At 72.4% G+C, this 56133-nt stretch carries 50 protein-coding genes and 2 pseudogenes (2 of these 52 cut by a window edge); 29 read left to right on the top strand and 23 right to left on the bottom strand.

The annotated features are described in order from the left end of the window. Positions 1 to 12 carry the beginning of a universal stress protein gene (locus ACJ6WD_RS26815; protein ID WP_331249135.1) on the bottom strand. 819 nt of this gene lie to the left of the window's left edge, so only the first 12 of its 831 coding nucleotides appear in the window; it begins with the start codon at positions 10 to 12; the stop codon falls past the left edge of the window. A 1-nt stretch (position 13) separates the two neighbouring features. Further along, entirely contained in the window at positions 14 to 154 is a 141-nt protein-coding gene (locus ACJ6WD_RS26810; protein WP_233660158.1) for a hypothetical protein, read from the bottom strand. Positions 155 to 535: 381 nt separating this feature from the next. Here ACJ6WD_RS26810 and ACJ6WD_RS26805 point away from each other — a divergent pair, with 381 nt between their 5' ends. Beyond that, the gene (locus ACJ6WD_RS26805; RefSeq protein WP_233660159.1) at positions 536 to 997 is read left to right on the top strand and encodes a cyclic nucleotide-binding domain-containing protein; all 462 of its coding nucleotides are present in this window, start codon (positions 536 to 538) and stop codon (positions 995 to 997) included. A gap of 44 nt (positions 998 to 1041) precedes the next feature. Here the strand turns inward: ACJ6WD_RS26805 and ACJ6WD_RS26800 are convergent, their stop codons facing one another. From ACJ6WD_RS26800 to ACJ6WD_RS26790, 3 genes are read right to left on the bottom strand one after another with little or no spacing between them, the layout of a single operon-like run. After that, positions 1042 to 1770 carry a pyridoxamine 5'-phosphate oxidase family protein gene (locus ACJ6WD_RS26800; RefSeq protein ID WP_233660160.1) on the bottom strand — a complete coding sequence of 243 codons (729 nt, stop codon included), beginning with the start codon at positions 1768 to 1770 and terminating at the stop codon, positions 1042 to 1044. Positions 1771 to 1821: 51 nt separating this feature from the next. Beyond that, positions 1822 to 2685: a universal stress protein gene (locus ACJ6WD_RS26795; protein ID WP_407616679.1), complete on the bottom strand. Its 864-nt coding sequence runs from the start codon at positions 2683 to 2685 to the stop codon at positions 1822 to 1824. Then, positions 2682 to 3389: a CBS domain-containing protein gene (locus ACJ6WD_RS26790; protein WP_376436802.1), complete on the bottom strand. Its 708-nt coding sequence runs from the start codon at positions 3387 to 3389 to the stop codon at positions 2682 to 2684. The genes ACJ6WD_RS26795 and ACJ6WD_RS26790 overlap by 4 nt, the downstream gene beginning before the upstream one ends. Positions 3390 to 3638: 249 nt before the next feature. On the opposite strand from ACJ6WD_RS26790, the gene ACJ6WD_RS26785 reads away from it, so the two are divergent. The 4 genes from ACJ6WD_RS26785 to ACJ6WD_RS26770 all read left to right on the top strand — a co-directional run bounded on the left by ACJ6WD_RS26785 (position 3639) and on the right by ACJ6WD_RS26770 (position 8320). Next, positions 3639 to 4631 (top strand): Acg family FMN-binding oxidoreductase, encoded by a 993-nt coding sequence (locus ACJ6WD_RS26785; protein ID WP_233660163.1) that lies wholly within the window; start codon positions 3639 to 3641, stop codon positions 4629 to 4631. A gap of 288 nt (positions 4632 to 4919) precedes the next feature. After that, positions 4920 to 6128 carry an APC family permease gene (locus ACJ6WD_RS26780; protein ID WP_407616692.1) on the top strand — a complete coding sequence of 403 codons (1209 nt, stop codon included), beginning with the start codon at positions 4920 to 4922 and terminating at the stop codon, positions 6126 to 6128. A 157-nt stretch (positions 6129 to 6285) separates the two neighbouring features. Next, positions 6286 to 7155, top strand: a complete 870-nt coding sequence (locus tag ACJ6WD_RS26775; protein WP_331249138.1) for an acyl-CoA thioester hydrolase/BAAT C-terminal domain-containing protein — start codon at positions 6286 to 6288, stop codon at positions 7153 to 7155. Positions 7156 to 7336: 181 nt separating this feature from the next. Beyond that, positions 7337 to 8320: a zinc-dependent alcohol dehydrogenase family protein gene (locus ACJ6WD_RS26770; protein ID WP_407616678.1), complete on the top strand. Its 984-nt coding sequence runs from the start codon at positions 7337 to 7339 to the stop codon at positions 8318 to 8320. A gap of 112 nt (positions 8321 to 8432) precedes the next feature. Here the strand turns inward: ACJ6WD_RS26770 and ACJ6WD_RS26765 are convergent, their stop codons facing one another. From ACJ6WD_RS26765 to ACJ6WD_RS26755, 3 genes are all read right to left on the bottom strand, one after another. Then, positions 8433 to 9080 (bottom strand): class I SAM-dependent methyltransferase, encoded by a 648-nt coding sequence (locus ACJ6WD_RS26765; protein ID WP_407616677.1) that lies wholly within the window; start codon positions 9078 to 9080, stop codon positions 8433 to 8435. Between the two features lie 81 nt (positions 9081 to 9161). Further along, positions 9162 to 10295 carry an FAD-dependent oxidoreductase gene (locus ACJ6WD_RS26760; RefSeq protein WP_407616676.1) on the bottom strand — a complete coding sequence of 378 codons (1134 nt, stop codon included), beginning with the start codon at positions 10293 to 10295 and terminating at the stop codon, positions 9162 to 9164. A gap of 94 nt (positions 10296 to 10389) precedes the next feature. Beyond that, positions 10390 to 11283 carry an NADP-dependent oxidoreductase gene (locus ACJ6WD_RS26755; protein WP_407616675.1) on the bottom strand — a complete coding sequence of 298 codons (894 nt, stop codon included), beginning with the start codon at positions 11281 to 11283 and terminating at the stop codon, positions 10390 to 10392. Positions 11284 to 11353: 70 nt separating this feature from the next. Here ACJ6WD_RS26755 and ACJ6WD_RS26750 point away from each other — a divergent pair, with 70 nt between their 5' ends. Beyond that, entirely contained in the window at positions 11354 to 11932 is a 579-nt protein-coding gene (locus tag ACJ6WD_RS26750) for a TetR/AcrR family transcriptional regulator (protein WP_016577225.1), read from the top strand. 84 nt (positions 11933 to 12016) lie between these two features. Here ACJ6WD_RS26750 and ACJ6WD_RS26745 read toward each other — a convergent pair whose 3' ends face one another. Then, positions 12017 to 14689 (bottom strand): SpoIIE family protein phosphatase, encoded by a 2673-nt coding sequence (locus ACJ6WD_RS26745; protein ID WP_407616674.1) that lies wholly within the window; start codon positions 14687 to 14689, stop codon positions 12017 to 12019. Positions 14690 to 15266: 577 nt separating this feature from the next. Here ACJ6WD_RS26745 and ACJ6WD_RS26740 point away from each other — a divergent pair. After that, the gene (locus ACJ6WD_RS26740; RefSeq protein WP_407616673.1) at positions 15267 to 15929 is read left to right on the top strand and encodes a hypothetical protein; all 663 of its coding nucleotides are present in this window, start codon (positions 15267 to 15269) and stop codon (positions 15927 to 15929) included. 585 nt (positions 15930 to 16514) lie between these two features. Next, positions 16515 to 17300 carry a hypothetical protein gene (locus tag ACJ6WD_RS26735; RefSeq protein WP_331249146.1) on the top strand — a complete coding sequence of 262 codons (786 nt, stop codon included), beginning with the start codon at positions 16515 to 16517 and terminating at the stop codon, positions 17298 to 17300. A 190-nt stretch (positions 17301 to 17490) separates the two neighbouring features. On the opposite strand, the gene ACJ6WD_RS26730 is transcribed toward ACJ6WD_RS26735, so the two are convergent. The 4 genes and pseudogenes from ACJ6WD_RS26730 to ACJ6WD_RS26715 form a co-directional block, all read right to left on the bottom strand. After that, positions 17491 to 25875: a type I polyketide synthase gene (locus ACJ6WD_RS26730; RefSeq protein ID WP_407616672.1), complete on the bottom strand. Its 8385-nt coding sequence runs from the start codon at positions 25873 to 25875 to the stop codon at positions 17491 to 17493. 165 nt (positions 25876 to 26040) lie between these two features. Further along, complete coding sequence (locus tag ACJ6WD_RS26725) at positions 26041 to 26352, bottom strand: hypothetical protein (RefSeq protein ID WP_407616671.1); 312 nt, start codon at positions 26350 to 26352, stop codon at positions 26041 to 26043. A gap of 357 nt (positions 26353 to 26709) precedes the next feature. Continuing rightward, entirely contained in the window at positions 26710 to 26880 is a 171-nt protein-coding gene (locus tag ACJ6WD_RS26720) for a hypothetical protein (protein ID WP_407616670.1), read from the bottom strand. A 12-nt stretch (positions 26881 to 26892) separates the two neighbouring features. Then, positions 26893 to 27021: pseudogene (locus ACJ6WD_RS26715) on the bottom strand (FAD-linked oxidase C-terminal domain-containing protein); the annotation flags it as partial. A 119-nt stretch (positions 27022 to 27140) separates the two neighbouring features. Here ACJ6WD_RS26715 and ACJ6WD_RS26710 point away from each other — a divergent pair. Together ACJ6WD_RS26710 and ACJ6WD_RS26705 are read left to right on the top strand one after the other, a co-directional pair. After that, positions 27141 to 27842 carry an L-lactate permease gene (locus ACJ6WD_RS26710; protein WP_376436773.1) on the top strand — a complete coding sequence of 234 codons (702 nt, stop codon included), beginning with the start codon at positions 27141 to 27143 and terminating at the stop codon, positions 27840 to 27842. Between the two features lie 48 nt (positions 27843 to 27890). Beyond that, entirely contained in the window at positions 27891 to 28328 is a 438-nt protein-coding gene (locus ACJ6WD_RS26705) for a glutaredoxin domain-containing protein (RefSeq protein WP_233660177.1), read from the top strand. Positions 28329 to 28377: 49 nt separating this feature from the next. Here the strand turns inward: ACJ6WD_RS26705 and ACJ6WD_RS26700 are convergent, their stop codons facing one another. Both ACJ6WD_RS26700 and ACJ6WD_RS26695 read right to left on the bottom strand, forming a co-directional pair. Then, positions 28378 to 28875, bottom strand: a complete 498-nt coding sequence (locus ACJ6WD_RS26700; RefSeq protein ID WP_331249150.1) for a hypothetical protein — start codon at positions 28873 to 28875, stop codon at positions 28378 to 28380. Between the two features lie 143 nt (positions 28876 to 29018). Next, entirely contained in the window at positions 29019 to 29501 is a 483-nt protein-coding gene (locus ACJ6WD_RS26695) for a MarR family winged helix-turn-helix transcriptional regulator (RefSeq protein ID WP_233660179.1), read from the bottom strand. Between the two features lie 43 nt (positions 29502 to 29544). Between ACJ6WD_RS26695 and ACJ6WD_RS26690 the strand changes: the two genes are divergently transcribed. Continuing rightward, on the top strand, positions 29545 to 30495 hold the full coding sequence (locus tag ACJ6WD_RS26690; RefSeq protein WP_407616669.1) for an alpha/beta hydrolase: 951 nt from the start codon (positions 29545 to 29547) through the stop codon (positions 30493 to 30495). Between the two features lie 183 nt (positions 30496 to 30678). Here ACJ6WD_RS26690 and ACJ6WD_RS26685 read toward each other — a convergent pair whose 3' ends face one another. Beyond that, the gene (locus ACJ6WD_RS26685; protein WP_233660181.1) at positions 30679 to 31236 is read right to left on the bottom strand and encodes a hypothetical protein; all 558 of its coding nucleotides are present in this window, start codon (positions 31234 to 31236) and stop codon (positions 30679 to 30681) included. Positions 31237 to 31331: 95 nt separating this feature from the next. After that, positions 31332 to 31919: a TetR/AcrR family transcriptional regulator gene (locus ACJ6WD_RS26680; protein WP_233660182.1), complete on the bottom strand. Its 588-nt coding sequence runs from the start codon at positions 31917 to 31919 to the stop codon at positions 31332 to 31334. 134 nt (positions 31920 to 32053) lie between these two features. On the opposite strand from ACJ6WD_RS26680, the gene ACJ6WD_RS26675 reads away from it, so the two are divergent. The 6 genes from ACJ6WD_RS26675 to ACJ6WD_RS26650 all read left to right on the top strand — a co-directional run bounded on the left by ACJ6WD_RS26675 (position 32054) and on the right by ACJ6WD_RS26650 (position 37694). Next, positions 32054 to 32836, top strand: a complete 783-nt coding sequence (locus ACJ6WD_RS26675) for an SDR family NAD(P)-dependent oxidoreductase (protein ID WP_233660183.1) — start codon at positions 32054 to 32056, stop codon at positions 32834 to 32836. Between the two features lie 616 nt (positions 32837 to 33452). Then, positions 33453 to 33908: a helix-turn-helix transcriptional regulator gene (locus tag ACJ6WD_RS26670; RefSeq protein WP_236664381.1), complete on the top strand. Its 456-nt coding sequence runs from the start codon at positions 33453 to 33455 to the stop codon at positions 33906 to 33908. An 80-nt stretch (positions 33909 to 33988) separates the two neighbouring features. Next, positions 33989 to 34429, top strand: coding sequence for a hypothetical protein (locus ACJ6WD_RS26665; protein WP_051661500.1), 441 nt, complete (start codon positions 33989 to 33991; stop codon positions 34427 to 34429). Further along, positions 34422 to 35651, top strand: a complete 1230-nt coding sequence (locus ACJ6WD_RS26660; protein WP_233660184.1) for an MAB_1171c family putative transporter — start codon at positions 34422 to 34424, stop codon at positions 35649 to 35651. Before ACJ6WD_RS26665 ends, ACJ6WD_RS26660 begins: the two co-directional genes overlap by 8 nt. 110 nt (positions 35652 to 35761) lie before the next feature. Next, positions 35762 to 36511, top strand: coding sequence for an oxygenase MpaB family protein (locus ACJ6WD_RS26655; protein ID WP_407616668.1), 750 nt, complete (start codon positions 35762 to 35764; stop codon positions 36509 to 36511). A gap of 349 nt (positions 36512 to 36860) precedes the next feature. Continuing rightward, positions 36861 to 37694 (top strand): PIG-L family deacetylase, encoded by an 834-nt coding sequence (locus tag ACJ6WD_RS26650; RefSeq protein ID WP_233660186.1) that lies wholly within the window; start codon positions 36861 to 36863, stop codon positions 37692 to 37694. A gap of 184 nt (positions 37695 to 37878) precedes the next feature. On the opposite strand, the gene ACJ6WD_RS26645 is transcribed toward ACJ6WD_RS26650, so the two are convergent. Further along, complete coding sequence (locus ACJ6WD_RS26645) at positions 37879 to 40230, bottom strand: LuxR C-terminal-related transcriptional regulator (protein WP_407616667.1); 2352 nt, start codon at positions 40228 to 40230, stop codon at positions 37879 to 37881. A gap of 138 nt (positions 40231 to 40368) precedes the next feature. Between ACJ6WD_RS26645 and ACJ6WD_RS26640 the strand changes: the two genes are divergently transcribed. From ACJ6WD_RS26640 to ACJ6WD_RS26625, 4 genes are all read left to right on the top strand, one after another. Further along, positions 40369 to 41298, top strand: coding sequence for a hypothetical protein (locus ACJ6WD_RS26640; protein WP_407616666.1), 930 nt, complete (start codon positions 40369 to 40371; stop codon positions 41296 to 41298). Positions 41299 to 42075: 777 nt separating this feature from the next. Beyond that, the gene (locus tag ACJ6WD_RS26635) at positions 42076 to 42678 is read left to right on the top strand and encodes a TetR/AcrR family transcriptional regulator (RefSeq protein ID WP_376438940.1); all 603 of its coding nucleotides are present in this window, start codon (positions 42076 to 42078) and stop codon (positions 42676 to 42678) included. A 134-nt stretch (positions 42679 to 42812) separates the two neighbouring features. Next, positions 42813 to 43445, top strand: a complete 633-nt coding sequence (locus ACJ6WD_RS26630) for a VC0807 family protein (RefSeq protein ID WP_376438943.1) — start codon at positions 42813 to 42815, stop codon at positions 43443 to 43445. After that, positions 43442 to 44185, top strand: a complete 744-nt coding sequence (locus ACJ6WD_RS26625; RefSeq protein WP_407616665.1) for an SDR family NAD(P)-dependent oxidoreductase — start codon at positions 43442 to 43444, stop codon at positions 44183 to 44185. The genes ACJ6WD_RS26630 and ACJ6WD_RS26625 overlap by 4 nt, the downstream gene beginning before the upstream one ends. A gap of 230 nt (positions 44186 to 44415) precedes the next feature. On the opposite strand, the gene ACJ6WD_RS26620 is transcribed toward ACJ6WD_RS26625, so the two are convergent. Next, positions 44416 to 45345: an NADP-dependent oxidoreductase gene (locus ACJ6WD_RS26620; RefSeq protein ID WP_376436739.1), complete on the bottom strand. Its 930-nt coding sequence runs from the start codon at positions 45343 to 45345 to the stop codon at positions 44416 to 44418. A 75-nt stretch (positions 45346 to 45420) separates the two neighbouring features. Between ACJ6WD_RS26620 and ACJ6WD_RS26615 the strand changes: the two genes are divergently transcribed. The 4 genes and pseudogenes from ACJ6WD_RS26615 to ACJ6WD_RS26600 all read left to right on the top strand — a co-directional run bounded on the left by ACJ6WD_RS26615 (position 45421) and on the right by ACJ6WD_RS26600 (position 48464). After that, entirely contained in the window at positions 45421 to 45810 is a 390-nt protein-coding gene (locus tag ACJ6WD_RS26615) for a winged helix-turn-helix transcriptional regulator (RefSeq protein WP_407616664.1), read from the top strand. A gap of 575 nt (positions 45811 to 46385) precedes the next feature. Beyond that, complete coding sequence (locus tag ACJ6WD_RS26610) at positions 46386 to 47249, top strand: helix-turn-helix transcriptional regulator (RefSeq protein ID WP_407616663.1); 864 nt, start codon at positions 46386 to 46388, stop codon at positions 47247 to 47249. A gap of 56 nt (positions 47250 to 47305) precedes the next feature. Then, positions 47306 to 47563 (top strand): annotated as a pseudogene (locus ACJ6WD_RS26605) (aldo/keto reductase); the annotation flags it as partial. Positions 47564 to 47681: 118 nt separating this feature from the next. After that, the gene (locus ACJ6WD_RS26600) at positions 47682 to 48464 is read left to right on the top strand and encodes an alpha/beta fold hydrolase (RefSeq protein WP_407616662.1); all 783 of its coding nucleotides are present in this window, start codon (positions 47682 to 47684) and stop codon (positions 48462 to 48464) included. A gap of 90 nt (positions 48465 to 48554) precedes the next feature. On the opposite strand, the gene ACJ6WD_RS26595 is transcribed toward ACJ6WD_RS26600, so the two are convergent. Further along, a complete protein-coding gene (locus ACJ6WD_RS26595; RefSeq protein WP_233660196.1) occupies positions 48555 to 49205 on the bottom strand; it encodes a TetR/AcrR family transcriptional regulator in 651 nt (216 codons plus the stop codon). A 94-nt stretch (positions 49206 to 49299) separates the two neighbouring features. On the opposite strand from ACJ6WD_RS26595, the gene ACJ6WD_RS26590 reads away from it, so the two are divergent. Continuing rightward, on the top strand, positions 49300 to 50736 hold the full coding sequence (locus ACJ6WD_RS26590) for an amidase (RefSeq protein ID WP_407616661.1): 1437 nt from the start codon (positions 49300 to 49302) through the stop codon (positions 50734 to 50736). A gap of 272 nt (positions 50737 to 51008) precedes the next feature. Here the strand turns inward: ACJ6WD_RS26590 and ACJ6WD_RS26585 are convergent, their stop codons facing one another. Further along, the gene (locus ACJ6WD_RS26585; RefSeq protein WP_407616660.1) at positions 51009 to 51980 is read right to left on the bottom strand and encodes an SDR family NAD(P)-dependent oxidoreductase; all 972 of its coding nucleotides are present in this window, start codon (positions 51978 to 51980) and stop codon (positions 51009 to 51011) included. A gap of 152 nt (positions 51981 to 52132) precedes the next feature. On the opposite strand from ACJ6WD_RS26585, the gene ACJ6WD_RS26580 reads away from it, so the two are divergent. Further along, complete coding sequence (locus ACJ6WD_RS26580) at positions 52133 to 52627, top strand: TetR/AcrR family transcriptional regulator (RefSeq protein ID WP_233660257.1); 495 nt, start codon at positions 52133 to 52135, stop codon at positions 52625 to 52627. A 411-nt stretch (positions 52628 to 53038) separates the two neighbouring features. Further along, positions 53039 to 53917 carry a GNAT family N-acetyltransferase gene (locus ACJ6WD_RS26575; RefSeq protein WP_407616659.1) on the top strand — a complete coding sequence of 293 codons (879 nt, stop codon included), beginning with the start codon at positions 53039 to 53041 and terminating at the stop codon, positions 53915 to 53917. Between the two features lie 56 nt (positions 53918 to 53973). Here the strand turns inward: ACJ6WD_RS26575 and ACJ6WD_RS26570 are convergent, their stop codons facing one another. Both ACJ6WD_RS26570 and ACJ6WD_RS26565 read right to left on the bottom strand, forming a co-directional pair. Next, positions 53974 to 54717 carry an SDR family NAD(P)-dependent oxidoreductase gene (locus tag ACJ6WD_RS26570; protein ID WP_233660200.1) on the bottom strand — a complete coding sequence of 248 codons (744 nt, stop codon included), beginning with the start codon at positions 54715 to 54717 and terminating at the stop codon, positions 53974 to 53976. Positions 54718 to 55144: 427 nt separating this feature from the next. Then, entirely contained in the window at positions 55145 to 55627 is a 483-nt protein-coding gene (locus ACJ6WD_RS26565) for a MarR family winged helix-turn-helix transcriptional regulator (RefSeq protein ID WP_376436719.1), read from the bottom strand. A gap of 78 nt (positions 55628 to 55705) precedes the next feature. Between ACJ6WD_RS26565 and ACJ6WD_RS26560 the strand changes: the two genes are divergently transcribed. Next, a protein-coding gene (locus tag ACJ6WD_RS26560; protein WP_407616658.1) for an SRPBCC family protein crosses the window boundary here: on the top strand, positions 55706 to 56133 show its 5' portion. 25 nt of this gene lie beyond the right edge of the window; 428 of the gene's 453 nt are visible here — the first part of the coding sequence; the start codon lies at positions 55706 to 55708; its stop codon lies beyond the right edge, outside the window.

Here is a 56133-nt window from a genome sequence, read left to right as displayed (position 1 = left end):
CGAGCCGCCCATGTCACGCCCCCTCCCGAGCGGAGGTCCGCGCCGGGCCGCCGACCACGGGGCGGCGGGCGCGCCGACCACGGGCATCGGCCCGCCCGGTGGTCACCGCGGCCGGCGAGCAGCCCGCGAGCCGCTTGCCCAGGTGTGCCTGCACCGACCTCACCTCGCTCGTGCACGGGTGTCCAGTCCCGAACCTGCGCCACCGGACGCGTCAAGGGGAAGGGGACGAGTCGCCCGGTCAAAGGGTCGTTCGGCCCAAGGGCCGAGGACCGACCGGAACTGTCCTGCGAAGCCGCCGGGGGCTTTCCCTGGAACGGACGGGGAGGACGGTCCGGAAGCGGAGGAGCGGAGCGGGGTCGCGCACCGCGCGATCAGGGTTCGCGAGGGGTGGACGGTCCTCCCGGTCGTGGACGCCGGCCCGCCCGCGCGGGCCGGCACGTTCCTGCCCCGTCCGCCGGCGGCCGGGGCCGGCGGTGGACCGCGGTGTTCCGGTGGCGCCGCCCGGCGGACGCGGTGGGTGACGAGGAGGACCGCCATGGGTACCACGCCGCTGCTCCAGGGACTTCCGCCCAACGGGCGGGAACGCCTGCTGGCCTTCGCCCACGAGGTGACCGTCCCGGAAGGCACCCGCCTCTTCGAGGAGGGCGGGACCGCCGACCAGTTCTGGATCATCCGTACCGGGTCGGTCAACCTCGACGTGCGGTTGGCGGGCCGGCGGCCGGCAGTCGTCGACGTGCTCGGCCCGGAGGACCTGCTGGGCTGGTCCTGGCTCGTCCCGCCGTACCGCTGGCGGATGGGCGCGGAGGCGTTCACCCTCGTCCGGGCCCACGAGTTCGACGCGACGTCGGTGCGCGCGCTGTGCGGAGCGGACCCGGTCCTGGGGCTGGCGGTGACCCGCCGGGTGCTCGACGTCGTCGCCCGCCGGTTGTCGGCCACCCGGCACCGGCTGGTAGACCTCGACGGCGCCGGAGCCAGGCGCCAACCGACCGCGCCCTGAACGGCCGACCACGCCCTGAACGGCGCCCCGCACCGCGGACCGGCTCACGCGTCCGCCGCCCGGGGTGCGCCACCGGTCGGCGGCGTCGGCGCCCCGGGAACCCTGATGCGTCGCCCGCTGAGGTGATGGGGCCGGAGAGCGATCCACTGGTACCGTCCGCTGCCCACCCACGGCGCCGAGTACGCCCGCTCCTCGAACCTGCGGGACTCGTAGAAGCCGGTGACGACCTCGGCGGGCCCCACGGCCAGCACGCTCCACCCCTGACTGAACGCGTCGTCGATGTGGTCCACCTCCAGCGCCGCCTCGTGACCGGCCGCCGCCGCCGGACCGGAGCCCGCCTGCGTGCGGTACGCGATCACGTCGTCGACCACGGTGTAGTTGACGGGGAAGACGGCGGGGGTGTCGTTGACCGTCACGGCCACCCGGCCGATGCCGTGCGTGGAGAGCAGTTCCCGGCATTCCGCTGGGCCGAGGGCCAACACCTCGGGATGCGCCGCGGCCTGGCCGAAACCGGTCGGGAGGTCGGCCGTGCCGCCCGTCAGCTCGGCGACCGTGGTGTCGAGCGCCCCGGCGAGGCGCAGCAGGAACCCGATGCTCGGCTCGGCCGCGTGCTCCTCGACGTACGCGAGGTAGCCGGGGGACGCGGCGGCCCGGGCGGCTACCTCCTCACGGGTCAGCCCCAGTTGCTGCCGGCGCGCCGCGGTGCGGCGCCCCAGGTCACTGCGGGGCCGCACCGGTTCGGCGCCGGACCCACTAGCTCGATCGGTCGTCATCGTGCACGCCTCCTCTCTGCCCGTGGCTGAAACCCCGTGGGTGTGGGGCGGCTACGCGTGCCGCACGATCGCCACGGGACAGGGCGCATGGTGGACGGCCGCGTGGACGACGTGGCCGATGCGCGGGACGACGTGGCCGAGGTGCCGACGGCCCACGACGAGCAGCTGCGCTCCGGCCGCTCCGTGCAGCAGGGCCGGCGCGGGACTCTCCATGACCACCTGCTCCTCGACCCGCACGTCCCGGAACTTCTGCCGCCACGGACGCAGCGCCTCGGACAGTTCCTCGCGGGCGAGCAGCTCCGCCCGTTCCACGGCGCCCCGCCCCACGGCACCGCCCAGGTCGTAGGCGAACGGCGGCGGGTTCCGGCCGTGCACGGCGCGCAGCGGCACGGCGCGCCGTGCGGCGCTCTCGAAGGCGAAGGCCAACAGCCCTTCGCACGGTGCGCGCAGGCTGACGCCGACCGCGATGCCGTTGGCGTCCTCCATCTGGGGACTGTCCTGCCGGGACCGCACCAGGACCACCGGGACCGCGACCCGCGACACCAGGTCCAGACCGGTTCCGCCCAGTGCGAAGCGCGCCACCGGCCCCAGCCCCCGAGAGCCCAACGCCAGCAGATCCGCCTGCTCGGCGGCCTCGACCAGGGCCTCCAGCGGTGGTTCGCGCACCAGGGACACGTCCACGGGCAGGCCCGGCTGCGTCGACTCGACCGCCGCCCTGGCCTCCTCGACGATCCGGTCCGGCCAGTGCGGCACCTCCGGCGCCCACGGCGCGCCCCGCGGCTTCCCCGTCAGGGGCTGCCACGCGGTCAGCAGCCGCAACCGGGCTTGCCGCAGCCGCGCCTCCAGCGCCGCCCACCGGGCCGCCGCCAGCGCCTGCGGAGTCCCGTCCACACCGACGGCGATGACGTCCTTCATGCCGGCGACCGGCTTTCCCCCGCGCGCTCCTCCGCGGCCCCGGCCGCCCGGTCGCCGCCGGCCGGCGCCCGCCTCAGGTCCTCGGACACCGACACCACGCCGTCGACGCTCGCGCACATCCGCACCAGCACGGGCACCAGCAGCAGGTCGGTCACCGTGCCGTGCAGGGCGACCTGACCGCGGTTGACCTCGGCGGTCACCCCCGCCGCACCCAGGCGCGCCGTACGTCCGATCACTTCCCGGGCGATCTCCTCCCGGATCGCCTCGTCCTTGCGCAGGAAGACGCGCAGCAGGTCGCTCCGGCTGACGATGCCCAACAGCACGTCCGCCTCGTCGACCACGGGGAGGCGCTTGAGCTCCTGCACCTCCATCAGGCGGGCCGCCTCCACCACCGTCCAGTCCGGATGGGCGCACACCGCCGGAGCGGACATCAGCTCTCCGGCGGTGCGCCCCTCCGCCCTGGCCTTCTGCCACGCCTCCAGATGGGGCAGCGGCGTCCGTCCGGACAGATCGGACCGGTCGGCCGCCTTCCGCAGCAGATCGGCCTCGGACACGACGCCGGCCGGCCTGCCAAGGCTGTCGAGCACCGGCACGGCGCTCACCGCGTTGTCGGCGAGCGTCTGCGCTATCTCCTTGAAGGGGGTGTCGAGCTGCACGCTCACGACCTTCCGGGTCATCAGCTCACCTATCGTGCGGTGCTGCATCTCCCGCTCCTTCCGCCAGGGCGGCCAGCGGCCCGGCCACACCCCCAGCCTGACCGGTCCGCTCGGCGCGCCGATATGAGCCACTCGGCCCCCGCCCGGGCCGGCCGTCCCCTGCGGTCCGACCGGCCCGGGCCAGGGGCCCTATGGCCCCTGACGATTCCGCGGGACCCCCGCGACGCTGGAGGCACCTGCCGATTCACCGCGCGCCGTGCCCGGGCGCCCGGTCCGATCCCGCCCGGGAGGCCCCCGGTGCTCACCCACCCCACCCTCAAGGACACGGCCGTCAAGGCACTCGTGGCGGAAGCCACCACCGCTCCGTCGATGCACAACGCCCAGCCGTGGCACTTCGACTACGCGCGGGCCTCACGCACCCTGCTGCTCTCCGCCGACCTGGATCGCGCCATGCCGCTGGCCGACCCCACCACGCGGGGACTCCACCTCGGCTGCGGGGCGGCCCTGCTGACCCTCCGGGCCGCCGCCGCACACGCCGGCCACCGGACCGTCACCACGCTCCTGCCGGCACCCCACAGCCCCACGATCCTGGCCTCCGTGCGGCTCGACGTGCCGCACGAGCCGCTGGACGCGGGCCTCTCCGCCCTCCAGCCCGCCATCGCCGTCCGGCACACCAGCCGCTTCCCGTTCACCGAGCGGCGCATCCCGGACGTCCTGCGCGCCGCCCTCGTCGAGGCCGCGGCCCGCGAGGGCGCGCAGCTGGCCTTCTTGACCACACCGCACCGCGAGGCGGTACTCGACCTCGTCCTGCACGCCGAGGGCTACGACCGCATGGACGACGGCCGGGAAGTCGAACAACGCAGGTGGACCCGCGACGCCTCCGACACCGACACCGCGGACGGCATCCCGGAGGACGCGTTCGGCCCGGCGAAACGCGGCGGCGCAGCCCCCATGCGGGACTTCGCCGGCCGGCGCACCGTCCCCGGACGCGCCTACGCCGAGTTCGAGAAGCGGCCGCAACTGGCCTCCCTCAGCACCACCCACGACGGTCCCGCGGACTGGCTCCGCGCGGGCCAGGCACTACAACGCGTCCTCCTCCTCGCCACCCGCCAGGGGCTCGTGAGTTCCTTCGCCACCCAGGCCCTCGAATGGCCCGACCTGCGCTGGCTGCTACGTGACCCGCGCTCCGGCACCGGCTGCGTCCAGATGATCCTCCGCCTCGGCTACGGCCCCGACGGGCCGCGCACCCCGCGCCGTCCGGTGGACGAGGTCCTGACGATCACGCCTTGAGCCCCGCCGCGACCGCGCACCACCGCTGCCTTCACCGACCCGGCTGTGCGCGCCCCTCCTCCAACCGGCCGGCGCCGCCCGGCCGGTGGCCGCCGCGTCGCCCCGCCCGCGCTCCCGGCCCGGCCCCGACGCGTTCACGTCGATCCCTTATCGTCTGCGCGGACCGCAGGGCGCCCGCTCGCGGACCCGGCCGCCACGGGCCGAGGCAGACAAGGAGAGCCGACGTTGAGCAGGACACCCTCGCCCGTACCCGGGACGCCCGGCGAACTCCAGCGGCGCCTGGGGGTCATGGACGCCGTGACGATCGGCCTCGGGGCGATGATCGGCGCCGGGATCTTCGCCTCCCTCGCCCCGGCCGCCCGGGCAGCCGGCTCCGGCCTGCTCATCGGCCTCGCCTGCGCAGCCGTCGTCGCCTACTGCAACGCGACGTCCTCCGCCGGGCTCGCCGCCCGCTACCCGGCCTCCGGCGGCACCTACGTCTACGCCCGCGAGCGGCTCGGCGAGTTCTGGGGATACCTGGCCGGATGGGCGTTCGTGGTCGGCAAGACCGCCTCCTGCGCAGCCATGGCCCTGACCGTCGGCACCTACGTCTGGCCCGACCAGGCACACGCGGTCGCGGCCGCCGCAGTGGTGGCGCTGACCGCGGTCAACTACGTCGGCGTGCACAGGTCCGCCCTGCTCACCCGGGCGATCGTCGCCGTGGTCCTGGCGGTCCTGGCAGCCGTGGTGGTCACCGTGCTCACCTCCGGTGCGACCCAGACCGCCCGGCTGGACGTCGGCTCGGACGCCACGGTCGTCGGCGTGCTCCAGGCCGCGGGGCTGCTGTTCTTCGCCTTCGCCGGCTATGCCCGCATCGCCACGCTCGGCGAGGAGGTCCGCGACCCCGCGCACACGATTCCGCGGGCGATCCCGGTCGCGCTGGGCATCACGCTGGCCGTCTACGCCGTGGTCGCCGTCGCCGTGCTGCTCGTGCTGGGCCCCGACCGACTGGCCACGACCGCCGCGCCGTTGACCGAAGCCGTCCACGCGGCGGGAGCCGACGGACTCACGCCCGTGGTGCGGGTCGGCGCGGCCGTCGCCGCGCTGGGCTCGTTGCTCGCCCTGATCCTCGGCGTCTCCCGCACCACCCTCGCCATGGCCCGCGACCGCCACCTGCCCCACCATCTCGCCGCGGTGCACCCGAAGTTCACGTCGCCGTACCGCGCCGAGATCGCCGTCGGCCTGGTGGTCGCCGCCGTGGCCGCGACCGCGGACCTCCGCGCCGCGATCGGCTTCTCCTCCTTCGGCGTCCTCGTCTACTACGCCCTCGCCAACGCCTCCGCCTGGACCCTCACCCCGGCCGAAGGCCGCCCCGCCAGGATCGTCCCCGCCGTCGGCCTGACCGGCTGCCTCGCCCTGGCCTTCGCCCTCCCCCCGACCTCCGTCGCCGTCGGAGCCGCCGTCCTCGCCGTCGGAGCCGCGCTCTACGCGGTGCGCCGCAGGCCCCCACGCGGGTGACCCACCGGACCGGCCCAGGGACGCCGGGCCGGTCGGGCCGGGAAGCGCCGGGGAAGCGGCACCACGTGATGCCGCGTCAGCCACTCCTCGGTCCGCTGAGGCCGGGCTGGTCACGCCTGGGAGGATCTTCGACACGAGTTCACCATGAGGGGGTCCAGTGGAGATCGTCGAGCATGCGATCCGTGCGCACTGCGAGGGTGTGAGGGTGCAGCCCGTCGGGGGCAGCAGGGTGGGTGTGCTGGTGCTGGCCGGTTCGAGCGGCCGCATCGAAACCGACCGCTGCCGCCTGCTCGCGCGCACCGGAATGACTGCGCTGTCGATCCGATGGTTCGGCGGCGAAGGCCAACCCGCGGGAATCTGCGAGATTCCGCTGGAGACCTTCAGCACCGCGATCGATCTGCTGCGGGCCGGGGGAGCGGAGCGGATCGGTGTGCTGGGGGTGTCCAAGGGCGCCGAAGCCGCCCTGCTCCTCGCCGTCCGCGATCCACGTGTCGATGCGGTGGTCGCGTTGTCGCCCACCTCCGTCGCCTGGGCGAACGTCGGTCCCGGTTCCGACGGGAAGACCTACCCCTACCGCTCGTCGTGGACGTGGAGGCAGGAGCCCGTCCCGTTCGTCCCCTACGACGACAGTGGGGTTCCCGCGGAAGCGGAAGGGGAGCCCACTGCCTGCCGAACGCTCTACGAGCGCAGCAGGCAGACCTTTGACGAGGCGGCGAGGCAGGCCGTGATCCCGATCGAGCAGTCCGCTGCCGAGATTCTGCTCGTGGCGGGCGGTGACGATGAAATGTGGCCGTCGTTGCTGTTCGCGCAGGAGTTGGCGGCACGCCGTGCTTCGGTGGGCCGCACTGCCAAGGTCATCAGCACGGCCGACGCCGGGCATCGCCCGCGGTTGCCGGGGGAGGGGCCGGCCGCTTCGTCCCACCGGTTCCGCTACGGCGGTACCGCCGAGGCCGACGCCGACCTCGGTGCACAGGCATGGCCTGACATCGTGAGCGTGCTCGCGGGACCTGTGGCCCTGGGGAGCTGATCAGGCCGGCTTGGTGTCAGACGACGTCTTGGTGGCGGCGAACAAGGGCCGGACCCCGAGCGGTCAGGTGGTGCGCGCGGCACCGGACGGCCGGGCTCGGGACGGATCCCCGCCGAGGGCGCGCCCCGCACCGCTCGTAGGATGGGGCGCGCTGACGCGTGCACGGGTAGGGAGGCTGTTGGTGCTGGCTGCCGTTGCCGACTCGCCCGGCCGACTGGCCGACGTCCTGACGATCCGCGACGTGGACGGGCCGGCGGCCCCCGCCGCGGGCGAGGTCGTGGTGCGTATGCTCGCGGCGACGGTCAACCCCTCCGACGAGGTCAGCGTCTCGGGTGCGTACGGGTCGCGGACGTCGTTCCCGATGGTCCCCGGGTTCGAGGGCGTCGGGGTGGTCGAGGCGGTCGGGCCGGGGGTGCCCGGCAGGGCGCTGGGGCGGCGGGTGCTGCCGCTCGGGTCGGCGGGGAACTGGCAGCGGTACAAGCGGCTCGGGCACTCCTGGTGCGTTCCGGTGCCGGACGACGTTTCCGACGACGTCGCCTGCTTCGCCTACATCAACCCCCTCACCGCCACGCTGATGGTCGACCGGTTCTGCGGGCCGGGCGTGCGCGAGGTCGTGGTCACGGCGGCCGGGTCGGCCATCGGCCGGCACCTCGCGGAACTCCTGACCGCACGCGGGATCACCCCGGTGGGGATCGTGCGGGGCACGTCGGGGCGCGGCGTGGCCGATGCGTCCCGGTGGCGGGCCGTGATCGCGACGAACGAGCCCGGTTGGCGCGAGCGGCTGCGGGCGGCGGTCGGTCCGCGGGGCGCCGACGTCACCTTCGACTGCGTCGGTGGGGCCGTGGGCGGCGACGCGTTCGCGCTGACGGCCGGCGACGGCGCGTTCGTCCACTACGGCCTGTTGTCGGGGACACCGCTCCCGGCGGCGTGCTTCGCCGGTGGCGGCGGTGCCCGGGTGGAGCTGTTCCGCCTGCGCGACACCGTCCAGAAGGACGGCGGGCGGCATCTGCCCGCACTGTTCACGCCGGTCTTCGACAACCTGCGCCGCGGTCGCCTGCACACCGCGGTGGGGCCACGCATCGGACTCGGCGAACTCGCCGACCACCTCAAGGGCCCGACGACCGGCCGCCGGCCCGGGAAGATCCTCATCGATCCGCAGCGGTGACGGCCGCACTTGTCCGTGCTCGCACGGGTGTGAGCTCTGGTCAGGAGCCCCCACACGGAGCCAGGCGGCTCCCCGTACGGGGACGGTCCCGTCCTCGGGGGAGCAGCCCCACCTATGCCTTGCGGGCGAGCAGTTGTACCTCCTGGAACTGCCGTCGGTCGGTGGGCTGGGGTTCGCGGACCATCCGGGCCACCTCGGCGAGCCCGGACGCGCGCAGCAGCGCGGCGAGGTGGTCCGGCGCCCACCGATAGGCCGGCGCGACGGCGTGATCGAACTCCTGCGTCGGGTGCGACGCGTCGTCGGTGGCCGAGAAGCCGATCAGGAGGTGGCCGCCGGGCGCCAGTACGCGACCGAACTCCGCCACGATGGCGGGGAGTTCCGGCGGCGGGGTGTGGATGACGGACCAGCGGGAGAGGATGCCGGCCAGTTCGCCGTCGGCGACGTTCAGCGCGGTCATCGAGCCCACGTCGAAGCGCAGCTCCGGATGGGCGTCGCGGGCCAGTTCGATCATGGTGGGCGAGGCGTCGATGCCGAAGACCGCCATCCCCAACTCCGCGAGATGGGCCGTGACGTGGCCGGGCCCGCACCCCAGATCCGCGACCTTCCCGTCGCCGCTCGCGCCGACGACCTCGGCGAAGGCACCCAGGATCGCGCGGTCCAGGGGCCTGTCCCGCAGCTCGTCGCGGAACAGCTGCGCATAGGTGGGGGCGGCGGCGTCGTAGGCATCGCGGGTGGCGCTCAGGGCATCGTGTTCGACCATGCCCGCGACGATAGTTCCTGACGCCGGGACGAGCGGAGAGAATTCACGCCCTCCGCTCACGCCGCCCGCCGGCCCTCAGTCTCACGTGACGAGGGGCTCGGTCCGCTCGTCGCGGGTGAAGAAGTCGATCAGCTCCTGGGGCGTGGGGTGGTGGGGGGCTTTGGCGGCGGCCGCGGTGCTGCGGGGGAACAGCGCTCGCTCGTACGCGGTGAGGGCGGCCTCGACGTCGTCGGGGTGGGCGGCGAGGGCCTGGCCGAGTTCGGCGCCGTCCTGCATGGCGAGGTTGGCGCCTTCGCCGTCGGGCGGCGAGAGGTGGGCCGCGTCGCCGAGCAGGGTCACCCCGGGCACCCGGTCCCAGCGGTGCCCGATCGGCAGGGAGTGGAGGGGGCGCGGGACCGGTGCGTGCTCGCCGGCGGTGATCAGGGCGGTGAGTTCCGGTGCCCAGCCGTCGTACTCCGCCGCGATCCGGGCGGCGGCCGCGGCGGCATCGGTGAAGTCGACGGTGGCGAACCAGTCCTGCGGCTTGGCGACGGTGACGTGGGCGTGGAGGGTCCCGCCCTTCTCCCGGTGCGCCACGAACCACTTCCCCGGCTCGTCCGGGTCGAAGGCGACGAGCGTCCCGTCGCCGACCGCCTTCGTGGTGGCCGGGTGTCGGGTGCCGGCGTCGGGCAACTGCGTCTCGACGAACGACCGGCCGACGTAGGCGGGGGTGGCGTCGGAGAGCAGTGGTCGGACGCGTGACCACGCGCCGTCCGCGCCGACCAGCAGGCCCGTGACCACGGTGCCGCCGTCGGCGAAGACCACCTCGTGGCGGCCGTCGGCGAGGGTGCGGACGCCGGTGGCCTTGTGGTCCCAACGGACGGTGCCGGCGGGGAGCGCGTCGAGCAGCAGTTGCCGCAGCTCACCGCGCTGCACCTCGGGGCTGGTGCCCGTGCCGTCGTCGGCCTTGTCGAACAGGACGGTCCCGTTGCGGTCGACGAGCCGTATCGCTTGGCGGCCCTCCAGGACGATGCTGTGGAACTCGTTCGTCAACCCGGCTGCCTTGAGGGCGAGTTGGCCGTTGCGTGCGTGGATGTCGAGCATCCCGCCCTGCGGACGCGCCGTCGCGGAGGGCTCCGCCTCGTAGACCGCGACCGGGACGCCGTGGACGTGCAGGACGCGGGCCAGTACGAGGCCGCCGAGGCCGGCGCCGATGATCGTGACAGGAGTGTGCACGGGTCTCCCTGGGTGTCGCGCACCTGCCGGGGGCCCCGGCAGGTGCCTTGCGGAACTGCGGTGTGGTGGGTCGTCCGCCGGCGCGCCAGGCGGCTCAGACGACGATGATGCGGCGCCCGCGCGTGTGGCCGGCCTGGCTGTCGCGGTGCGCCGACGCGGCCTCGGCGAGCGGGTACGTCGTGTCGACGGGGAGGTGGAGCTTCCCTCGCGAGATGAGGTCGACGGCCGTGGCGAGGGCGTCGGGCACGCTGCCGGCCACGCCGGAGAAGCGGACGCCGAACTTCGGCGCGCCGAGGTCGGCGATGGAGACGACCCGGTCCGGATCGCCGGTCAGTTGGACGAGTTCGCGCAGGACGCCGGAGCCGGCCAGGTCGAGGGCCGCGTCGACGTGACCGAGTTGGCGCACCCGCTCCATCCAGCCCTCGCCGTAGGTGGTGGCGAGGGCGCCCAGGCTGCGCAGGTAGTCCTGGTTCGCGCCGGCGGCCGTGCCGATCGTGGTGATGCCGCGGTCGCGGGCGATCTGCAGCACCGTCGAGCCGACTCCGCCGGACGCGCCGCTGACCAGCAGCGTCTGCCCGGGTCGCACGCCGACCTCGCGGATGATGCGCAGCGCGGTCTCCACCACGGAGGGGTACCCGGCCGCCTCCTCGAACGACAGCCCCGCGGGCATCCGGGCCCAGGCCGACAGCACGGCGAACTCGGCGTAGGTGTCGGAACCCTCGCCGAACACGTGGTCGCCGACCCGGACGTCCTCGACGCCCGCACCGACCTCGTCCACCACCCCGGACGCGTCCTGCCCGACTCCGGCGGGCCACGCGAGCGGACGGGCCGTCAGTTTCTGGCCTTCGCGCAGGCGCCAGTCGATGGCGTTCACGCCCGCTGCCCGCACGGCGATGCGCACCTGGCCGGGGCCCGCATGGGGCTCCTCGGCGGCTGTGAGTTGCAGGACGTCCGGACCGCCGAACTCGGCGTAGCTGACTCTCTTCATGCCGACGACCGTAACACTAACGGTTATGTTTTCGAAACGGTTATTGCTTTGTATTTGGTAGCGTGAGGGCATGACCGTGCCGCCCGGACGCCGCGAACGCAAGAAGGCCGCGACCCGCCAGAAGATCGCCGACACCGCCCTGCGGCTCTTCCTGGAACGCGGCTACGACGCGGTGGGCATCCGCGACGTGGCCGCCGAGGCCGACGTCGCCGTGACCACGCTCTTCTCCCACTTCGCCTCGAAAGAGGCCCTGGTCTTCGAGCAGGACACGGACTTCGAGCAACGCCTCACCCAGGCAGTCACCGCCCGCGCGCCGCACGAGCCGCTCCTGCCTGCGCTGCGCGGCGAGATCCAGGCCCTCGTACGGCACTGCACGGCGGACGGCGCCGCCCCCATCTGGCGCATGATCGAGGCGTCACCCGCCCTGCGGGAGTACGAGGAGCTGATGAGGCTGCGCCACGCCGAGTCGCTGGCCACGGCCATCGCCGCCGATCCCGACCTCTCGCTGACCCCGACCGCCTGCCGGACGATCGCGAGGTTCGTGATCGACGCCTATTCGCTGGCCCGTGAGGCGGCCGACCCGGACGCCGCGGTGGACGAGATCTTCCGGATGATCGAGGCGGCCTGGGACGTCGCCTGCGCTCCCTGAGGCACGCGAGGGACCGTTCCACCAGGCAGGTGGGCCAGGGGTGGCCAGGCGGGGGAGCGGGCTTCAGCGCGCACCGCGGGGCGGTCACGCCTGCGGGGTGATGGTGTGTTCGGTCCAGATGGTCTTGCCGTGGGCGGTGTACCGGGTGCCCCAGTGCGCGGCGAGTTGGGCGACGAGGAAGAGGCCGCGGCCCCCCTCGTCGTTCGCGGTGGCCCGGCGCACGTGGGGTGCGGTGCTGCTCGCGTCGGAGACCTCGCAGGTCAGGTCGCGGTCGTAGAGCAAACGCACGGTGATGGGCGGGGCGCCGTAGCGGACGGCGTTGGTGATCAGCTCACTGAGGATCAACTCGGCGGTGAACGCGGCGTCCCCGAGGTCCCACTGCGTCATCCAGCGCACGCAGGCGGCCCGGACGGGCGCCACGGCGGCAGGGTCGGGGGCGACGTCCCACTGCGCGATGCGGTCGGGCGCGAGGCACCTCGTGGTGGCCACCATCAGGGCGATGTCGTCCTGCGGGTGCTCGGGCAGCAGCGCTTCGCAGACGTCCGCGCAGGTCTGCTCGCTGGTGCGGCCCGGCCGGGCCAGCGCCTGCTGCAGCCGGTCCAGACCGTCGTTGACGTCGAGGTTGCGGCGCTCCACCAGGCCGTCGGTGTAGAGGACCAGCTTGCTGCCCGGTCGCAGCGTGCGGGTGTGGGTTTCGAAGGGTGCGGTGCCCCATCCCAGGGGGAGGTTGGCCGGCACGTCCAGGATCTCCACGGTGTCGTCGGGATGGACCAGGACGGGCGGCACGTGCCCGGCCCGGGCCACTTCGCACGTGCCCGTGCTGGAGTCGTAGACGGCGTACAGCAACGTGGCGCCGGTGACGGGCTCCGCCTCGGCACCCGGGGCGGGGTCCTGGTCGATGCGGACGACGAGTTCGTCCAGGTGCGCCAGCAACTCCTCGGGCGACTGGTCCAGGGCGCTGAAGTTGTGGATCGCGGTGCGTAGCCGGCCCATGGTGGCGGTCGCGTGCAGGCCGTGTCCGACGACGTCGCCGACCACGAGGGCGACGCGGGCGCCCGGCAGGGGGATGACGTCGAACCAGTCACCGCCCACGCCGGCCTGAGCGGGCAGGTAGCGGTAGGCGGCCTCGACGGCGTTCTGCGCCGGCAGTCGGCCGGGCAGCAGGCTGCGCTGCAGCGCTACGGCCAGTGCGTGCTCGCGCGTGTAGCGGCGGGCGTTGTCGACGCACACCGCGGCCCGGGCGACCAGTTCCTCGGCCGGGTCCACGTCCTCGCCGCTGAACGGCTGCGGTCCGCGCCGCCAGAAGTTCGCCGTGCCCAACACCGTGCCCCGCGCCCGCAGCGGAACGGAGATCATGGAGTGGAACCCGGCCCGCAGGGCGCGCTCCGCGAACTCCGGAGCGCCGAGTCGCCAGTCCGTCGAGGCGGCCAGGTCCGGCACGAGGATCGCCCGGTGGTACGCCAACCCGCGTCCCTGGGGAGTCGCCGGATCCACCGTCACCCGCCCTCCGACCTCGTGCAGGGCCTGGCCCGGGGCGACCCCGGCGACGGCCACCCGGCGCATCGTCGTCGGGGTGCCCGGGGCCGGCTCCTCGCCGCTGACGACCGCGTCGAGCAGATCCACGGTCACCACGTCGGCGAACCGGCCGACCGCCACCTGGGCCAGTTCCTCGGCCGTGCGCACCACGTCCAGCGTCGTACCGATACGCACGGCGGCGTCGTAGATCAGCTCCAACCGCTGCGCCGCCGTCGCGGCCCGGCCGGCGAGGGCCTGCAACTCCGTGGTGTCGCGCAACGTCGTCACACTGCCCGCGGGGCCGTCTCGGCCGCCGGTGGGGCGATGGTTGATCGCCACGAGGCGGTCGCCGGCCATGTGCACCTCGTCCGTGGCCACCCGGTCCGAGGACAGCAGCTCTTTGGTGGACTGCGGGAGGCGCAGTTCGTCGAGGTGACGGCCCTCGACGTCGTCGGGCAGGGCCAACAGGCGTCGCGCCTCGTCGTTGGCCAGCGTCAGCCGCCGCTCGCCGTCGAAGACGAGCACGCCCTCGCGCACGGAATGCAGGACCGCGTCGTGGTGCTCGTACATGCGGGTCACCTCGCGCGGACCCAGACCGCGTGTCTGCAGGCTCAACCGTCTGCTCACCCAGACCCCGCCCACCGTCGCCAGGGCCAGCGCGCCGACGGCCCCCGCAGCCATGATCGGCAGGACCCGGTCCAGAGCGGCCGAGAGCGTCGTGACCTGCACCCCGGTGGTGACGATCCCCACCACCTTCCCCGACCGGTCCTGCACGGGCACCACCGCCCGCACCGCGTCCGAGGGGGCGCCCTTGAAGCGTTCGGTGTACGACTGGCCGGCCAGTGCGCGACGGAAGTCCCCGGAGGCCCGCTGGCCGATCAGGCTCGGCCTGGGATCGGTGTAGCGGATTCCGTCGGTACCGAGCACGGTGACGAAGTCGACGCCGCAGGCCGGTCCGATGCGCTGGGTCACGGGTTGCAGGACGGCGGTCGGGTCGGCCGTCCGCAGCGCTGCCGCCGTGTCGGCGGAGCCCGCGACGGCCACGGCGCACGCGAGCGACCTCCCGCGGGCGGCCTCCACCCCGGCGGTGCGCGTCTGCCACACCAGAACCACCGTGGCGGACACCACCAGCAGCACGACGATCAGCCATTGCAGGAGGAACACCTGGCCGGCGACGCTGCGCGCGCTCACCGGACGCCAGCGCGAACGCGGCCCCCGTCCGGACCTGCCCCCCACTGTCATCGTGGACCGTCCATCTCGACTCACCGCGTCGATCTATCCATGGCACACGTCACTTCCACCTGCTCCTCACCCTGACCAACGGCCTGCGGTCACGCACGCTGAGCGCGGCCATCGGCCGGTTCCCGCCTGCGAACCCGCCGCGCGAGCCCGTCGACAGCCTGGGAGACGGGCGCCGGGCCGACCGCCGCCGGGTGACGCACGCGGCAGTGCCGCCGGTGCCGAGGGCGAACGCCCCCACTAAGATCTCGGTCATCATCGGTGGGACCCCGGTCCGGACCGTCGCCCCAACGGCCTCGTCAGGCACCTCGCGAGGTGCCTGTGGGGCCGGTCCGCGGGCGGCGTGGTGGGCGAGTCCCGTGCGATGAGCGGCCGTTCGGGGGCCGAGGACGGGCCTGAGCACCGTCCTCGTGGACGAGGGGGAAGCGTGACGACACCACGGAACAGGCGCGGACGCAGCGGCACCGCCATGCGGAGGGCTCGTCTCGCGAGATCGAGGGAGCTGCCCGCCGCACCGCAAGGCACGGCGGAACGTGACGGCACGTCCCTCCGGGACAGGAAACTGTGGATCGGCGCCTTCGTGACGGTCGTGACCGGACTGGCGGCCCTCCTCGTCCAGGGCGGCTGGGACTGGCTGCGAGAGGAAATGTCGGACCCGCCGGAGCTGACGGCCTACGCCGCCGACGTGAACGGGTGCACCCCGAAGTACTTCAACGCCCGCTTGGACGAGTTGCGCGCGCATCCGGAAACGGTCGATCGCAGTGGCGTATGGATTCCGACCGCGGATCTCTGGCCTTCGGTCAACGTCACCGTGCAGGCCAAAACGAGCCAGGCGATCGTCCTCACGGGCGCGAAGGTCTCCGTGCTGTCCGCCCGTCCGCTCCCCGCGCGCGGGTCGGTCGTCGATGCCGAGTGCGGTGGCGGGATGGACGAGCGGGCCTTCGACGTCGACTTGAGGACCGACCCGGTGTCCGTGCGGCCGAGCGTGGTGCGCACCGGTCAGGGAGCGGTCATCAAGGGCCGGGCATTCCCGTTCAAGGTGTCGTCCGGCGATCCGGAGCAGTTCGTCTTCAACGTGAAGAACGTCGCACGGGACGTGCGATTCGCGATCACCTTCTCCTGGGTCTCCGACGGCCAACCGGGAAGCACCCGGCTCGACAACGGCGGCCGGGGCTTCCACGTGATGGGCCTGCCGAAGAACCTGCCGCGCTACGGCCGAGTCGACGTCTTCAAGGGCAAGTGACCGCCGAGGAACTCCTCACCCAACGCTCCGTGACCCCGGCGAGGCCACAAAGCGTTGGGGAGTGTCCCATGGGTGCGGCGCCCGTACCTTGCCCGTGGTCAGTTCCGGAAGCCAGAGGCGCCGGGGACACCTGAAGAGGAGGGGCGGTAGTGCATGGCGAGGCCGGCGTGCTGGTCCGGACGGGCGGCCCGGTGCGCGTCGGGGTGATCGAGACGGGCACGGCGTCCGCGCAGCACAAAGGCCGTGATCCTGGCTAAGAGGCTGGGGCGAGCAGTCATCGTGTTACCTCCAATGGTCGTATGCCGAGGGTACCGAGCGCCGGTCGATCCCGGGGAACTGATTCCGGTGGCGTCGGCCACGACGGGCGAGGCGGGCTTCCTGTGCGTTCCCGACGACTCCTCATCGCCCTGGCGCGTCCTGGTCCAGGATTTCGACGGTCCGGCCTGGACGCGCCACGAGATGACGTTCGGGGAGAGAGGCCGCGATCCGGCGGTGGTTCCGTTGGCGCGCCCCGTGAGCGGCCACGGCTGTCAGTGCCGACCTTTACGCTGCGGGCGATCCACGACCAGCCGACCGGAAGACATGATGACCCGCACCCCCAGACCGGCGACCGAAGCGATACTCGCCGCGCTTCCCGAACTCGCTGGGCACGCCCGCGCCGCCGCCATCCTCCATCCCGAGCGGGCGGAGCCGGACTGCCGGAGCAGTTCCCTCGGCGGGCCACTGCTGTGGCCGAGTGACGAGCCGTGGCCCGAGTGCTCCGTGCCCGACGAGAACGGCCCCGCCGACGCCCCGGCCACGGCCATGGTGCCGGTCGCGCAGATCTTCCGCGGCGATGTGCCGGGGCCCTGGTGGCCCGACGGCGTCGACCTCCTGCAGATCCTCTGGTGTCCCAACGAACACTGGGATCCGCCGGCCCAACAGGCCGACGTCAGCCCGGTGGTCGAGTTGCGCTGGCGTCGGGCCGGTGACGTGGTCAGCCAGTTGACGACGCCGCCAGCGCCGTCGCGGTACGAGGACGGCTATCTGCCGCGGGCGTGCGCCGTCACCGTTGAGCCGGTGACCGATTTTCCGTTCCGTGAGGAGTTGCCGGCGGAACTCCGTCCGCGGCTTCAGGAACTGGTCAGCGCGACCGGCGACGGCGGTGACGTCATCACCCGCCTCGCCGGTTGGAAACTCGGCGGCTGGCCCACCTGGCACCTGACGCACCCCACGGCCTTTGCCTGCGATGACTGCGGCACGACCATGACGCTCCTGTTCACCGTGGCCAGCGACAACGAGACGGAGGTCGTCGTCGGCAGGTCGGGGGACTTGCGCCTCTTCACCTGCCCCGCGGACCACCGGCACCCGTTCCAGGTGGACCTGCACTGAACCCCGGAGCGGCTGCGCCAGGCGATCGATACCCACCTGTGGGTGGTGCAGCCGCTCCCGGTGAGATCGATGCGCCACAAAACGCTGGGGAGCCGCGCTCAACGTCCCCTTGACGATCGACCAACGCGAGCGTTGACGCATGCGAGGCATGAGGCTGAGGAGCCTTCGGCGTGCCTTTCCCCGGATGTCCTCAGCGTGAGTTGGCGCTCAGCCACTGGTGGAGGGCGAGTGCGGTGGTACGGGCGTGTCCCTCCAGCATGGTGAAGTGGTCTCCGGGCACGGTGATCTCGGCGTGCGGCAGGCTCCAGTCCGGGGCGGGTTCGGCGCCGGGCAGGAGGTCGCGGGCCCTTACGTACAGGGTGGGGCAGGCGAGCGGCGTGGGTTTCCAGTCACTGAAGAGGTCGAAGTAACCGGCCATGGCGGTGAGCCGGTCGGGGCTGGCCGAGGCGAATTCCGCCGCCCGGCGCAGCATGTCCGACGTCATCGTGGAGAGCGCCTCGCCCTGGTCGCCGTGGCCGGGGGGATGGGTGTCCAGCAGGACGACGGCCGTAGGGGCGGCGCCCTCGGACTCCAGCCGCTCGGCGACGGCATGGGCCACCCAGCCGCCGGCCGATCGCCCCACCAGTACGAGGGGGCCTTCGGCCGCAGCTGCGCGGACGGCGATGACCTGGGCGGTGACGAGAGCGTCCAGTGAGGCGGGCAGCGCCTCCTGGGGCTCGAACCCCGGGTGCCGCACCGCGGAAACCGGCCGCAGTCCGCGCAGCCCCGCGCCGAGGCGTGCGTACTCCTGCGGGCCGGACACCGCGCTGAGCGCGGGGGAGCAGACCAGCCCGGCCCCCGTGCCGCCCACCGCGAGCACGACGGGTTCGTGCGTCGCCCCGGGAGCCCCGGCCCGGTCGAAGACCGGGCGCAGACGGGCGGCGACGGTGAGGAGCACCATGCCGTCCCAACTCCGTTCCCGGGCACATGCGGTGCGGAAGAGCGCGCCCAGGTAGTCCGGAGCGTCTGCGGCGTGTGATGCGTCGGGTCCTGGCACTGGGGCGACCGGTGGAGCGTCCGTCTCCGGAGCGTTCTTCGGGCCGCCCTTCGGACTGCGCTCCGGACCGCTCCGCGGCTCGTCGTTCGCCGGTCGGCCCGGCGCGCCCGCGGATGGTGTCGCGGTGGTGCACCGCCGCGTCAGCTCGGTGGCGAGCGCGCGCGGCGTCGGGAAGTCGAAGAGGAGTGTGGCCGGCAGCGCCAGACCCGTCCACGCCGCGAGCCCGTTGCGCAGTTCGACCGCGGCCAGGGAGTCCAGGCCCAGGTCCGCGAGCAGGGCGTCCTCGTCGATCTCGCTCGCGTCCTCCGCATGGCCCAGGACGCGGGCCGCCAGGGTCCGGACCGTGGTGAGCAGCCCCGCGCCCCGCTCGCCGGGGGAAGCGGCCGCGAGTGTCCGGCCGCGCCGCTCCCCGCCCCCGTCGGCCGCGGGGGTGCGGAGTCGGTTCGCCGGCGGTTCGTCGGTGGGCAGGGCGGCCGGGGCGAGACGGGCCGCCACCACCACGGGTTCGTCACCGGCGATGGCGGCGTCGAACAGGGCCAGGCCCTCTTCCGGTCCGAGCGGGGCGAAGCCGGAACGGGCCATCCGCTGCCGGTCCGCGTCGCCGAGGTGCGCCATCATGCCGGCGTCCTGGTGCCAGGGGCCCCAGGCGATCGACGTGCCGGGCAGTCCGAGCCGACCGCGGTGGCGGGCCAAGGCGTCCAGTACGCAGTTGGCCGCGGCGTAGTTCGCCTGGCCGGCGGAGCCGAAGACGCCCGCCACCGAGGAGAACAGCGCGAACACGGCCACGTCGTGACCGCTGGTCAGTTCGTGCAGCGCCAGGGCGGCGTCCGCCTTGGGGCGCAGCACCCGCCGCAGGCGGTCGGGGGTGAGCGCGGTGACGACGCCGTCGTCCAGCACCCCCGCGGTGTGCACGACACCGGTCAGCGGGTGGGCCGCCGGTACCGCGTCGAGCAGGGCGGCGAGCGCGGTCCGGTCCGCGACGTCACAGGCGTGCACGGTCACCTGGGCGCCCGCCTCGCGCAGCTCCGCGACGAGTTCCCGGGCCCCGGGAGCGTCCGGCCCGCGGCGGCCGGCGAGCCGCAGATGGCGGACGCCGTGGGCGGTGACCAGGTGCCGCGCCACCACCATGCCCAGGGAACCGGTGCCGCCGGTGACCAGGACCGTGCCCTGCGGGTCGAGCGGCCGTCGCTTGCGCGGTTGCGGTGCGGCCTCGGGCAGCGGCACGAGCTTCGGCACGTACGCCGTCCCCCGGCGTACGGCCGCCTCCGGTACCGAGGCGGCCAGCAGGGCGGGCACCGCACCCCAGGAGTCGGAGTGTTCGTCCACGTCGATCAGGGCGAAGCGGCCCGGGTTCTCGCGCAGGGCCGAGCGGACCAGCCCCCACACCGGTGCGTGGGACGGGACGGACGGCGGCTCGCCGAGGCGGCCGGCATCCCCGCGACCGGCCGACACGTCAGCGGGGAATCCGTCGTCGGCAGCAGCAACGGCACCGGACGTCACGAGGACGAGCCGGGAGCGGGGCGAGCGCGCTTCGGCGAGCCACTCCTGCACCAGCCCCAGTGCCCAGTCCGCCGCCCGCAGCACCCCGGCGGCCTGGTCCTGCGCGTCGCCGGTCGCGTCGGGCGGTGGGCACGGCGCCACGACGACGTCCGCGGACGCGTCGCACGCCGCCGGGCCGCGGTACACCGGGACGTCGGAACCCGGGGGAGCGAGGGCGTCCACCAGCGGTGTGCCGGCCGTGCCCAGAACCCCCCAGCGGGGGATCGCCGAGGGCGCGGGCGGCTCGGTCAGCGGCACCCAGTCCGTCCGGTGGAGCACACCGGTGGCCGCCCGGCGGCGAGCGCCGGTGACCGCGTCCGCCGCCGTCGAGGCGGTACCCGGCAGGGGCCGGAGCGTCAGCGAACGGACCGTCGCCACCGGTGCGCCCGTCTCGTCGGTCAGCTCCACCCCGGTCCGCCCGTCGGGCCCGGGGGTCACCCGTACCCGCAAGCGCCGTACGCCACTGGTGTACACGTGCACGTCGCCGAAGGCGAACGGCAGGGACAGCCCGCCGGCCGTCGGATCGGCCGCCCCGGAACCGTTCGTGACGAGCCCGTCCAGGGCCAGGGCGTGCAGCGCCGCGTCGAGCAGCGCGGGATGCAGGAGGAACTCCGGTCCGTCCGGCGCCGGGCGCGGCGCTCGGGCCGCTTCGGGCAGTGCGACGTCGGCGTACAGCTCCTCGCCGTGCCGCCAGGCCCCGCGCAAGCCGCGGAAGGCGGGACCGTACCGCAGCCCGTCGGCGGCCAGTTGCGCGTACGGACCGCCCTCCGGAGCGTCGGCGGGCAGGGGCACCGCCGCCTCCGGCGGCCAGGGTGCGTGCGGCCGGGGCACGTCGCAGGCCGCTTCCTCGTCCGTGGGCGGCGGCGCCGGCGCAACAGTGCCGACGGCGTTCCGGAGCCAGGGCTCCTCGCCCGCCGCGGTGTGCGGCCGGGAGTGGAAGAACACGGCCCGCCGCCCCGCGTCGTCCGCCCCCGCCACCTTCACCTGCAAGGCGACGGCGCCTTCCGGGGGCAGGGGCAGCGGTGCGGTCAGGACGAGTTCGTCCAGTACCGGGGCGCCCACCAACTCACCGGCGCACAGGGCCATTTCGAGGAAGGCGGTCGCCGGCAGCAGGATCTCGCCGGCCACCACGTGGTCGGCGAGCCACGGCTGCTCGGGCACCGAGAGCAGCCCGCTCAACAGCAGCCCGCCGTCGTCGGCCGTACGGGTGCACGACCCCAGGAACGGATGGGCGGGCTCGGCCGGCGGGGACGCGGGCGGTTGCCCCGGGGCGGCGTCCAGCCAGTACCGGCGGCGCCGGAAGGCGTACGTGGGCAGGGCGACCCGCCGCCCGCCGCGGCCGGCGAAGACGGCCCGCCAGTCGACGGGCACGCCGTGGGCGTGCAGCGCGGCCAGCGCGTCGAGCAGGGCGTCGGGCTCGGGCCGCGTCCCGCGCAGGGTCGGCAGGACCAGCGGCGCCGGGCCCCGTTCGCCGCCTGCCCCGTCCCCGTCCCGGTCCCGGTCGGCGCCCGGGTCGGCCGGGGGCGGGCCGGACGCGGCGAGGCAGTCCCGTACCAGGCCGGTGAGCACGCCGTCCGGCCCCAACTCGACGTAGTGCGCGGCGCCACGCCGGGCCAGGTGCGCCACCGTGTCGGCGAAACGGACCGGGCGGCGGACGTGGTCCACCCAGAACTCCGGGGTGCACAGCTCCGCTTCGGTGGCCGCCCGGCCCGCGACGGCGGTGAGCAACGGCAGCCGGGGCGCGGCGAAGGACAGTCGCCGAACCACGTCCGCGAAGTCGGCCAGCACGGGTTCCATCCGGGCGGAGTGGAAGGCGTGGCCGACCCGCAGCGGTGTCACCGATCGGCCGCACTGCCGGAAGTACGCGGCGGTCTCCCGCACCGCGGCCTCGTCGCCGGAGACGACCACCGAGGCGGGCCCGTTGACCGCGGCGATCTCCACCGCACCCCCCGTTCCGGCGAGATGCGCGGCCACCTCGTCCGCACCGGCGGCCACCGCCGCCATCGCGCCGCCCGTAGGCAGCGCACCCATCAGCCGGCCCCGGGCCGCCACGAGCGTGCACGCGTCCGCCAGGGACAACACGCCGGCGACATGCGCCGCCGTCACCTCGCCCACCGAGTGCCCGGCCACCGCACCCGGGCGCACCCCCCAGGACTCGAACTGCCGGAACAGGGCCGTCTCCAGGGCGAAGAGCGCCGGCTGCGCGAACCGGGTCGTCGCCAGCAGCCCGCCCGCCTCCGTACCGGGCCCGGCGAACATGACCTCCCGCAGGGGCACCGGCAGCAGCGGGTCCAGCAGGGCCGCGCACTCGTCCAGCGAACGGGCGAAGACCGGATGCAACTCCCGCGCCGCGTACAGCCCACGGCCCATGCCGGCGCGCTGACTGCCCTGACCGGTGAACAGCACGGCCGACGGGCCGTGGTGACGGGACGTCCCCGTGTGCACTCCGGGTCGGCGGTCGTCGTCCCCCTCCGCCACGGCCCTCAGCGCGCCGAGCAGTTCGGCACGGTCGCGGGCCACCACCACGGCCCGGTGCTCGAAGGCCGCACGCGTGGTGGCGAGCGAGTGCCCGAGGTCCACCAGGGGCGCATCGGGGGCGGCGACCACGTGGTCGTGCAGCCGCCGCGCCTGGGCCCGCAGTCCCGGCACGCTCCTGGCCGACACCGAGAAGGCCACCGCGGCCCGCCCGGGACGCGGCGCACCCACCGGCACCGCCCCGGGCTCGACCCGGCCGCCCGCCCCGTCGTCCACCGCGCCGGGCGGTGCGGCCTCCCCGTCAGCCGGCGGCTCTTCGAGCACCACATGGGCGTTGGTGCCGCTGATACCGAAGGAGGACACGCCCACCCGGCGCCGGCGGTCCGTCGCGGGCCACTCCACCGCCCGCGTCAGCAGCGCGATCCGCCCCGGCGACCAGTCGACGCGGGGGGTCGGCTCGTCGGCGTGCAGCGTCCGCGGCAGCACGCCGTGCCGCATCGCCTGCACCATCTTGATCACGCCGGCCACTCCGGCGGCGGCCTGGGTGTGACCGATGTTGGACTTCACCGAGCCCAGTCGGAGGGGGCGTTGCCGCTCCTGGCGCCCGTATGTCGCGAAGAACGCCTCCGCCTCGATGACGTCCCCGAGCCGGGTTCCGGTGCCGTGCGCCTCCACCGCGTCGACGTCCCCGGGCGCCAGCCCCGCGTCCGCGAGCGCCTGCCGGATCACCCGCTGCTGCGCCGGTCCGTGCGGTGCGGTCAGCCCGTTGCTCGCCCCGTCCTGGTTCACCGCCGAGCCGCGCACCACGGCCAGCACCGGAAGACCGGCGCGGCGCGCCTCGGACAACCGGCTCAGCAGCAGCATCCCGGCGCCCTCGGCCCACCCCGTGCCGTCGGCTGACGCACCGAACGCCTTGCACCGGCCGTCCGGTGCCAACGCCCGCTGGCGACTGAACTCCACGAACGACGAGGGTCCCGACATCACCGTGGCGCCGCCGGCCAACGCGAAGGCGCACTCGCCCCGCCGCAGCGCCTGCGCCGCCAGGTGCAGGGCGACCAGCGAGGAGGAACACGCCGTGTCCACGGTGAGGGCCGGTCCTTCGAGGCCGAAGGCGTAGGCGATGCGCCCCGAGGCGACGCTCCCGGCGTTGCCGAGGCCGAGGTAGCCCTCGACATGCTCCGGCGTCCGCGTCAGGCGGCGGGCGTAGTCGCTGTACATCAGCCCGACGTACACCCCGGTCGCCGAGCCGCGCAGGGCGGCGGGGACGAGCCCCGCGTGCTCGAAGCTCTCCCACGCCACTTCGAGCAGCAGCCGGTGCTGCGGGTCCATGGCCAGCGCCTCGCGGGGCGAGATGCCGAAGAAGCCGGGGTCGAAGCGGTCCACGCCGGAGAGGAAACCGCCCTCGCGCACGTACGTCCGGCCGGGCCGCCCGGGGTCCGGGTCGTACAGCGCCCGGGTGTCCCAACCCCGGTCGGTGGGGAACGGGCCGATGGCGTCCCTCCCGTCGGCCACCAGCCGCCACAGTTCCTCGGGAGACGTCACGTCCCCGGGATACCGGCAGGCCATCCCCACGATCACCACCGGATCGTCGTCCGACCGAACCGCGCTCCGGTCCGCGGGCCGGGCGGCGGCCGGGGCGGCGGCGTGCCTTTCCCCGAGGTGCGCGGCGAGCGCGGCGGCGGTGGGGAAGTCGAAGGCGACGGCCTCGGAGAGCCGCAGTCCGGTCACCGCCGACAACCGCTCCCGCAGCACCGTCGCCGTCAGGGAGTCCATGCCCAGGTCGCGCAGTGCGGTCCCCGGCTCCACCGCCTGGGGCCGACAGCCGAGCACCGCCGCCACCTCGCTCCGCACCAGGGCCAGCAGGTCCTCCGACGGCTTCCCGGCGTCCTCCTCGCCCAGCGCCCGCGTGGGCAGGTCGGCGAGTTCGCGCCGCAGGACCTTCCCGGAGGCGGTACGGGGGATGTCCGCCACCTCGAACAGCTCGACCGGCACCTTGACGGCGGACAGTTCCGCGCGGCAGGCGGCGAGGACGCGCCCCCTGTCCAGCGCGCCGTCGCCGGGCCCGGCGACCAGATAGCCGACTGGCACCTCCCCGAAGAGGGGGTGCGGGCGTCCCGCCGCGGCGGCGTCCGCGACCCCCGGGAGCCGCCGCAGCACCGCCTCCACTTCCGAGGGGTGGACGTTCACCCCGCCCCGGATGATCAGGTCACTCGCCCGGCCGGTGATCACCAGTTCACCGGAGGGATCGATCCTGACGAGGTCCCCCGTGCGGAACCAGCCGTCGCGCAGCACCTCGGCGGTGGCCTCCGGCCTGCCGTGGTAACCGGCCATGATCCCGGGCCCGTTGACCCACAACTCGCCCTCGCCCGCGTCCCGGCCGTCGGGGCCCCCGCCGACCCGGACCCGGGTGCCGGGCAGTACCCGGCCGCACGCCCCGGAGGCCGTCGCCTCGCCCGCCGCCGCCATGGTGACCGGGCCCGCCTCCGTGCTGCCGTAGTGCTCCAGGTAGGGGGCCCGGCAGACCGCCTCGAAGGACGCGCGGAACCCGGGCCCCGCCGCGGCGCCCGCGCTGATGCAGCCCCGCAGCGCGGGGGCGCCGAGTCCGCCGCCGACCCCGCCGGCCTCCTCGTCCCGGACCGCGTCGAGCAGCGCCGCATACGTCGTCGGGACCCCGCCGAGCAAGGTGAACGAGGTGTCTCCGCGGCGCAGTTCGCCGAGCACGCCCGCCACCGAGAACCGGGGCAGCAGTACCGCGCTCGCCCCCACCGCCGTCACCCCGAGGAAGCACACCACCTGGCTCATCGCGTGATGGAGGGGCAACGGCCACAGCACGCGGTCCCGTTCGGACAGGCCCAGGACACCGACGAGACCCGTCGCGACCGGCGACAGGCGGTTGCGCTGGGTGGACAGGACGCCCTTGGGCACGCCGGAGGAGCCCGAGGTGTAGAGCAGCCAGGCCACTTCGTCCAGTCCGAGATCGTCCCGGGCCGGCGTCCGCGGCTCCGTGCCCGCCAACTCCTCGTACCGCAGCGCACCGCCCGCGACCGTGCCGGCACCGCCCGCCGGCTCCGCGAGGCCCTCGCACGCAGGCCCACTCCCCGCCCCGCCCTCGTCGTCGCCTTCGGCCACCACCACGGTCAGCCCGGGCCGCGACGACAGCGTTGGCCGCCGCGTCAGACTGGCGTCGTCGGTGAGGAGCACCCGTGCCCCGCTGTCGTCCAGCAAGCGGGTCAGTTCCTCCGCCGAACTCCCGGGGTCCAGCGGCACGCCCACGCCGCTCGCCCGGGTGACGGCGAGCAGGCCCTCGACCGCCTCGACGCGGTTGCCGAGCAGCACGGCCACCCGGTCACCGCGCGCCACGCCGAGTCCGGCCAGGTGACCGGCCAGCCGTGCGGTCCGCCGCGCCAGCTCCCGGTACGTCACACGCCTGAACGGGTCCTGGAAGCAGACCTTGTCCCCGAGCCGCCGGGCGTGGTCCCCGAGCAGTTCCGGCAGCGGTGTGACGATGTCGGCGTGCGTACCCACGGCTCAACCTCCCTGAGACGAGCTGTTGTTGAGGACGACGGTGTGACCGCCGCGGTTGCCGTCCGAAGGGCGGAGGCGGTCCGGTAGCGGCAACGGCGGCCGGCTCCACGGCGGCACCGGCAGGCCGACGCCGGCTCCGTCCACCGGCCTTCCCCGCGATCGGACTCAGCCGCCGGCCACGTCCCCGTTCCCACCCCGGTGGCCGGGCGGGTCCGCGAGGGCGTCCCGTACGAGTCGGAGGGGGTGGCGCGCGGCGTGGTGCGTGGTGTGGGCGATCTGCTGGCGGCAGGAGACGCCGGTGGCCGCGACGGCGGTGGTCGGGGGCTCGGCGGCGAGCGCCGGGACGAGGCGGTCGCGGGCGATGCGCAGCGACAGGTCGTAGTGCTCGGCCTCGAAGCCGAAGGAGCCGGCCATTCCGCAGCAGCCGGCGTCCAGTTCGGTGACCCGGGCGCCGGGGATGCGGCGCAGCAGGGCCACCGTGGCGGCGGTGCCGACCTCCGCCTTCTGGTGGCAGTGCCCGTGGTAGACGATGCGCCGACCGGCGTAGGGGGTGTCGTGGCGCAGGTGGAGCCGCCCGGCGTCGATCGCCTCGGTGAGCAGTTCCTCGGTCTGCCGGACGCGTGCGGCGACCTGGCGGACCTCCGGGGCTGCACATCAGGCACAGGTCGAGGACCTCGTGCAGGCGGTCGTCCCCGAGCGCGGCCCTGGGGTCGGGCGCGGACAGCGCTTTGACGAGGGCGCCGGCGCGTCCCCGGGTGGCGTGCTGCTCCTCACGGGTCGCGATATAGGACGGGCACATGGTGCCGTGCGCGTCCTTGCGGCACAGTCCGATGTTCATGCACCGGTCGGCGGTGCCGCGCATCCCACCGGTGTCGGCGAAGTCCAGGCGGGTGCGCAGTCCGGGAGCGGGGGCAGGGCGGGGTCGCGCAGGTGGTCGGTCATCGGCCCGGCGTCGACGATCTTGCCGGGGTTGAGTCGGGCGTCGGGGTCGAAGAGGCGTTTCACCGCGCGCATCGCGTCGTAGAGCTCGTCGCCGAACAGCCGGCGGTTGAACTCGCTGCGGGCCAGCCCGTCGCCGTGTTCGCTGGAGTTGGCTCCGCCGTACTCCGCGGCGAGGTCGCGGACCTCCTCGGCGACGGCGCGCAGCGCGGCGACCCGTGCGGGGTCGGTGAGGTCGACGAACGGGCGGATGTGCAGGCAGCCGACCCGGGACGGCCCCGCGCCTCCCGCTCCTCCAGGCGTTCGCCCCGTACGCGCTGCTCGTCGTGGCGTTCGCGCTGGTGTCGGTGGACGGCCCGGTGGCCCGCTTCGTCGCGGCGCGCGGCACCTCGTTCCCCTGGCCGGGACTCGACGTCCGCACCGCCGACGGAACGCTGCCCAAGGCGGCGGTCTACGACCTCAACTGGCTCGGAACGGGCGGCACGGTGCTGCTGGCCGTCGGCGTGCTCACGGTCCTGATCCTGCGGGTCCGGCCCGGCCGCGCGCTGCGCGCCTACGGTGAGGCGTGCGTCCAGATCCGGTGGGCCGCGCCGTCCATCGGCTGCGTCCTGGCCCTGTCCTACGTCATGAACCTCTCCGGCATGGCCGTCTCCCTGGGTGCCTGGCTGGCCGGGACGGGCGGTGCGTTCGCGCTGCTGTCGGGGTTCCTGGGCTGGTTCGGGGTGGCGCTGACCGGGTCGGACACCTCGTCCAACGCCCTGTTCGGCGCGATGCAGGTCGCCGCGGCCCACCGGGTCGGCATGGACGGCCTGTTGGCCGCGGCGACGAACAGCACCGGCGGCGTACAGGGCAAGGCCGAGGCCATGCAGAACCTCGCGATCGCCTCAGGCGCGGTGGGACTGACGGGCCGGGAGGGCGAGATCCTGCGGAAGGTGATCGGCTGGAGCCTGTGCGTCCTGGCGGCGCTCTGCCTGGTGGCCTGGGCGCAGACGACACCGTTGCTGGACTGGATGGTGGTGGGCCGGTGACCGCACGCACCGCCGGGAGAGCTTCGACCCTCGGTAGCCTTTCTCCTCATGACGCGTGCTTGGATCCTGCCGGTGTTGTTGGTGCTCTGCGGCTCGGTCATCGCGACCGGGCAGTTCCTCAGCGGGTCTCCCGTCGCGGCCGCAGCACTGCTGTTGCTGTTCGTGCTGCTCGCAGCGGTGAACTCGCCGCTGGCCTTTCCCAGGTCGACCGGTGCCTCGGACGCACAGCGCCGTAGCGTGGCCGATGGCCGGCCGATCGTCTACTGGCGTCCGGGCTGCACGTACTGTCTCCGCCTGCGCCTCCGCTTGGGCCGCCACGCCCGCCAGCTGCATTGGGTCAACATCTGGCGTGATCCGGCGGGAGCGGCAACGGTGCGGGCGGCCAACGACGGCAACGAGACCGTGCCGACCGTCGTCGTGGCCGGCCGGCCGCACACCAACCCCGATCCCGCGTGGGTGCGTGAACAGCTCTCCCGCCCCGCGTGAACAAGAGCGGTGCCCCAGTCGAGGGCGACGGCGGACGGCGCACGGTGCGTCACCTCCGAGCGACGCGCCACATCTGCACCAGGCAGTCCTGGTCCTCGCCCTTGAGTTCCTCGGCATGACCGAGTGGTGTCTCCAAGGCGGCTGAAGAACCCGTGAGCGGCGAGGCGTAAGGGCCGTTCCCGGGGTTGAAGATCCAGTGCCATCGCGTTCTGTACGTCCCGGGCGACGGCAGGATCAGGGGGATCTCTCGCATCCCGTCGGCGCTGACCTCGATGCCGAGATCAGCGGTGGGAAGCTCCACGTCCGCCTCCGCCTGGCCGGACCACGGAGCAGGCCCCGTCGAGGGCGCCGTTGACCAGCTCTCCAGCCGTAGGGAGGCCCGGACGACTTGCGAGGGGACCTGTAGACGGACCATGCCGGGCGCCGAGACCAGCCACCTCGAAAAGTCCGCGTTCGGAGTGTGGGTGTCCGCACTGGTGTCGACCAGCCCGAAAGTGCGGTAGTTCGGGGAGACCGTGGTCTCGAACGCGTCCAGGAGCCTGCTCAACTGCGCACCTCTCAGGGCTGGTCGGGGTGGCGCGAAACCTGACAACACCGCAGAGGTCGAGGGGCGGGGCCTTCGTGCCACGCATACACCGCATCCCGCTCCGACCACCCGAGCCGGATGGCGACCGGGGGCCCGTCAGCAGGTCAGCCGGTGGGTGTGCCGACCTGATCGCGTTCGAGCGTGCCGCGCAGGGTCGACATGGCCCGCGCGACTGCCGACAGGGCGGGGGCGTCCAGGGCGCCTCCGAGGAGTTCGGCCAGGCCGCCTGTGACGGTCCGTTCCGACTCCTCGACGAGCCGCGCGCCGTCGTCGGTCAGGGCCACCAGGGAGGACCTGCGGTCCGCGGGGTTCGGCCGACGGGCGGCCCACCCCTGCTTCTCCAGGCGGTCGATGCCCTTGCTGGTCGCCCCGACGCCGATGGCGAACTCGGCGGCGAGGTCCGCCACCCGACACCCGGGGTGGTCGCGCAGGTAGCTCAGGAACTCGTACTGCGAGGTGACGATCCCGTGCCGCTCGCGGAGACGGTCGTTGAGGGCGTTGTACAGGCGCGTCTCGCACCGGACCAGGTCGGCGAACAGTCCGGAGAAGTCAGCTGCGGCGCGCTCTCCGCTCGATGTATATTCCATGGCATATAGTGTACAGGAAGCTACTTCTGGCAGGAGTCTGTCCATGAGCAGGGAACAGCGCACCCGAGTCGACGAGATCCTCCGGCAGCCAGGCGCCGGGGGACCCCGGTCGGTCGAGGAACTCCGCGCCGGATTCCGGCGGTTGATGGCCCAGATGATCGTGCCCCACAGCAGCATCCGCACCGCGCCGACGACGCTCGGCGACCGGCCCGCGCTGCGCGTCGAGCCGAGGAGGGCGCCGGACCGAGGGACGGACGCGGGCCCCGACGCCGGGACGATCCTGTACTTCCACGGCGGCGGCTGGGTCTTCGGCTCGCCCGAGACCACCCTCTCGCTGACCGGGAACCTCGTCGCCAGGACCGGCCTCGGCGCGTACTCGCTGGACTACCGGCTCGCCCCCGAACACCCCTTCCCGGCCGCGATCGAGGACGGCCTGAGCGCCTACCGGGCCCTCCTCGACCGCGGCGAGGACCCCTCGGCCATCGTCGTCGCGGGCGACTCCGCCGGCGGCGGCCTCGCCGTCACCACCTGCCTCGCCGCCCGGGACGCGGGCCTTCCGCTGCCCGCCGCCCTCCTCGCCTTCTCCCCGGGCACCGACGCCACCCGGACCGGCGCAAGCATGGACACCAAGGAAGACCTCGACCCGATCTTCACCCGCGCGGCCCTCGAACACACCGGAGCCATGTACCTCGCCGGCGCCGACCCGCGCCAGCCCCTGCTGAGCCCGGCCGTCCACGCCGACCTGACGGGCCTTCCCCCGATGCTGATCCAAGTCGGCACCAACGAGATGCTGCTGGACGACTCCACCCGCCTGGCCGCACGGGCGAGCGCGGCGGGCGTGGACGTCATCCTCGACGTCACCGCCGACGTGCCGCACGTGTTCCAGTCGTTCGCCGGCGTCCTCGACGAGGCCGAAGAGGCGTTGGACCGGGCCGCCCTCTTCCTGCGTCAGCGGATCAGGGGCGGAGGCGGCCCGCGGACGTCGGTCGGGTAGGGGCGCCGGTCGACGGGTGTTCGGGGCGGGTTGGGGGAGGGGAGCCAGGAAGCCGACTTCCAGGCCGACCATGGCGGTGAGGGAGGGATCCCCTCCGCCGAAGCCGAAGCCGAAGCCGAAGCCGAAGCCCGAAGCCCGTCCGCCGTGCGCGCGTCACCCGTGTTGCCTGAGGCAGCTCCTCATCTACGCGGTGGGGAGGACCTGGGGAAGCGCCTTGGAGAACATCTCGTACGCATCCAACAGACTTTGCCGCTGCTCAAGCCAACGCTGGTGCAAGGCCGAGTCGATGTCCGCAACGTGCGCAGGGCTGCGCCGGAGGGCGTCTATCGCCTTGAGGGCCGTTTCGAGTCGCCGGAGGGCCGCACCCGAGATCTCCTCAAGCTCCGTCACCTGACACACCACCACGTTGTCGAAGTGCCCCCTCAGCACCTCCCCTTCCGCTCTCCGCAGTTTGTCGCGCACTTCGGTCAGCGCCCGTCTGTTGCGAAGGGCGTACATCAACTCATCGAGCGCATCGACGGCCTCCCCGAGCTTCACCTGGAAGGCGAGGCAGCTCTGCCGGCGCCATTCGTCATGCTGGAGACGCCTCTCCTCCGTCTTCCCCTGCTTGTCCAACTCGCCTTGCTGAAGCAGCTGAACACGAGCCCCGCGCGCTGCCAGCCCTGCCCCCGCAGCAGCACCTGCCGCACTCGCGAATCCCGCCAAGCCAGCGGCCCAGACCGCGGCGACCCCCTGATCCATGCACAGGATTTTGCCGTGTCGGTTGCGGGAACGGAAGCGAGTCGCGACCGACGGCCCCCGCAGATCAGGATGAGCCTGCGCTGAGAGGCGGCCAGTCAGTTGGCGGTCGAGGTGCCGATGCCGTGCAGCAGGGTCTCGACGACGCGGGTGGCGAGGGCGTCCAGGGCGGCGTCGGTGTCCGGGGCCTGGGAGGCGGCCTCGTGGATCAGGGCGTAGTAGACGCGCCGCGCCCAGTCCAGATCGGTGTCGGGCGGGAGCACGCCGGCGTCGCGCAGGCGGACGAAGAGCTGCGCGCACTGAGCGAGTACGTCGGCGTGGACGCGGGCGACCTCGGGGGCATCGGTGGGCAGGGCGCCCATGGCGAAGCCCCATCCGGTCTTCACGCGGAGCACGTTCGCGGTGACCTGGTAGAGCGCGACGGCGGGCGGGGCGGTCTGTGGCCGGGCGGCCTCGACGGCTTCGTGGAACCGCTGCGTCGCCCATGCGGCGAGCGCCGTGATCAATGCCTCCCGGGACGCGAACCGCCGGTGCACGGTGGTCCGTGCGACGCCTGCGGCCTCGGCGATCTGCTCCATCGTGGCCGCCGGGTTGGCGGACAGCACCCGCTCGGCGGCTTCGAGGATCGCGCGCACGGTCCGTTCGGTGTCGGCGCGCAGCGGTTTCGGGGAGGCGGGCAGCGCCATGGCGGGTCCTTCCGGGAGAACGGCAACCGCAAGGGTACGTCAGAGAGGCAACTCGACCAAGACTTGCAACATCGATGACGCATATTCTAGCTTCTCTGCATCATAAAAGACGCGATCGGCGATGGAGGAGCACCATGGATCTGCAGTTGAACGGCAAGACCGCTCTGGTCACGGGCGCCAGCCGGGGTATCGGGCTGGCCGTCGTCCACGCCCTGGCAGCCGAAGGCGTGCGCGTGGTCGCCGCCGCCCGCACCCCCACCCCGGAACTGGCGGCGGCCGGCGCGATACCGGTGGCGGCCGACCTGTCCGACCCCGCCGCGGCCGCACGCCTGGTCACCGAGGCCGTCGCCGAACTGGGCGGCCTCGACATCCTGGTCAACAACGTCGGCGGCGGAGACGGCGGCCTCAGTGGCGGCTTCCTGGACCTGACCGACGCCCAGTGGGAGCAGGTGGTGGACCTGAACTTCTTCGCCACCGTCCGCGTCACCCGCGCCGCCCTGCCCGCCCTGGCGGCCGCCCGCGGTGCGATCGTCAACGTGTCGTCGATCGGGGCCCGCGTCCCGCACGGCGGCCCCGTCGCCTACACCACCGCCAAGGCGGCGCTCACCGCGTTCGGCAAGGCCCTGGCCGAGGAGTTCGGCCCGCAGGGGGTGCGGGTGAACACCGTCTCCCCGGGGCCGGTCCGCACTGACATGTGGGAGAGCCCGACCGGCTACGGCGCCGAACTCGCCACCGCCATGAACATCCCCCACGCCGACCTCCTGGCCGGACTGCCGGCCGCGATGGGCATGCTCATCAACCGCCTCGTCGAACCCGACGAGGTCGCCTCCCTCGTCGCCTACCTGGCCTCGCCCCGAGCCGCCGCCACCACCGGCACCGACCACCTCATCGATGGCGGAGCCGTCAAAACCGCCTAGGAAACGCCCTGTTCACCCTGGCTTGCCGCACAGGAACGAAGGGCCGGGCCCAGACGGTGCGCGGGCGCGTGGAGTACACCGTCTCCTGGCCTCCAGGGTGTCGACGCCTTGCATCGCCGCTACGCTCGCCGGCCCCGAGCACTTCCTCGCGGCTGGGATGGCACGTTCTGCTGGGGCGCTCTCACCGGGCGCCGCCACTCCACGGGTTGGTGTATTTGGCGCCGTGGGCCTTGGGTGCTCTGCCGCGTCTACCGCGTCTGCCCGTTGGCTCGGCCGTGGGTGCGTCGTCCCGAATGAGGCTCCTGGCGGGCCTGCTGACGGCAAGACAGGTGTGGTGACCCCGGCCCACCCCCGTGGGGGCCGGGGTGATGCTGATCCTCTGTGGACGAGGGGGGTTCTGTCAATTAATTGGTGATCGATCTAGCCAACCCCTCGCCTTTTGACCGACTTGCCTCATTTGCGAGAGATGCTATTTCCAATTAATTGGAGACGCGGCTGCCGAGGCGCGTATCAGCTCGCCTAGGATCCAGACCGTGTCGATACGAAAGCGGGAGTAGGAGTGCAACCACCCGAGCAAGGGGGCGCGGCCGAACGGTTCGCTCAGCGGTTCAACCGCTTGAACGAGTCGATCTACCCCGCGACGCAGGCGAGGCCGTACACCGAACAGGAAATCGCAGACCAGATCCAGATGTCGGTCAGTCAGGTCAACAACCTGCGCAACGGCAGATCCGTGCCGCGCGGCGACCGGGCCATGCGGCTCGCCGCCCTCTACGGGGTTCGGCTCGACTACTTCTTCCTCCCGGACGACGCCGAGTACGTCAGGGAAGTGGAGCAGCATCTCCTCGCCATCGACGTGGAACGTCGCGGACTCCCTCAGATGCGAGCCAACCGGACGGCCGGCTCCGGCGGTGGCGCCGCCAGTGGTGCAGAGAGTCCGCTTGACGACGAGGTTCGGCACATCGCCGAGGGGTTGGCCGAACTGCCCAGTGAATTCCGCGACGTGGTCGGTACGCTCGTCGACACGCTGCGCGAGCGCATGGGCCTGCAACCCCGCGGCAGGAGATCACGGTGAATCGGCCCGAAGTTGTGACGACGTGGCAGATACCAGAGGGTTGGGCTGGCGACATGGGAATCCGGGCCGAGCGACAGCGAGTGAGGAAGATCCTTCGCGATCTCGGACTACCCGCTCACCCCACCCTTCAGGAACTCTGCTCCGCCTACGAGCAGCGAACGGGGCGCACCCTGCACCTCATCGAACGCGAGGTCCGTCCCGGCGAGCCCTCGGGTGAGTACGAGCAGTATCTGGGCGAGGACCGCATCTACTACCCGAAGGGCACCAGCCTGGCGCACCAGGCCCTGGTGAAGTGCCATGAACTCGCCCACCTCCTCCTGCACCATGCGCCCCGTCACAACGCCATCGACCCGGACGTCGTCCGGCGGGTCCTCGGGCGCTCCCACTACGCGGATCCGGCCGAACACGAAGCCGAAACGGTCGGCACGCTCCTGTACTTGGAGCTGAACCTCGAACCGGAGGACGGGGCGGCGGCGCACATCGCGCCCGCGCTGATCCACCGGGAAGGGCGCCATGCCTAGCAAAGAGACCGCCTACGACCTCGCGTACACGGTCGTGGGCCTGAGCCTCTACCTCCTGGCCCTCTACAAGGGGCGCGCCTGGCTCAGCGAACGGATCCCGAGCCTGCTCCTCATGACGGGGGCCGCACTGTCCGCCGGTAGCGGCTTCCTGGTGGCGGCGCCGCACAACTACCGGCTGATCGACCAGCTCGCGGGGGTCTCGAACCTCGCCACGTACGTCGTCTACAGCGCTATCACCGTGTGCTGCGCCTTCTACCTCCTGATCGTGATGCTCTGGAAGGGCGCATCCGCCAATGGGGGCAGCTCCGCCACCTCTGAAGTCCGTAGGCAGGCGGAAATCGATCGCCTCCGCCGCGCCGCCCGTTGGGTCGCGCCCCTCTACGCCGTCATCCTCATGCTGATGACGGTTCTCTTCTTCACCGTAGAGCTGCCGACCGGCGAAAGACCGCTGGACTTCGACACCACCTACGCCGAGCAACCCACCATCACGGCATTCCTGATGATCTATCAGGCGGGTTACGGGCTCGGTATCTGGTCGATGGCCTACTTCGCGTGGCGGCACTCCCGCCGGATGACGGACCGGCTGCTCCGCACCAGTCTCACCTGTACGGCGATCGGCTGCGTCTTCGTCGCCATGTACGGCGTCTTGAAGATCATCGCCATTGTCGGCGTCAACGCCGGACTTCCCTCAATGGAGCCCATCAGCAACACCCTTGCCCCCGCGGCCGCTTCGGTGGGCGGCGACATCGTCCTGTACGGATGGGTGTACAGCGCGCTGAAGGCGCGCCGCCACCGCAACCAGGAGTTCCACGCGCTGGAGATACTCTGGAGGACGGTGACGCGGATCGACCCCGGCCTCATCCTGAAGAACCGGGTGCCGCGCTCGGAGTGGGGTCAGCAGGTCATGGCGGTCCGACGGGCCGGAGAGATCCGTGACGGTCAACTGTCCTTGCGCCCATGGGTCTCTCCCGACGTGGTGGACACGGCCAGGCGCATCGCGGAAGACGAGGACCTCCGGCCGTCACAACGCGAAGCGCTGGCGGCTGCCGCGGCGCTCCGAGCGGCGCTGCGGGCCAGGGAGGAGGGGACCGTCCCCTCCCCGGCGTGCGACCATCTCCCGGGCATAGAGGTCCCCCCGCACGCCGAGCGGCAACACCTCATCATGGTCGGGAAATACCTCCACAGCGCACTCGTCGACAAGGTCCTGGCCGCCTCCCCATGAAGCGCACACGACGGAATGACGAGATGCGCCCAATGAGCGAAAAAGCCGGGTGACGTTCAGTGCCATGGACAATTGAGGAAGCGCAGGAAGCCCAAGCGGCCTACCGGGAAATGGCGCTCACGCACTTCCCCGGCGATGTGAAGCTCGGACTGAACCTCGGCTTCTACCGCACCTTCGCCGTCCCCTCCATCGCCCGCGTGCTGGCCGGCACGGGAAAGCTGACCAAGCAGCCGCGCGTTCGGGCGAAGGCCACCGGCGAGCTCATGTACACCCTCATCGAGCACGGACTGGACACCGGCGAGGGGGAAGCGGCAGTACAAAAGCTGATCCGGCTTCACTCCGGTCTTGCCGTCTCCAACGAGGACTTCGTCTACGTACTGGCAGCCTTCTGCATCACGCCCGTCCGCTGGATCGACACCCACGGTTGGCGTCGAACGAGCCAGGCCGAGAAGAGAGCGACCCACACGTTCTACTCACTCCTGGCCGAGCGGATGGGCATCACGGACGTCCCCGACTCCTTCGAGGAGTTCACCGCGTGGATGGACGCATTCGAGGTCAGGACGTTCCGCGGCACCGCAGAAGGGCACAGCCTCGTCACAGCGACCCGGTCCCTGCTGTCCGATCGCATGCCCCGTCTCCTCTCACCGCTGGCCAACGGGATCTTCACATGCCTTCTCGGAGAGCGACTCCGCAGGACCTTTGAACTGCCGCGCCCCCGCCTGCTCGTGAGAAGTCTGGTTTCCGCCGCACTGCGGGGTCGACGCCTCCGCATGCGCCGCGCCCACACCCGCGGCCTTTCGTCTCCTCACCCACACGGCGATCCCTCGGAAGAGCCCGTGAGCACAAGGACAGCTGGCTGAGAGGCCCTGACGAAGGCGTCAGCCAGGCACCTCAAGCGACCTTGTGGGGGAGCGAGGCCAGGCGCGGCCACCGGGTGGTCCGTGCCCATCCGGCGCCATGTCAGGCACCCGTCATCGCACTGGGGGCGACTTCTGACACCGCCGCCGACGATTGGCCCGTGATCCGAGGTGCCGACCGGGAACAGCCGGCCCGGGTGGCACTGTTGCATCCACCGAGGGACCGGCGCCGCAGGGGTGGGGGACACGGAGACCACAGGTCATTCCCACCCCGGAGAAGGCCGGGCCCCAAAATCGTGGCACGCCCGCCGCGCATTCGGACTGAGACATATTTCTGCAGGAGGACTGTTACATGACTGACCGGCCCTTGACGCTCATGGCGGTGCACGCCCACCCCGACGACGAAGCCACCGGAACCGGAGGAGTCCTCGCGCGGTACGCGGCGGAGGGCATCCGCACGGTGCTCGTGACGTGTACCGACGGCGGTTGCGGTGACGGACCCGGGGGTGCCAAGCCGGGCGATCCCGGGCACGACCCGGCGGCCGTCGCCTCGATGCGCCGTCAAGAACTCCAGGCGAGCTGTGACGTCTTGAAGATCAGCGATCTGGAGATGCTGGACTACGCCGACTCGGGAATGACGGGCTGGCCGAGCAACGACGCCCCCGGATCCTTCTGGCAGACCCCCGTGGAGGAAGGCGCCGGCCGACTCGCGGAACTCATGCGGCACTACCGACCCGATGTGGTCGTCACCTACGACGAGAACGGCTTCTACGGTCACCCCGACCACATCCAGGCACACCGCATCACGATGGCGGCGTTGAAGATGACCGAGCTGACGCCGAAGGTGTACTGGACGACGATGCCCCGCTCGGGGATGCAGCGGTTCGGTGAGATCATCCGCGAGTTCCACCCGGACATGCCGGAGCCGGACCCCGCCGAGGCCGCCGCGATGGCCAACATCGGTCTCCCCGACGAGGAGATCACCACGTGGGTGGACACCACCGCGTTCAGCGGCCAGAAGTTCGACTCGCTGGCCGCGCACGCCAGTCAGGGAGAGAACATCTTCTTCCTCAAGATGGGCAAGGAGAGGTTCGGTGAGTTGATGGGCATGGAGACCTTCGTCCGCGTCCAGGACGCCACCGGCGCGGCCGTACCCGAGAACGACCTCTTCGCCGGACTGCGCTGATCCGCTCGCCCGCCCGGGGCCCGGGAAAGCCCGTCGACCGCAGGGCGCGTTCGAGGATGCTCACACACCCGGGGGCTTGTCCACGCGGGTTGCGCTCCGGCAACCCGCGACCGGGCCGGCAGGCCCTCGCCGGCAGCGCGGACAGGGGGTGCGGGCAGGCCGGCCCCGTGGTCCCTGAGCGCCGTCAGCTCCCGGCGGGTTCGTCGCGCTGCTCGTACGTCCACAGCGCCAGTTGCGTGCGCGAGGTGAGCCCGAGCTTGCCCAGGATGCGTTCGACGTGGTTCTCCGCGGTGCGCTGCGCGATCGTCAGGCGCGCCGCGATGTCCTTGTTGGTCAGGCCCTCGGCGACCAACTCCGCGACCTGGCTCTCGCGCCGCGTCAACCCCGGCACCGCCCCGGCCGCATCATCCAGAACGTAGGCCATCGCCTCCTCCACGGTGGCGCGCGCCCCGCGGCGGAACTCCCGGTCGAAGGCCGCGGCGGACAACGCCTCCCGTACCGCGGCCTCGAAGCGCAGATGCTGCGCGCGCATGAACGGCACCGAGCCCAGCCGCCCGCCCAGCGACTCCCACAACAGGTGCAGCACGCCCAGGAGCCGGGCCGCGCGCCGCGGGGCGTCCTGGGTGCTCCAGGCGATGACCTCCACACACATGGCCAGGCCCCACCAGTCCTGGAACGGGCGCAGCCGGGCGACGGCCGCCCTGGCGTGTGCGATCGCGTCGGCGGGCGCGCCCGCCCGCCGGGCCAGCAGGGCGCGGGCGAGCAGAGCCATGCCGTACAGCCAGGACTCGTCGTGCGCGCGGGCAGCCGCCTCGACCTCGTCGCACGCCTCGTCGGCCGCGGCGACGTCACCTCCGTAGGCGTGCGCGAGGGCGAACTTGACCCGGCATTCGAGGGCCGCGTCCAGGCAGTCCTGCGCGCGGAACTCGGTGCGCGCCCGCGCGAACAGCTCGGCGGCGCTCGCGAAGTCCTCGCGCCACACGGCGAGGATCCCCTGGTGGTGCGACACCCAGGCCGACTCCCGCCGATGGCCGCCCCGCCTGGCCGCGGCCTCGCACCCGGCGAGCGCACGCCGCACATCGGCGTCCGGGTCGCCCTGCAGGATGCCCAGGTACGTCTCGGTGACGAGGGCGTGCACGCGGACGGCGGGATCCGGGCCGGCCGCGTCGTCGTCGCCGTCGTCCTCCGGATCGTCGGCGGCGAGCAACTGCGACAGCCAGCGGCGGCCCTCGGACAGCAGACCCGCGGTCATCCAGTAGTGCCGGGGCGACACGGCCAGGGCCAGACCGGCCCGCGCCTGCCCGGGCCGTTCCAGACAGAACTCCAGGGCCGCGCGCAGGTTCGGATGTTCCAGGCGCAGCCGCGTGAACCAGTCGACCTGCCGGGGCCCGAACCACTCCCGCCCGGCCCGAGCGGTCAGTTCCGCGTACCGGTCGCGATGCCGGCCGCGCAGCGCGTCGAGCGAGCCGGACGCGGCCAGCCGCTCGTGCCCGTACTCCCGTACCGTCTCCAGCATGTGATAGCGCGAACGTCCCTGCTCCTGGCGGCAGTTGACGATCGACCTGGCGACAAGGGCATCGAGGGTGTCGAGCAGGGCGGCGGGCGGCAGCTCGGCGTCCGTGCAGACCCGTTCGAGGCTCTCCAGGTCGAAGCCGCCGCGGAACACCGAGGCCCGCGCCCACAGCAGCCGCTCGCGCCCCGTGCACAGCTCGTGGCTCCAGTCGATCAGCGCGCGCAAGGTGCGCTGCCGGTCGGCGGCGACGCGGCTGCCCCCGGTCAGCAGCGCGAACCGGTCCGTGAGCCGCTCCAGGATCTCCTGCGGCGTCAGGCTCCGGACGCGGGCCGCCGCCAGCTCGATCGCGAAGGGCAGCCCGTCCAGCCGGCGCACGAGCTCGACGACGGCAGCGGCGTCGGACTCGGACACGGCGAAGCCCGGCAGCACGGCGGCGGCCCGATCGGCGAACAGCGCGACGGCCGGATTGCCGCTCACCGCGCGCCCGCCGCCGTGACCCGCGTCCGCGTCCGGCACCGGCAACGGCTCCACGGAGAAGACCTGCTCGCCCGCGATGCCGAGCGGCTGCCGGCTGGTCGCCAGGACGCGCAGCCCGGGCGCGCCCCGCAGCAGCGCGTCGGCGAGACGGGCGCACGCCTCGATCAGGTGCTCGCAGTTGTCCAGGACCAACAGGGCGCGCCGCTCGCGCAGCCGGGCGGTGAGGACGGCCGTCGCGTCGGCGCCGGGGTGCGCCGGGGGCGCCGTGTCGAGGATGCCGAGGACGCTCGGTGCGAGCAACTCGGGGTCCTGTAGGTCGGCGAGTTCGGCGATGTGCACGCCGTCGGGGAAGGTGGAGCGCGCCGCGTTCGCCGCCACGCGCTGCGCCAGCCGGGTCTTGCCCACACCGCCGACCCCGCTGAGCGTGACCAGGCGCGCGCCGGAGAGCAGCCGGGCGATCCGGGCCGTCTCCGCCCGCCGCCCGATCAGCGGCGTCAGTTCACCGCCGAGGCCGACGAACGCCCCCGTGACCGCCCCCGTTTCCATGAGCGGTCATCTTACGGACGCACCGCGACGGCACCGGCACCGCGGACCCGCAGGAATTGAGTAGTTCTCCCGTTTCCCCCCGCGCGCACCCGCCCGAGACTCGACGACGCGGAATCGGACGATCATGTGAGGTGTGTGGTGTCGGCAGGCACGGAGGCTTGGCGGGAGCAGACCGGGCGACTGGGGGAGCGGGTGTGGACCTACCAGGGGACCCTGCCGCGCAGGCCCCTGACCGCGCTGGTCCCGCTCCTCATCTCGTTCGTCGTGCTGTGCACGCTCGCCGGCGAGCACTACGACGAGGAGCCCTCGTTCCGCCTCGCGTTCTGGGCGGTGCTCGGGGCGGGCGCGGGGTGCGTCGCCCTGTGCGTGCGGCACACCCGGATCCGGATCCGGGAGCACGCGCACGGCTTCGAACTGCGCCGGCCCGGGCGCCGCACGCTGCGGTACGCGTGGCACGAGATCGCGTCCGTCGAGTCGACCAGGGTCTCCGTCTCCATCAACCTGGCGCACTCGCACGACGTGCTCAAAACCGTGATCCGTCCGTACGCGGGCGGGCGGATCCGCATCAGGGGCCTGGACTACGTCAAGGTCCGTGAGGAGTCCGGCTTCTGGCGGCTGCTCTCGGGGGCGACCCCCGACAACGGCGCCCGCTTCGTCACGACCGCGACGCAGGCCGTCGCCGAGGCCCTCGCGCAACGCCATCTGGAGGAGCTCGGCGAGGGCGGCGCGTTGCGCTGGGGCGCCCTGACCTTCACCGGCGAAGGGCTGACGCTCGCGCCGTTCCCCGGTCCGGTGCCCTGGTCCCGGATCGCCCTCGTCTCCGCGAACCCGGGCAGCGGCGTCCGGCTCGACGTACGGGGACTCGCCGCACACGTCGGCAGCCGGGGCCTCTCGGCGTGCGCGACGAAGGCGGGCTACCGCACCGAGGGCGACCGGCTGGAGGTGTTCATGCCCGCCCGCCGCCCCGGATCGGACTACGCGGCACTGCGCATCCTGCTCGCCCACGGCCCCGCCCTGCGCGCGAGCGACACGAAGGACGCGAGCGATGACGAACGTCGGACGCGGTAGCAGGCGCGGCGGTTCAGGGCGGAACAGCCCTTCTGGCACGCGTACTTGGAGTGCCGGCCGGCGGAACGGGGGTGCGTTGACCGGGATCACCGGCACCGGCGGCGCCCGCAGTGGATGTAGACGGCACCCACCGCATCTGGTTCGACTACGAACTCGGTGAGTAGCACGGCGCGTCACGAACGGAGCCGGAGCCGGAGCCCGAGCCGGATCGAGGCGACGGAGGCGGTAGCGACGGTCGGCACAGGAAGAGACGATCTCGGCCACCGAGGAGTCCCTTGCCCGACAGTCTTCGCTCGATGAGCAGTGATCCTCCGACTCGTGTGCTTCGGCCATGACTTTCCGACAGAGGATCACCAGGGCGTCTCAGTGGTGTTCAACGGGATGCAGTGCCCGGCCGCGGCGGTGGGCGGCCGGGCGGTTGCGGGCTCGCCGTCATCGTCCTGTTGGTGCGGTGGGTCGATCGCCCGGCCGGTCCTCGCCTGCCCGGCGGTTGCAACTGCTGCCCGTAGGCCGGAGGGTGTGCTCGTCCGCGGTGCCGCCGAGCACGCCGGCCGTGCCTGAGCAGCCCGAACCGGCACTCGACCGGCTGAGGGGCGGGATTCGCCTGCTGTTTCCGCCGGGCGGTGCAGCGGTCGCTGTGCCCGGCCCCGGACGTCTCCCACGGCGAGGAGGGCGGCCCGGATGACGGGCCGGCCGCATCGCGTCGCCGCTGGCCACTGTCGCCGCACTCAAGGTAGTGTTTATCTGGCTGGATAAAAACTGCCTGGGGAGGCCGAGATGGAGACCGAGCGGACGTTGACCAACGCCGCGCGGAGGACGCAGATCGTGGCGGCGGCGATCGACACGATCGCGGAACTCGGCTACGCCAAGGCGTCGTTCGCGAAGATCACCGAACGGGCTGGGCTGAGCAGCCCGCGGATGATCTCGTACCACTTCGCCGACAAGGACGATCTGATGCACGAGATCGTCCGGGAGGTGTTGACGGCGGGGGCGGAGTTCATCGGTGCCCGCATGGCGGTCGAGGAGACGGTGGCGGGCAAGCTGCGCGCCTACCTGGAGGCCAACCTGCGGTTCCTGCGCGCGCACCCGCGTCAGATGGTGGCGCTCACCGAGATCGGACCGCATGTGCGTGATCCGGGTGGAGCGCCGTACACGTCGCAGAGCGCGCAGGAACCGAGCGTGCGCGGGCTGACGGAGCTGCTGACGGCTGGTCAACGCAGCGGCGAGTTCCGGGACTTCGACGTCCCTTCGATGGCGGTGATGATCCGTGGTGCCGTCGACGCCGCCGCCCAGCGACTGCGCGGGGAGCCGGGGCTGGACTTCGACGCCTACGCCCGCGAAGTGGTCACCGCGTTCGAACTGGCCACCCGGTCCGGCTGACCCCTACGCCCATACGCCCACCCCAGACACCCACCCCAGACACCCACCCCGCGAATCCACGCTCGAAAGGCTGTGTTGTGACAGAGAGCCCAGGCACGCTGCGTCCCGCACGGGCCGGCGGTGGTTTACCTCGTGTGCTGCTGGTCCATGTGATCGTTCCGCTCGTCCTCTTCTACGGTCTGCGCTGGCTGGGGGTGAACCAGTTCCTCGCGCTGCTGGCCGGCGCCGTGATCCCGGTAGCCGGTGCGGTCCGCGGCATCGTCTGCGAACGCAGGATCGGCGGGTTGCAGCTCTTCATGCTCGGCACGATGGGCCTGACGGTCGCGATGTCGTTCGTCACCGGAAGTCCGCGGCTGATGCTGATCCGCAACGGCTGGGGCATGGCCGCGATCGGCGTGTGGATGCTGTGCACGTTGCCGGCCCCCAGGCCGTTCCTCTACGAAGCGACCAGGATCGTCGTGGACGAGGACAGGCAGCGGACGTTGGAAGCCAACTGGGACCGGTATCCGGCGTTCCGCCGCATGTTGCGGATCTGCAGCGCCTTCTGGGCAGTCGCCTGTCTGAGCGACAGCGCCGTGCGGGTCGTCCTGGCGATGACCCTGCCAGTCGACCTCGTGCCCGCTCTCGACGAGGTGTTGCTGGGCATCACCGTCCTGGCGATCCTGGCCTTCCAACGGTTCTTCGGACGCTCCTACCTGCGCCGCAACGGGCTCCGCAGCCGCGGCCTGACGATCACTCCCCTCGCCGCCACCGGGCAATCGGCATGACGGGTGGTCAGAGCGGTGGCGCGGTCGCGCTGATCACCGGCGGCGCCTCGGGCATCGGAGCCGCCACCGCCCGACGGCTGGCCGGCCATGGCTGGCGGGTGGTCGTCGCCGACCTCGACACCACCGGCGGCAGGGCTGTCGCCGAGGAGTGCGGTGGACTCTTCGTCGCCACCGATGTCGCCTCGCCCGACGACAACGAGCGCGCCGTGGCGTACACCGTCGAGGAGTTCGGCCGACTGGACGCGGCCGTGCTCAACGCCGCCATCGCCTGCCGTTGCGGACTCGACGACTTCACGCCCCAACGCTACCGGGACACCCTGCGCACCGATCTGGACGGCGTCGTCTACGGTCTGCACGCCGTGCTGCGCCGGATGCGGGAGCAGGGCGGCGGGCGCATCGTCGTCACCGGCAGCATCGCGGGACTGACCGGCTCGCCCGACGTGTTCTACGCCACCGCCAAGCACGCCCTCGTCGGACTGGTCCGCTCGGCCGCCCCGCTGCTGGAGGCAGACCGCATCCGCCTCAACACCGTCTGCCCGGGACTGGTGGACACCCCCGCCGTCGCCTCGATGCGCGCCACCCTGCTCGAACACGGACTGCTGCTCGCCGATCCGGACGAGGTCGCCGCCGCCATCGAGACGGTCCTCGCCGACGAACGCACCGGCCACGCGTGGTCCGTCCAGGCAGGCCGAACGGCCGAGCCCATCGAACTTCCCGTGTTCCCGCTCGCATCCCGCTGAAGAGCAACCCAGGCACCCAACTCGGCGCCACCACGACTGGGGGCCGACCCGCGTGACCCCGGGTTGCTGACAGCGCATCGGGCAGCTCACCGAGCAGTTCACTGAGCAGTTCACCGAGCAGATCGGGGACTTGGACAGCTGCCTGGCCCGGCTCGTGGAACGCCACGCCACGCCCCGCAGCAGCTCGCTGCGGTCGGTACCGGGCCGGACGCGGCAAGTCGGCGACCGGGTCAGAGGGTGAGGACGAGCTTGCCCTGGAGGTGACCGGCGTCGAGCAGTCGGTGCGCGTCGGCGACGCGCTCGAACGGGAACGTCTCCTGCACGTGGACCCGGAGCCTGCCCTGTTCGACGAGTTCGACGAGACCTCGCAGGGCGACCGGATCGGGATCGACCGCGATGCCGCTGAAGCGCATGCCGGCCGCCTCGTAGGTGGCGGCGAGTTCCGCATCGCCCTCGACGACCGCCGTCACCAGGTGACCGCCTGGGCGGAGCACGTGGAGCGACCGCTTGGCGGTGTCGCCGCCGATCGTGTCGAGGACGACGTCGATGTCGCGGACCGCCTCGGTGAAGTCGACCGTCGTGTAGTCGATCACCTCGTCGGCACCGAAGCCCTCGACGAACTTCCGCTTGCTGCCGCTGGCGGTCGCGATCACGTGCGCGCCGAGCGCTTTCGCGATCTGGATCGCCACGTGGCCGACCCCGCCGCCACCACCGTGGATGAGTACGCGGTCGCCTTCGCGCACGCCGGCGAGGTCGACGAGGCCCTGCCACGCCGTCAGCCCGACGATCGGCAGCGCGGATGCCTCGACGTGCGAGAGCGACGCCGGCTTGCGTACCAGGTGCAACGCCGGCGCCGATACGACCTCGGCGTATGCGTTCGCCGCCCGCGGGAACAGCGGCATCCCGAACACCTCGTCGCCGGGCCTGAACCGCCACGTCTGGGGTGCATGATCGACCACGCCGCTGATGTCCCAGCCGAGGACGAACGGCGGCCGGCCGATCAGCCGGAACTCGCCGGCGCGCAGGAGCGCTTCCAGCGGGTTCAGCCCGATCGCCTTGACGCGGACGAGGACCTCGGTCGGCAGGGGCCGGGGCTCGGGCGCGTCCACGAGGGTGAGCACCTCGGGACCGCCGAGCGTCTGCTGGGTGATGACGCGCATGACTCTCCTGGCTTTCGAAGGGGAAGGAGACCCAGGCTAGGTGTCCGATGGGAACCGGCAGGTACCTTGGGTGCCATGAGCGGTTCTGGTCCTCGTGATCCCTTGCTCGCCGACTGTCCGGCGCGCCTGGCGGTCGAGCTGATCGCCGACAAGTGGACGGTGGTCGTGCTCTCCGGCCTCAGCAAGGGCCCGGTGCGCCATGGTGAGTTGGTCGAGCTGATCGGCGGCATCTCCCGCAAGGTGCTCACCCAGACTCTCCGACGGCTCCAGGCGCACGGACTCATCCGCCGCCAGGCATACGCCGAGGCACCGCCCCGCGTCGAGTACGAACTCACTCCGCTCGGGGCGACGCTGATCGAGCCGATCCGTGTGCTGACCGAGTGGGTGAGGGCGAACGGCGACGCCGTGCTCGATGCGCTCGACGCCCACTCCGAGCCCGTGGCCAATGGACACTGCTGTTCCTAGAAACAGTGCCGGACCCGAACCCGGACCCGGCCACGTACTCGATGCCACGCAACCCTTCGGGCTCCTTGCCGCCCTAGAACTCGGGGATGGCCAGTCGCAGGCCGTTGCCTGGCGTGACAACCAACAGAGCGGCGCTACTGCTCGAAACTCCATCGGGAGCACGGTCCGAGCTACCCCTCACCTCCCACGACCTGGCCGTGGCCCAGTCGATCGCCGACCGTGCGGGGAGGCTGCGGCAGGGCCGTCTGGTCGAGACGGGGCCCGTGGCCGGCGTGCTCACCCAACCGAGGACGGCCGCCGCGCGCCAGCTTTCGGACGCCGTCCTGGGGCAGCGGCTCCGTGACTGCCCCGGGCGGTCGCCGTAGCCGGCCCGGCCTCGACCTGCCTCGGAGAGGACGGGCAGAGGCCGCATCGTCGTGCGGTCGGCAGCGCGGTGACTGGTGGCAGCGCCGACGCTACGGGCACGGCCGCTGGCGTGGGAGGGCGTGCTGCGGCCGGCCGAGGAGGCGTGCTCGGCCGTGGAGGGGTGCAGCGCACCCACGCCCCGGCGTCCGTCCGCGATTAGCGTGGCTGCCATGGAAAGCGTGAACGAACTCGGCGACTACCTGCGAGCCCGCCGTGCGGCGGTCGTGCCGGCGGACGTCGGCCTGCCCGACGACGGGTCGCGGCGGGTGCCCGGGCTGCGCCGTGACGAAGTGGCGCTGCTGGCCGGGATGAGCACGGACTACTACATCCGGCTGGAGCAGGGCCGCGAGCGGCGCCCGTCCGAGCAGGTGCTGCGGGCGATCGCCGGGGCACTGCGGCTGAACGACGCGGCGACCACCCATCTCTTCCGGTTGGGCCTGTCCGTCTTCGAGACGGCGGCCGCCACGACGAGCGTCGCTCCGGAATTGCTGCGGCTGATGGACAGCATGCGTGAAGTGCCGGCCTTCGTGGTCGGGGCGGCGCAAGACGTGCTGGCGGCCAACGCGATGGCACGGGAGCTGTACGCAGGATTCGCCCGCTACGACAACCTGCTGCGAATGATCTTCCTCGACCCCTTCGCGCGCGAGTTCTACGCCGACTGGGACCGCGCGGCGCGGATCGCGGTGGGCAACCTGCGGGCGTCCTCCTCGCGGTTCCCGCGGGACGAGCGGATCGAGCGGGTCGTCGGCGAACTGAGCGTGCACAGCCCCGCGTTCACGGGCCTGTGGGCGCACTACGAGGTCTGTCCCCGCACACACGAGGACAAGCACTTCCGGCACCCACGGGTGGGTGAGATACGTCTGCACTTCGAGGCACTCGCCGTCACCAGCGCCCCCGGGCAGCACCTGTCCGTTTACAGCGCGGAACCCGGCAGCACCAGCGCCGACGCCTTGATCCTGCTCGGCCGACTGCCCGAACAGGAAGCGGTCCTGACGGACCAGGACACCCCCGAGGAAGGAGAACCCCGATCATGACTGCGTCGCTCGCCGACGCCGCCGGCACCTTCGAGATCGCCGGCAAGAAGGTCGCCCGACTCGGCTTCGGCTTCATTCCCTGGGCGCCAATGGCTGCGGGCGAGCTGGCCCGCCCCGGCGGCCCGGTCGACCGGATCGCGGCCGCCCACCACGCCGGCCCGTCACGGGTGGCGCTGGCCTGGCTGCTGGCCCGCTCCGGCGTCGTCCTGCCCATCCCCGGAACCTCCAAGGTCGCGCACCTGGAGGACAACCTGGCGGCGGCGTCACTGAGGCTGAGCGCCGCGGAGGCCGACGAACTGACTGCCGCGGCGTGACAGCCGCCCCAGGGGGCACCGCCCCTGCTCCGTTTTGCAGCTCCTGCGCACCGTGAGCCGGCTGCTGTCCCGCCTCCTTCTCCCGTTCCCCGTTCCCACCGAAGAAAAGACGCCTGCCATGCTGCTGCCCTCCGACGAAGCGGGCCGAGGCCGTCCCGTCGTCCTGCTGCACGCCCGCCCCACCGACCGCACCATGTGGGGCGCCCATCTTCCCCTGCTCGCCGACGCGGGCCTGCGGGCCATCGCCCTGGACCTGCCCGGCCACGGCGACGCGCTCGTGCCCGCCGACCGTGAGGTGGCCCCCTGGACGGACGTACTCGACACCCTCGACCACCTCGGGGCCGACCGTTTCGTCCTGGCCGGAAACTCCCTCGGTGCCCTGGTGGCACTCCAGACCGCCGTCACGGCGCCGGAGCGGATCGAAGGCCTGGTACTCGTCGGGTACCGGCCCCACGACCAGCCGGCCTCGCCCCGTCTGCAAGCCGCCTGGGATGAAGAAAGGACGGCGCTCGCCGCCGGCGACCTGGACGCAGCCGTGACAGCCGGCGTCGAAGCGTGGACCTCGGCCGGCGCGACCGACGCCGTACGCGCGCACGCGGCCCGCATGCTGCGCTGCCAGCTCACCGAACAACTCGCCCACGGCGGGCCGTCCCTGGCGGCGGACCCGCTCGGAGAGGGAACGTCGGTGCTGCGCACGCTGACCGTGCCCGCCCTGGTCGGTGTCGGCGAACACGACATGCCCGACTTCTTCGAGGGCGGCCAGGCACTGGCCCGGGACCTCGACGCAGGCGAAACCGTGGTCATCCCCGCCGCGGGGCACCTCGCGCCACTGGAGCAGCCCTCCGCGTTCTGCACCCTGCTACTGGACTTCGTCCGCCATCTCCCGGAGCGGGAGCGCTGAACCGCACACTGCGAGGCGAGGCCCCCTCAAGCGCGCTGAACCCCGGCTGCTGGCCGAGGAGACGTCCGGCGTGACCGATCGCCCCGGTCCCTACTGGCGTTCGCCCTCACCTGTCGGATGCTGTGCGAGCGCGGTCCAGGAGCGCAGGAGCAGATCGAAGGCGTCGACGACGATGTCGTCGGGGATGCCGTCGGGGGTCAGCAGGCGTTGGACGAGCAGGCCGTCCTCCAAGGCATGGACGATCAGGGCGAGGAACGCGGGGTCTGCGGGCGATGCGACGCCGTGGGCGGCGAACGCCTGTTCCAGGCCGGTGGCGTGGGCTTTGCGGGCGAGGAGTTCGCGTTCGGCGAGCAGCGGACGTAGTGCGTCGTTTCGCAACGCGTGCAGGACGAGTTCCATGCGCAGGGCCAGCCATTGGGGCAAGTGCTGCGCGCGGTCGCGGTTCCAGTCCCGGAGCTTGTCGAGGGCGTCGGCGGGGGAGGCGGCGTCCTGGGTGAGAGTGCCGACTTCTTCGAGTTCGTGGCGTGTGCGGTCGTGGAGCAGTTCGGCGACGAGGGCGTTCTTGTCCTCGAAATTGCCGTAGAAGGCACCGCGGGTGTAGCCGGCGCGTTCGGCGATCTGCTCGACGGAGGTGCCGTTGACACCGCGTTCGGTGAACAGCTCGGCAGCGGCGGCCAAGAGCCGGGTGCGGGTCTGCTGTCGGCTCTCTTCGCGGGTCAGGCGCTTGCGTTCGGGTGTCACGGCAGCATCCTACGGCGTGCCATCACCCGGATATTCAGTTCTGTATCCAGATACGTGTCTGTATCTTTGTGGTCCTCAAGGATAGGAGGGCCCGATGGGGGCGAACGAGCTGTGGGCGCTGGGAGCGACGGAGCTGGCGAAGCTGGTGGCGTCCGGTGAGGTGTGCGCGGTGGAGGCCGTGGAGGCACACCTGGAGCGGATCGAAGCGGTGAACCCGCGGGTGAACGCGGTGACCCGGCTGCTGGAGGAGAGCGCCCGGCAAGCGGCCCGGGAGATCGACCGGCGCCGGGCCGCCGGCGAGCGACTGGGCCCGTTGGCCGGGGTGCCGTTCACGGTGAAGGAGAACATCCACGTCGCCGGATCGGAGACCACGCACGGCGTGCCGCACTTTCGCGACTGGGTGGCGCAGGCGGACGCACCCCCGGTGCGGCGGCTGCGCGCGGCCGGGGCGATTCCGATCGGCCGCACCAACATGCCCGACCTGGCGATCGCCGGACTGCACACCGTCAGCCAGTTGTTCGGGGACACCGTCAACCCGTGGGACCCGCAGCGCACTCCCGGCGGCACCAGCGGCGGCGACGCGGTCGCGGTGGCGACCGGCATGGCGCCGCTTGGCCTGGGCAACGACTCCGGCGGGTCGGTGCGCAACCCGGCGACGTTCAACGGTGTCGTGGGGCTGAAACCGAGCTACGGGCGGTTCCCGGCCGACCACCGGATGAGCGACCAGGACCCGGTCCTGGGCCACCAACTCTTCCCCGTGGACGGGCCGTTGGCCCGGTCGGTGGCGGACCTGAGGGCGGCGTACGAGGCGCTGGCGGGCACGGACCCGCAGGATCCGCGGGCGGTCCCGGCGCCGTTGTACGGGCCGAAGCCGGACGCGCCGGTGCGGGTCGGCGTGGTGACGGACCCCGGCGGCCGGGGCGACGTCCACCCGGATGTGCGAGCGGCGATCGAGACGGCGGCAGCAGCCCTGGAGGACGCCGGCCACCCCGTCGAGGAGGTGGAGGTTCCGCGACTGCAGGACGCCCTCGACGGCTACGGCGCACTGCTGCGCACGGAGTTCTCCCTGGCCTGGCCCGTGATCAGGCGGCTGCTCACCGACGACAGCGCCCGCCACATCGAGCTGGACACCCAGCGCCACCCGGCCGTCGGCCTGGAGGAGTACCTCCGGCAGACCGGCGTACGTCTCGGCGTCCAGCGCGCGTGGGCCCGCTTCTTCGAGCACTGCCCGCTACTGCTCGGGCCGGTGTCCACGCAGCCGATACCTGAGCCGGTGGTGCCACGGACCCCGGAGGAGCAAGACGCGACCTTCACGCCGATGCGGCTACTGACCGCGTCGACGTACGTCGGGGTGCCGGCCGTGGCCGTGCCGACCGGACTCGCGTCCGGCCTACCGCAGGGCGTCCAGGTCATGGCAGGGATGTATCGCGAAGACCTGTGCCTGGACGCGGCACAACGGATCGAGGAACGCCTTGGCGTACTGACCCCGCTCGATCCACGCAGGCACCGCGTTGATGAGGGCGAGGGCTGAGGTCGGGCCCGGGGGCCTCCTCGCCGTCAGCGGTGGCCAGGCAGCCTGGCCGTCGCGCGGCACTGAACACTGCTGCTGTCCAGTTGGGTGGGCCCGCTGTGCTGCCCGTCCGTTGTCCGGCTGCTCGGGGGCGACTTGGGAAGCCGGTCTGGTCTTCATGGCCTCGTGGGCGAGGCGGTACTGGTCGGCCTCCGAGATCAGCTCCCGGTGACGTAGTCGGTGGATCTCACGATCCCGTTCGCTCGGGGACTGCCACCGGTGGCGTCGCGACGTCAGACGCGGAGCAGGTTGGTTGAGGCCGTCCAGAGGCGCTGGGCGGTGGCGGGATCGAGTGCCCATTCCTTGACGCCGTGCGGGTGCTGCGCGAGGTCGGCGTCGTTCGGCACGGTGTAGGCCACTTGTGCATCGTCGAGGTAGTGGCCTCCGGAGTGCGCGAACTCCGGGGCGACGGCCGCGACGATGCTGGTGGCGGCCCCCTGCTCGACCGTTTTGTACCTGAAGACTCCTGCGGCCTCGGCCGCGTCGAGGGACTCCTTCTGCCGCGTGGTGAAGTTCCGCTGCAGTCCCGTCGCGACACCACCGGGGTTCACCGCGTTGGCGATGATGCCGTCGGAGGCCCACCGGCGGGTCGCCTCGACGGCGAAGAGCGCGTTCGCGGTCTTCGACTGGGCGTAGGCGATCTGCGGGTCGTAGCTGCGACGCTCGAAGTGGAGGTCGTCGAAGTCGACGCCGGAACGCATGTGTGCTGTCGAACTGACCGAGACGATCCGTGCCCCGTCGCGATCGAGCGCTCCCTGGGCCAGGGCGCCGTGAAGGCCGGTGGCCAGGGCGAAGTGGCCGAGGTGGTTCGTCGCGAATTGCAGCTCCCAGCCCTCACGCGTGCGTTCTAGACCACCGGTGACCACGCCCGCGTTGTTGATCAGCAGGTGAAGTGGACCGTCCCACCCGTCGACGAAACGGGTGACGGTGGCCCTGTCGGCGAGGTCGAGCTGTACGACGCGAGGCCGGATCCCTCCGGTCGAGCTCGCGATCGCCTCAGCGACGGCGTCGCCCGCGGTCGTGTTCCGGACGGCGAGCGTCACTTCTGCCCCGGCAGCGGTCAAGGCGCGAGCCGTCTCGATCCCGAGTCCGGAGGAAGCTCCCGTCACGATCGCGCGGACACCGGTGAGGTCGACGCCCCGCAGCACGTCGTCGGCGGTGTTGGAGGAGGTGAAGGGCGTGGAGAGGGGTTCGCGAGCGGCCATGGCGGCGACTATACGCACTAGATCTAATTTGTATAGCGCGAATACTGCTCCCGTATGCTGGTCGCATGAGCAGCACCAGCACCGATGTCGGCCACCCGCCGAAGCCAGTTGCCGATACCGCCGACCGTCGGACCGCGGTTCTGGACTCCGCCATGGCCACGTTCGCGCGATTCGGTTACAGGAGGACCTCGATGGAGGAGGTGGCGCGGGCGGCGCGCATCTCCCGGCCGGGGCTCTACTTCCTCTTCTCCTCGAAGGAGGCCCTGTTCCGGGCCGCTGTCACCCAGGCATTGGAGCGGGACATCGCAGCGGTCGAACGCGTCCTGGCCGACACCGGCCGACCCCTCCGAGAACGCCTCGTCGAAGCGTTCGACCAGTGGACGGGCCGTTACGTCGGCCCGCTGACGCGCGATGTCGCGGTGGTCATCGAGGACAACCCCGACCTCCTCGGAGAAGTCGTCGAGACCACGCCGCGACGTTTCGAGGAACTGGTCACAGACGCCATCGCCGTCGAGTCAGGACGAGAGGCAGCCACCCCTGTCGCACAGACGATGATCAGCGCATCGATCGGTCTCAAGCACCAGACCGCATCACGGGAGTTCTACCTCGGACGACTGGAGGTCGCCATCGATCTCCTGATGCACTGAAGACGCAGGCCGAAGTGGGTGGCGAGGGCCTTGGCGCCCCTCTCGTCCGCCGCCGTGCCTGTGCCGGTCCGGCGAGGACCGGACAGCGGCGCGGCGACGCGGCCATGGCGCGGCCGTGCGTGTCTCGTCCGGGCTCGGCGGGCTGCGGCGGATGGTCGGGCCCACCGCTGCCCGGCCGTCCGCCGGCAACTCGCCGATGCCTGGCCGGTCGGTCGCCGGCGCCCCGCTGCTCGTCCGCCGCCGTCTGCCACTCATCGCCGCTCGCCCGCCAGGCAGTCGGTGCGCCAGGCACCGGACGGCCATGCGTTCGGTGAGCCGCGCCGCCTGCGTGCACCAGCCCCCAACCTTGACGAGCACCCCTCTCAGCGGAAAACCGCAGGCGCGTCCCCGCAAGGTGCGAAACGATGAAGCATGCGCCCAGATGGCTGGCACCTGACCGACGACGTCGAGCGGCTCCTCGCGCGAGCCGGAGATTTCCTGCGCTCACGACCCGCCCTGCACACCCTGCCCTTGACGGTGACCGCGACGCTGCGCACACGCGGCGCGAACGCCTACGGCACCGAAGCGCCCCTCTTCGGCTGGCTGGAGCGAACCGGCAGCGTCTGCGCCACGTTCTTCCGCACGCCACCCCGCCGCCTGAACCTGACGCCCCTCGCCCCTGAACAAGTCGACCATCTCGCCGCCCGCTTGGCCGAACTCGGCCACCACCTCCCGGGGATCAACGCGGACCGCCAGACCGCTGAGGCTTTCGCCGCGGCCTGGCAACACCGCACAGGCGCAACGCCGACGCTCCGCGAGCGGCTGCGCCTCTATCGGCTCGGCACACTCGTCCCGCCGCGGCCGCACCCGGAGGGCCGGTGCCGCGTCGCGGACGAGCGGGACCGCGAGCAACTCGTACGCTGGTACCACGAGTTCACGGCAGCCATCGGCAAGCCTGCTGCCACGGACGCCGGCTCCTGGGCCGACACCCGCATCGCCTCCGGGCGCCTCACGTTGTGGGAGACCCCGGACGGGACACCGGTCTCCATGGCGGGAGTGACCGGGACGGTCGCCGGCCAGATGCGCGTGGCCCCCGTCTACACCCCCACCCCGCTGCGCGGACGTGGCTACGCGGGCGCCGCGACAGCCGAGGTGAGCCGGGCCGCGTTGACCGCGGGCGTGACGGAGGTCGTCCTGTTCGCGGACTTGGCCAACCCCACCAGCAACGCCCTCTACCAGCGCATCGGCTACCTCCCCGTCACCGACTTCGCCGTCTACGACTTCACGCCCACTACGCCGCTCGGCGGCTGATCGCCGGCCTGCCACCGGCCGGGCGCCGTCCTCCCCCATCGAGGCCCGGCCCGGAGTCAGCCGATCGCGAGCTGTCCGCCGCGTGCTTCGAGAACCGTGCCGGTGATGTAGCTGGCGCGGGACGAGGCAAGGAACGCAACCGCTTCGGCGATTTCCTCAGGGTCTGCGACCCGCCCCAGTACGGTGGTTCGCCCGATCGCCTGGAGGGCCTCCCCTCCCATCTCCTCCGTCCCGGGGGTATAGACGGGGCCCGGGGCGACGGCGTTCACGCGGATGCCCTGGGGGCCGAACTCGTCAGCCCATACTCGGGTGAGAAGTTCGAGCGCGGCTTTGGAGGCGCCGTAAGCGCCCGATTCCCGCACCGGCGTGGTAGCCGCCGCCGTACTCATACTCACGATGGCGCCATGCCCCCGGGCAACCATTCCCGGGGCGAGGGCGCCGACCAGGAGCATCGGCGCGCGTGCGTTGACGGCCATCTGGGCGTCGAACATCTCGGCGGTGGTGTCCGGCGTACTGGCGAACCGGTAGATGCCGGCGTTGTTGATGAGAATGTCCACTTCGCCTGCTTCAGCGGCAAGACGCAGGACGTCTTCGGAGCTGCTCAGATCCGCAGTAACGAACCGGGCGGCCTTCCCGCCTGCGGCAGCGATCTCTTCGACGATCTCAGCACCTCGCTGCTCGTTCCGCCCGTGGACGATGACCGAGGCCCCCGATGCTGCCAGGCGCAGGGCAACGGCCCGGCCGATGCCGGCGGTGGCGCCGGTGACAAGAGCGGTGGATCCGTCCAGTTCTGCAGTCATGGAAAGCTCCTCCAAGTCGAGAGGAACGACATGCTGTTGGTTGTTCCTCGTGTAACTGATGATCCTGATGGTTCCTTCCGTGGCTGGGACGGACCCACGCCGGGCCGATCGTTGAGTGTGGTCCAGCCCGGGGCCGTGGCCGACGTCGTCTTGGGAGGCCGGTGAGCTCGCCTTCGCCGATCACGTCCGGAGTGACTGGAGCGCCCCGCACGGGGCGCGGCCGGCCCGTGCTCGCCGAGTCGATGACCTGCCCGAGCCGCTGCGCGAGTGCCTGGGCGCCTGGGTCATCGCCCACCAGGGTGATGGACTTCTTCGACGCCTCGCTCCCGGGGCCCGGCCGGCTCGTCAGCCTGGCGGGCGAGTGCGGCGGCGACGCCGTGGCGCCGGCCGTCGGTGTCCACCAGGTGCTGCCGCGCCGGTCGATGGGTCAGGGGAGTTCGGATTCGAGGCGGCGTTGTAGTTCCCTGAGGGTCTCGCGGGCGAGGTGGAGCCTTTCCGCGTCAAGGCCCTCGGTGGTGCGGAGGGCCAGTTGGGTATAGGCGGTCTGCATCCTGTGCAGTGCGGCGCGGCCGGTCGGGGTGACTTCGAGCAGCTTGGCCCGTTGGTGCGCGGGATTGGGCCGATAGCAGGCGAGTTCGTCCTCGACGAGCAGGTCCGCGACGCGCTGGACGGCCTGGCGCGTGTGGCCGAGCCGACCTGCGATGGCGCCGACCGGGGCGGCTTCCTGTTCGACCTCGGCGAGGACCTGCCAGCGCGCCAGGCTCTGGCCGGTGGGTCGGGCGATGCCGTTGCCGATCGCCTCGACGACGTTGGCGAGACTGCCGACCTGGTCGATCAGTGCGCTGTAGGCATCGCAGGCCCGGTCACCATTGTTGACAACATGTTGTCGTCTCGCTGGCTTGTCGCACATGGCAACATGTTGTCATGTTGCGCTTCGTGCCGCAATGAGTTGCGCTTCGCGCCGCCATGAGCGAACCAGGAGAACCGCATGTCCTCCACACCCCGCCCACTCCTGATTTCACGCGACATCGTTGTCGCCGCAGCGCCTCCGGCGGTGTTCGCGGTGCTCGCCGATCCGCACCGCCACGCCGACTTCGACGGTTCGGGCACCGTGAAGAACGCGGTCTCGGGGCCGGAACGGCTGAGCCTGGACGACACGTTCACCACAGCCATGAAGCTGTTCGGCGTCCGCTACCAGATCGTCAACACGGTCGTCGAGTTCGAGCCGGACCGACGTATCGCGTGGTGCCACCCCGGCAAGCACCGCTGGCGCTACGAACTGGAGCAGGTCGACGGCGGCACACGGGTGATCGAGACCTGTGACCTCTCCACCTCGCCAGTGCGCGGACTACTCGTGCGCACACCATGGCCGCGCTGGAACGCCGAGGGCATCGAGAAGACTCTGCCGCGGCTCAA

This window comes from Streptomyces sp. VTCC 41912 (assembly GCF_045799175.1).
GTDB classification, from domain to species: domain Bacteria; phylum Actinomycetota; class Actinomycetes; order Streptomycetales; family Streptomycetaceae; genus Streptomyces; species Streptomyces albulus_C.
The sequence above is the reverse complement of the archived record's forward strand: the minus strand, read 5'-3'. Positions and strand labels throughout refer to the sequence as shown.

Coding starts and splice junctions, on each gene's coding strand:
- ACJ6WD_RS26805 (WP_233660159.1), top strand. CDS start 536: ATGGGTACCACGCCGCTGCTCCAGGGACTTCCGCCCAACGGGCGGGAA.
- ACJ6WD_RS26800 (WP_233660160.1), bottom strand. CDS start 1,770: ATGACGACCGATCGAGCTAGTGGGTCCGGCGCCGAACCGGTGCGGCCC.
- ACJ6WD_RS26795 (WP_407616679.1), bottom strand. CDS start 2,685: ATGAAGGACGTCATCGCCGTCGGTGTGGACGGGACTCCGCAGGCGCTG.
- ACJ6WD_RS26790 (WP_376436802.1), bottom strand. CDS start 3,389: ATGCAGCACCGCACGATAGGTGAGCTGATGACCCGGAAGGTCGTGAGC.
- ACJ6WD_RS26780 (WP_407616692.1), top strand. CDS start 4,920: ATGGACGCCGTGACGATCGGCCTCGGGGCGATGATCGGCGCCGGGATC.
- ACJ6WD_RS26765 (WP_407616677.1), bottom strand. CDS start 9,080: ATGGTCGAACACGATGCCCTGAGCGCCACCCGCGATGCCTACGACGCC.
- ACJ6WD_RS26755 (WP_407616675.1), bottom strand. CDS start 11,283: ATGAAGAGAGTCAGCTACGCCGAGTTCGGCGGTCCGGACGTCCTGCAA.
- ACJ6WD_RS26750 (WP_016577225.1), top strand. CDS start 11,354: ATGACCGTGCCGCCCGGACGCCGCGAACGCAAGAAGGCCGCGACCCGC.
- ACJ6WD_RS26745 (WP_407616674.1), bottom strand. CDS start 14,689: ATGACAGTGGGGGGCAGGTCCGGACGGGGGCCGCGTTCGCGCTGGCGT.
- ACJ6WD_RS26735 (WP_331249146.1), top strand. CDS start 16,515: ATGACCCGCACCCCCAGACCGGCGACCGAAGCGATACTCGCCGCGCTT.
- ACJ6WD_RS26705 (WP_233660177.1), top strand. CDS start 27,891: ATGACGCGTGCTTGGATCCTGCCGGTGTTGTTGGTGCTCTGCGGCTCG.
- ACJ6WD_RS26695 (WP_233660179.1), bottom strand. CDS start 29,501: ATGGAATATACATCGAGCGGAGAGCGCGCCGCAGCTGACTTCTCCGGA.
- ACJ6WD_RS26690 (WP_407616669.1), top strand. CDS start 29,545: ATGAGCAGGGAACAGCGCACCCGAGTCGACGAGATCCTCCGGCAGCCA.
- ACJ6WD_RS26685 (WP_233660181.1), bottom strand. CDS start 31,236: ATGGATCAGGGGGTCGCCGCGGTCTGGGCCGCTGGCTTGGCGGGATTC.
- ACJ6WD_RS26680 (WP_233660182.1), bottom strand. CDS start 31,919: ATGGCGCTGCCCGCCTCCCCGAAACCGCTGCGCGCCGACACCGAACGG.
- ACJ6WD_RS26675 (WP_233660183.1), top strand. CDS start 32,054: ATGGATCTGCAGTTGAACGGCAAGACCGCTCTGGTCACGGGCGCCAGC.
- ACJ6WD_RS26660 (WP_233660184.1), top strand. CDS start 34,422: ATGCCTAGCAAAGAGACCGCCTACGACCTCGCGTACACGGTCGTGGGC.
- ACJ6WD_RS26655 (WP_407616668.1), top strand. CDS start 35,762: ATGGCGCTCACGCACTTCCCCGGCGATGTGAAGCTCGGACTGAACCTC.
- ACJ6WD_RS26650 (WP_233660186.1), top strand. CDS start 36,861: ATGACTGACCGGCCCTTGACGCTCATGGCGGTGCACGCCCACCCCGAC.
- ACJ6WD_RS26645 (WP_407616667.1), bottom strand. CDS start 40,230: ATGGAAACGGGGGCGGTCACGGGGGCGTTCGTCGGCCTCGGCGGTGAA.
- ACJ6WD_RS26635 (WP_376438940.1), top strand. CDS start 42,076: ATGGAGACCGAGCGGACGTTGACCAACGCCGCGCGGAGGACGCAGATC.
- ACJ6WD_RS26625 (WP_407616665.1), top strand. CDS start 43,442: ATGACGGGTGGTCAGAGCGGTGGCGCGGTCGCGCTGATCACCGGCGGC.
- ACJ6WD_RS26620 (WP_376436739.1), bottom strand. CDS start 45,345: ATGCGCGTCATCACCCAGCAGACGCTCGGCGGTCCCGAGGTGCTCACC.
- ACJ6WD_RS26615 (WP_407616664.1), top strand. CDS start 45,421: ATGAGCGGTTCTGGTCCTCGTGATCCCTTGCTCGCCGACTGTCCGGCG.
- ACJ6WD_RS26610 (WP_407616663.1), top strand. CDS start 46,386: ATGGAAAGCGTGAACGAACTCGGCGACTACCTGCGAGCCCGCCGTGCG.
- ACJ6WD_RS26600 (WP_407616662.1), top strand. CDS start 47,682: ATGCTGCTGCCCTCCGACGAAGCGGGCCGAGGCCGTCCCGTCGTCCTG.
- ACJ6WD_RS26590 (WP_407616661.1), top strand. CDS start 49,300: ATGGGGGCGAACGAGCTGTGGGCGCTGGGAGCGACGGAGCTGGCGAAG.
- ACJ6WD_RS26585 (WP_407616660.1), bottom strand. CDS start 51,980: ATGGCCGCTCGCGAACCCCTCTCCACGCCCTTCACCTCCTCCAACACC.
- ACJ6WD_RS26580 (WP_233660257.1), top strand. CDS start 52,133: ATGGCCACGTTCGCGCGATTCGGTTACAGGAGGACCTCGATGGAGGAG.
- ACJ6WD_RS26575 (WP_407616659.1), top strand. CDS start 53,039: ATGCGCCCAGATGGCTGGCACCTGACCGACGACGTCGAGCGGCTCCTC.
- ACJ6WD_RS26570 (WP_233660200.1), bottom strand. CDS start 54,717: ATGACTGCAGAACTGGACGGATCCACCGCTCTTGTCACCGGCGCCACC.
- ACJ6WD_RS26565 (WP_376436719.1), bottom strand. CDS start 55,627: ATGTGCGACAAGCCAGCGAGACGACAACATGTTGTCAACAATGGTGAC.